At 68.9% G+C, this 54,672-nt stretch carries 55 protein-coding genes (1 of these 55 only partly in view); 14 read left to right on the top strand and 41 right to left on the bottom strand.

Features of this window, described 5'->3' with window-relative positions; translation table 11 throughout:
• The first annotated feature begins 123 nt into the window (after positions 1-123).
• Together purF and AC1DSZ_RS02835 are read left to right on the top strand one after the other, a co-directional pair.
• Positions 124-1,593 carry an amidophosphoribosyltransferase gene (purF, locus tag AC1DSZ_RS02830; protein ID WP_476836999.1) on the top strand — a complete coding sequence of 490 codons (1,470 nt, stop codon included), beginning with the start codon at positions 124-126 and terminating at the stop codon, positions 1,591-1,593.
• A 10-nt stretch (positions 1,594-1,603) separates the two neighbouring features.
• Positions 1,604-2,344: an SDR family NAD(P)-dependent oxidoreductase gene (locus AC1DSZ_RS02835; protein WP_476836861.1), complete on the top strand. Its 741-nt coding sequence runs from the start codon at positions 1,604-1,606 to the stop codon at positions 2,342-2,344.
• 84 nt (positions 2,345-2,428) lie between these two features.
• On the opposite strand, the gene AC1DSZ_RS02840 is transcribed toward AC1DSZ_RS02835, so the two are convergent.
• The 4 genes from AC1DSZ_RS02840 to tpiA all read right to left on the bottom strand — a co-directional run bounded on the left by AC1DSZ_RS02840 (position 2,429) and on the right by tpiA (position 6,643).
• On the bottom strand, positions 2,429-3,295 hold the full coding sequence (locus AC1DSZ_RS02840) for a VOC family protein (protein ID WP_476836862.1): 867 nt from the start codon (positions 3,293-3,295) through the stop codon (positions 2,429-2,431).
• A gap of 60 nt (positions 3,296-3,355) precedes the next feature.
• Positions 3,356-4,984, bottom strand: a complete 1,629-nt coding sequence (locus AC1DSZ_RS02845) for a CTP synthase (RefSeq protein ID WP_476836863.1) — start codon at positions 4,982-4,984, stop codon at positions 3,356-3,358.
• A 182-nt stretch (positions 4,985-5,166) separates the two neighbouring features.
• Entirely contained in the window at positions 5,167-5,571 is a 405-nt protein-coding gene (gene secG, locus AC1DSZ_RS02850) for a preprotein translocase subunit SecG (protein WP_476836864.1), read from the bottom strand.
• Between the two features lie 310 nt (positions 5,572-5,881).
• Positions 5,882-6,643 carry a triose-phosphate isomerase gene (gene tpiA / locus AC1DSZ_RS02855; protein WP_476836865.1) on the bottom strand — a complete coding sequence of 254 codons (762 nt, stop codon included), beginning with the start codon at positions 6,641-6,643 and terminating at the stop codon, positions 5,882-5,884.
• A gap of 189 nt (positions 6,644-6,832) precedes the next feature.
• Here tpiA and AC1DSZ_RS02860 point away from each other — a divergent pair, with 189 nt between their 5' ends.
• The 6 genes from AC1DSZ_RS02860 (at position 6,833) to AC1DSZ_RS02885 (ending at position 13,797) form a co-directional block, all read left to right on the top strand.
• Positions 6,833-8,734, top strand: coding sequence for a SurA N-terminal domain-containing protein (locus AC1DSZ_RS02860; protein ID WP_476836866.1), 1,902 nt, complete (start codon positions 6,833-6,835; stop codon positions 8,732-8,734).
• Between the two features lie 7 nt (positions 8,735-8,741).
• Positions 8,742-10,262 carry an anthranilate synthase component I gene (trpE, locus tag AC1DSZ_RS02865; RefSeq protein WP_476836867.1) on the top strand — a complete coding sequence of 507 codons (1,521 nt, stop codon included), beginning with the start codon at positions 8,742-8,744 and terminating at the stop codon, positions 10,260-10,262.
• 85 nt (positions 10,263-10,347) lie between these two features.
• Entirely contained in the window at positions 10,348-10,563 is a 216-nt protein-coding gene (locus AC1DSZ_RS02870; RefSeq protein ID WP_476836868.1) for a hypothetical protein, read from the top strand.
• Positions 10,564-10,640: 77 nt separating this feature from the next.
• Entirely contained in the window at positions 10,641-13,064 is a 2,424-nt protein-coding gene (locus AC1DSZ_RS02875; RefSeq protein WP_476836869.1) for a glucose/quinate/shikimate family membrane-bound PQQ-dependent dehydrogenase, read from the top strand.
• A 101-nt stretch (positions 13,065-13,165) separates the two neighbouring features.
• A complete protein-coding gene (locus AC1DSZ_RS02880; protein WP_476836870.1) occupies positions 13,166-13,510 on the top strand; it encodes a hypothetical protein in 345 nt (114 codons plus the stop codon).
• 8 nt (positions 13,511-13,518) lie between these two features.
• Complete coding sequence (locus AC1DSZ_RS02885; RefSeq protein WP_476836871.1) at positions 13,519-13,797, top strand: GNAT family N-acetyltransferase; 279 nt, start codon at positions 13,519-13,521, stop codon at positions 13,795-13,797.
• A gap of 2 nt (positions 13,798-13,799) precedes the next feature.
• Here the strand turns inward: AC1DSZ_RS02885 and AC1DSZ_RS02890 are convergent, their stop codons facing one another.
• From AC1DSZ_RS02890 to AC1DSZ_RS02900, 3 genes are all read right to left on the bottom strand, one after another.
• Positions 13,800-13,979: a hypothetical protein gene (locus AC1DSZ_RS02890; protein WP_476836872.1), complete on the bottom strand. Its 180-nt coding sequence runs from the start codon at positions 13,977-13,979 to the stop codon at positions 13,800-13,802.
• Positions 13,980-14,085: 106 nt separating this feature from the next.
• On the bottom strand, positions 14,086-15,087 hold the full coding sequence (locus tag AC1DSZ_RS02895; RefSeq protein WP_476836873.1) for a hypothetical protein: 1,002 nt from the start codon (positions 15,085-15,087) through the stop codon (positions 14,086-14,088).
• A gap of 54 nt (positions 15,088-15,141) precedes the next feature.
• Positions 15,142-15,621 carry a hypothetical protein gene (locus tag AC1DSZ_RS02900; protein ID WP_476836874.1) on the bottom strand — a complete coding sequence of 160 codons (480 nt, stop codon included), beginning with the start codon at positions 15,619-15,621 and terminating at the stop codon, positions 15,142-15,144.
• Between the two features lie 116 nt (positions 15,622-15,737).
• On the opposite strand from AC1DSZ_RS02900, the gene AC1DSZ_RS02905 reads away from it, so the two are divergent.
• On the top strand, positions 15,738-17,336 hold the full coding sequence (locus AC1DSZ_RS02905; RefSeq protein ID WP_476836875.1) for an alpha-amylase family glycosyl hydrolase: 1,599 nt from the start codon (positions 15,738-15,740) through the stop codon (positions 17,334-17,336).
• A gap of 28 nt (positions 17,337-17,364) precedes the next feature.
• On the opposite strand, the gene AC1DSZ_RS02910 is transcribed toward AC1DSZ_RS02905, so the two are convergent.
• On the bottom strand, positions 17,365-18,048 hold the full coding sequence (locus AC1DSZ_RS02910; protein WP_476836876.1) for a spermidine synthase: 684 nt from the start codon (positions 18,046-18,048) through the stop codon (positions 17,365-17,367).
• Positions 18,049-18,147: 99 nt separating this feature from the next.
• Positions 18,148-19,626 (bottom strand): sensor histidine kinase, encoded by a 1,479-nt coding sequence (locus tag AC1DSZ_RS02915; protein ID WP_476836877.1) that lies wholly within the window; start codon positions 19,624-19,626, stop codon positions 18,148-18,150.
• Between the two features lie 265 nt (positions 19,627-19,891).
• Here AC1DSZ_RS02915 and AC1DSZ_RS02920 point away from each other — a divergent pair, with 265 nt between their 5' ends.
• Complete coding sequence (locus AC1DSZ_RS02920) at positions 19,892-20,278, top strand: response regulator (RefSeq protein ID WP_476836878.1); 387 nt, start codon at positions 19,892-19,894, stop codon at positions 20,276-20,278.
• A 17-nt stretch (positions 20,279-20,295) separates the two neighbouring features.
• Here AC1DSZ_RS02920 and AC1DSZ_RS02925 read toward each other — a convergent pair whose 3' ends face one another.
• The 15 genes from AC1DSZ_RS02925 to AC1DSZ_RS02995 all read right to left on the bottom strand — a co-directional run bounded on the left by AC1DSZ_RS02925 (position 20,296) and on the right by AC1DSZ_RS02995 (position 35,367).
• On the bottom strand, positions 20,296-20,559 hold the full coding sequence (locus tag AC1DSZ_RS02925; RefSeq protein ID WP_188518216.1) for a hypothetical protein: 264 nt from the start codon (positions 20,557-20,559) through the stop codon (positions 20,296-20,298).
• Positions 20,560-20,680: 121 nt separating this feature from the next.
• Complete coding sequence (gene lpxB / locus AC1DSZ_RS02930; RefSeq protein ID WP_476836879.1) at positions 20,681-21,853, bottom strand: lipid-A-disaccharide synthase; 1,173 nt, start codon at positions 21,851-21,853, stop codon at positions 20,681-20,683.
• Positions 21,850-22,689 carry an LpxI family protein gene (locus AC1DSZ_RS02935; protein ID WP_476836880.1) on the bottom strand — a complete coding sequence of 280 codons (840 nt, stop codon included), beginning with the start codon at positions 22,687-22,689 and terminating at the stop codon, positions 21,850-21,852. The genes lpxB and AC1DSZ_RS02935 overlap by 4 nt, the downstream gene beginning before the upstream one ends.
• 3 nt (positions 22,690-22,692) lie before the next feature.
• Complete coding sequence (gene lpxA / locus AC1DSZ_RS02940) at positions 22,693-23,502, bottom strand: acyl-ACP--UDP-N-acetylglucosamine O-acyltransferase (RefSeq protein ID WP_476836881.1); 810 nt, start codon at positions 23,500-23,502, stop codon at positions 22,693-22,695.
• On the bottom strand, positions 23,499-23,975 hold the full coding sequence (fabZ, locus tag AC1DSZ_RS02945; RefSeq protein ID WP_476836882.1) for a 3-hydroxyacyl-ACP dehydratase FabZ: 477 nt from the start codon (positions 23,973-23,975) through the stop codon (positions 23,499-23,501). The genes lpxA and fabZ overlap by 4 nt, the downstream gene beginning before the upstream one ends.
• A 46-nt stretch (positions 23,976-24,021) precedes the next feature.
• The gene (gene lpxD / locus AC1DSZ_RS02950) at positions 24,022-25,086 is read right to left on the bottom strand and encodes a UDP-3-O-(3-hydroxymyristoyl)glucosamine N-acyltransferase (RefSeq protein WP_476836883.1); all 1,065 of its coding nucleotides are present in this window, start codon (positions 25,084-25,086) and stop codon (positions 24,022-24,024) included.
• A 49-nt stretch (positions 25,087-25,135) separates the two neighbouring features.
• Positions 25,136-27,532: an outer membrane protein assembly factor BamA gene (gene bamA, locus AC1DSZ_RS02955; RefSeq protein ID WP_476836884.1), complete on the bottom strand. Its 2,397-nt coding sequence runs from the start codon at positions 27,530-27,532 to the stop codon at positions 25,136-25,138.
• A 225-nt stretch (positions 27,533-27,757) separates the two neighbouring features.
• Positions 27,758-28,900, bottom strand: coding sequence for an RIP metalloprotease RseP (rseP, locus tag AC1DSZ_RS02960; RefSeq protein ID WP_476836885.1), 1,143 nt, complete (start codon positions 28,898-28,900; stop codon positions 27,758-27,760).
• Between the two features lie 118 nt (positions 28,901-29,018).
• The gene (gene dxr / locus AC1DSZ_RS02965; protein WP_476836886.1) at positions 29,019-30,185 is read right to left on the bottom strand and encodes a 1-deoxy-D-xylulose-5-phosphate reductoisomerase; all 1,167 of its coding nucleotides are present in this window, start codon (positions 30,183-30,185) and stop codon (positions 29,019-29,021) included.
• Between the two features lies 1 nt (position 30,186).
• Positions 30,187-31,041, bottom strand: a complete 855-nt coding sequence (locus tag AC1DSZ_RS02970; protein WP_476836887.1) for a phosphatidate cytidylyltransferase — start codon at positions 31,039-31,041, stop codon at positions 30,187-30,189.
• Positions 31,038-31,811, bottom strand: coding sequence for an isoprenyl transferase (locus AC1DSZ_RS02975; protein WP_476836888.1), 774 nt, complete (start codon positions 31,809-31,811; stop codon positions 31,038-31,040). The genes AC1DSZ_RS02970 and AC1DSZ_RS02975 overlap by 4 nt, the downstream gene beginning before the upstream one ends.
• 23 nt (positions 31,812-31,834) lie before the next feature.
• Entirely contained in the window at positions 31,835-32,395 is a 561-nt protein-coding gene (gene frr / locus AC1DSZ_RS02980; RefSeq protein WP_476836889.1) for a ribosome recycling factor, read from the bottom strand.
• Between the two features lie 86 nt (positions 32,396-32,481).
• A complete protein-coding gene (gene pyrH, locus AC1DSZ_RS02985) occupies positions 32,482-33,195 on the bottom strand; it encodes a UMP kinase (protein WP_476836890.1) in 714 nt (237 codons plus the stop codon).
• A gap of 72 nt (positions 33,196-33,267) precedes the next feature.
• Positions 33,268-34,194, bottom strand: coding sequence for a translation elongation factor Ts (gene tsf, locus AC1DSZ_RS02990; protein WP_476836891.1), 927 nt, complete (start codon positions 34,192-34,194; stop codon positions 33,268-33,270).
• A gap of 150 nt (positions 34,195-34,344) precedes the next feature.
• Positions 34,345-35,367 (bottom strand): 30S ribosomal protein S2, encoded by a 1,023-nt coding sequence (locus tag AC1DSZ_RS02995; protein WP_476836892.1) that lies wholly within the window; start codon positions 35,365-35,367, stop codon positions 34,345-34,347.
• 227 nt (positions 35,368-35,594) lie between these two features.
• Between AC1DSZ_RS02995 and AC1DSZ_RS03000 the strand changes: the two genes are divergently transcribed.
• Both AC1DSZ_RS03000 and AC1DSZ_RS03005 read left to right on the top strand, forming a co-directional pair.
• Entirely contained in the window at positions 35,595-36,602 is a 1,008-nt protein-coding gene (locus AC1DSZ_RS03000) for a Tim44 domain-containing protein (protein WP_476836893.1), read from the top strand.
• Positions 36,603-37,004: 402 nt separating this feature from the next.
• A complete protein-coding gene (locus AC1DSZ_RS03005) occupies positions 37,005-38,384 on the top strand; it encodes an aminotransferase (protein WP_476836894.1) in 1,380 nt (459 codons plus the stop codon).
• Here AC1DSZ_RS03005 and AC1DSZ_RS03010 read toward each other — a convergent pair whose 3' ends face one another.
• The 4 genes from AC1DSZ_RS03010 to AC1DSZ_RS03025 all read right to left on the bottom strand — a co-directional run bounded on the left by AC1DSZ_RS03010 (position 38,385) and on the right by AC1DSZ_RS03025 (position 41,779).
• Complete coding sequence (locus AC1DSZ_RS03010; RefSeq protein ID WP_476836895.1) at positions 38,385-38,942, bottom strand: ATP-dependent Clp protease proteolytic subunit; 558 nt, start codon at positions 38,940-38,942, stop codon at positions 38,385-38,387.
• Between the two features lie 85 nt (positions 38,943-39,027).
• On the bottom strand, positions 39,028-40,002 hold the full coding sequence (locus AC1DSZ_RS03015; RefSeq protein ID WP_476836896.1) for a magnesium transporter CorA family protein: 975 nt from the start codon (positions 40,000-40,002) through the stop codon (positions 39,028-39,030).
• Positions 40,003-40,072: 70 nt separating this feature from the next.
• The gene (locus AC1DSZ_RS03020; RefSeq protein WP_476836897.1) at positions 40,073-41,407 is read right to left on the bottom strand and encodes an 8-oxoguanine deaminase; all 1,335 of its coding nucleotides are present in this window, start codon (positions 41,405-41,407) and stop codon (positions 40,073-40,075) included.
• Between the two features lie 57 nt (positions 41,408-41,464).
• Entirely contained in the window at positions 41,465-41,779 is a 315-nt protein-coding gene (locus AC1DSZ_RS03025) for a hypothetical protein (protein ID WP_476836898.1), read from the bottom strand.
• A gap of 214 nt (positions 41,780-41,993) precedes the next feature.
• Here AC1DSZ_RS03025 and AC1DSZ_RS03030 point away from each other — a divergent pair, with 214 nt between their 5' ends.
• Positions 41,994-42,272 (top strand): acylphosphatase, encoded by a 279-nt coding sequence (locus tag AC1DSZ_RS03030; protein WP_476836899.1) that lies wholly within the window; start codon positions 41,994-41,996, stop codon positions 42,270-42,272.
• 2 nt (positions 42,273-42,274) lie between these two features.
• Here AC1DSZ_RS03030 and AC1DSZ_RS03035 read toward each other — a convergent pair whose 3' ends face one another.
• The 3 genes from AC1DSZ_RS03035 to AC1DSZ_RS03045 are packed head-to-tail and all read right to left on the bottom strand — an operon-like array spanning position 42,275 to position 45,358.
• A complete protein-coding gene (locus AC1DSZ_RS03035) occupies positions 42,275-42,589 on the bottom strand; it encodes a lipid-A-disaccharide synthase N-terminal domain-containing protein (RefSeq protein ID WP_476836900.1) in 315 nt (104 codons plus the stop codon).
• A complete protein-coding gene (locus tag AC1DSZ_RS03040) occupies positions 42,589-43,356 on the bottom strand; it encodes a glycosyltransferase family 2 protein (protein WP_476836901.1) in 768 nt (255 codons plus the stop codon). The genes AC1DSZ_RS03035 and AC1DSZ_RS03040 overlap by 1 nt, the downstream gene beginning before the upstream one ends.
• A 22-nt stretch (positions 43,357-43,378) precedes the next feature.
• Positions 43,379-45,358: an ArnT family glycosyltransferase gene (locus AC1DSZ_RS03045; RefSeq protein WP_476836902.1), complete on the bottom strand. Its 1,980-nt coding sequence runs from the start codon at positions 45,356-45,358 to the stop codon at positions 43,379-43,381.
• Positions 45,359-45,615: 257 nt separating this feature from the next.
• On the opposite strand from AC1DSZ_RS03045, the gene AC1DSZ_RS03050 reads away from it, so the two are divergent.
• Positions 45,616-45,936, top strand: coding sequence for a hypothetical protein (locus tag AC1DSZ_RS03050; protein WP_476836903.1), 321 nt, complete (start codon positions 45,616-45,618; stop codon positions 45,934-45,936).
• Positions 45,937-46,065: 129 nt separating this feature from the next.
• Here the strand turns inward: AC1DSZ_RS03050 and AC1DSZ_RS03055 are convergent, their stop codons facing one another.
• The 10 genes from AC1DSZ_RS03055 to nagZ form a co-directional block, all read right to left on the bottom strand.
• Positions 46,066-47,544 (bottom strand): peptidoglycan DD-metalloendopeptidase family protein, encoded by a 1,479-nt coding sequence (locus tag AC1DSZ_RS03055; RefSeq protein WP_476836904.1) that lies wholly within the window; start codon positions 47,542-47,544, stop codon positions 46,066-46,068.
• A 197-nt stretch (positions 47,545-47,741) separates the two neighbouring features.
• Positions 47,742-48,404, bottom strand: coding sequence for a protein-L-isoaspartate O-methyltransferase family protein (locus AC1DSZ_RS03060; RefSeq protein ID WP_476836905.1), 663 nt, complete (start codon positions 48,402-48,404; stop codon positions 47,742-47,744).
• Positions 48,405-48,408: 4 nt separating this feature from the next.
• Positions 48,409-49,173 (bottom strand): 5'/3'-nucleotidase SurE, encoded by a 765-nt coding sequence (gene surE / locus AC1DSZ_RS03065; RefSeq protein ID WP_476836906.1) that lies wholly within the window; start codon positions 49,171-49,173, stop codon positions 48,409-48,411.
• Between the two features lie 3 nt (positions 49,174-49,176).
• On the bottom strand, positions 49,177-50,547 hold the full coding sequence (serS, locus tag AC1DSZ_RS03070) for a serine--tRNA ligase (protein ID WP_476836907.1): 1,371 nt from the start codon (positions 50,545-50,547) through the stop codon (positions 49,177-49,179).
• 257 nt (positions 50,548-50,804) lie between these two features.
• Complete coding sequence (tatC, locus tag AC1DSZ_RS03075; RefSeq protein WP_476836908.1) at positions 50,805-51,596, bottom strand: twin-arginine translocase subunit TatC; 792 nt, start codon at positions 51,594-51,596, stop codon at positions 50,805-50,807.
• Positions 51,596-52,279, bottom strand: coding sequence for a Sec-independent protein translocase protein TatB (tatB, locus tag AC1DSZ_RS03080; protein WP_476836909.1), 684 nt, complete (start codon positions 52,277-52,279; stop codon positions 51,596-51,598). The genes tatC and tatB overlap by 1 nt, the downstream gene beginning before the upstream one ends.
• Before the next feature lie 171 nt (positions 52,280-52,450).
• Complete coding sequence (locus tag AC1DSZ_RS03085; RefSeq protein WP_476836910.1) at positions 52,451-52,699, bottom strand: twin-arginine translocase TatA/TatE family subunit; 249 nt, start codon at positions 52,697-52,699, stop codon at positions 52,451-52,453.
• A gap of 96 nt (positions 52,700-52,795) precedes the next feature.
• A complete protein-coding gene (scpB, locus tag AC1DSZ_RS03090) occupies positions 52,796-53,566 on the bottom strand; it encodes an SMC-Scp complex subunit ScpB (RefSeq protein WP_476836911.1) in 771 nt (256 codons plus the stop codon).
• Positions 53,567-53,576: 10 nt separating this feature from the next.
• The gene (locus AC1DSZ_RS03095) at positions 53,577-54,317 is read right to left on the bottom strand and encodes a segregation and condensation protein A (protein ID WP_476837000.1); all 741 of its coding nucleotides are present in this window, start codon (positions 54,315-54,317) and stop codon (positions 53,577-53,579) included.
• Positions 54,318-54,440: 123 nt separating this feature from the next.
• Positions 54,441-54,672 carry the 3' end of a beta-N-acetylhexosaminidase gene (gene nagZ / locus AC1DSZ_RS03100; protein ID WP_476836912.1) on the bottom strand. The gene runs 788 nt beyond the window's last position, so 232 of the gene's 1,020 nt are visible here — the last part of the coding sequence; the start codon falls outside the window, past its right edge; it ends in the stop codon at positions 54,441-54,443.

Below are 54,672 nucleotides of genomic sequence, written 5' to 3' on the forward strand. Positions count from 1 at the left end.
GGGATGAGACCGGGCGAGCCGGCCTTGCCCGAGTTGGTGACCACGAAAACGAGCCGCCGCGCAGCGCCCCCGCCCTGCGCGGATCACGCTTGGATGAGGACCGCGATGACCCGTCGTGACCACATGGATTTCGAAGCTCCCGGAGCCGCCGTGTTCGACCCCGAGGCCGACCGCCTGCACGAGGAGTGCGGCGTGTTCGGCATCTACGGCCATCCAGACGCCGCCGCCATCACGGCGCTTGGCCTTCATGCGCTGCAGCATCGCGGCCAGGAAGCCGCCGGCATCGTGTCCTTCGACGGCAAGCGCTTCCACTCTGAGCGCGCGCTGGGCCTCGTCGGCGACACCTTCTCGGACCTCGCCACGATCGAGCGCCTGCAGGGCTCATGCTCCATTGGCCATGTGCGCTACGCCACCACGGGGGCGACCATCCTGCGCAACGTGCAGCCGCTCTTCGCCGAGCTCGCCAGCGGCGGCTTCGCGGTGGCGCATAACGGCAACCTCACCAACGGGCTGACGCTTCGTCGCCAGCTCGTGCGCGACGGCGCGATCTGCCAGTCGACCTCCGACACCGAGGTGATCCTCCATCTCGTGGCGCGCAGCCGCAAGGCGCGCTTCATGGACCGCTTCGTCGATGCGCTGGCGCAGCTCGAAGGCGCCTACTCGCTGGTCGCGATGACGAACAAGAAGCTGATCGGCGCCCGCGATCCGCTCGGCATCCGCCCGCTCGTCCTGGGCGACCTCGACGGCCGTCCGATCTTCGCGTCCGAGACCTGCGCGCTCGACATCATCGGCGCCAAGTTCGTCCGCGACGTCGAGAACGGCGAGATTATCGTGGCGTCGGAGGACGGCATCGAGTCGTTCAAGCCGTTCAAGCCGGTCCGCGCGCGGCCCTGCATCTTCGAGTACATCTATTTCTCGCGGCCGGACTCGATGGTCCACGGCAAGTCGGTCTACGACGTGCGCAAGCGCATGGGCGCGGAGCTCTCGGCCGAGGCCCCGATCGACGCCGACGTCGTGATCCCGGTGCCGGATTCCGGCGTCCCGGCCGCGCTCGGCTTCGCGCAGGCCTCCGGCATCCCGTATGAGCTCGGCATCATCCGCAACCACTATGTCGGCCGCACCTTCATTCAACCGACGCAGTCGGTGCGCGAGCTCGGCGTGCGCATGAAGCACTCGGCCAACCGCGCCGTGGTGGACGGCAAGCGGATCGTGCTGATCGACGATTCGATCGTGCGCGGCACGACTTCGGTGAAGATCGTCCAGATGATGCGGGACGCCGGCGCCAAGGAGGTGCATTTCCGCATCTCGAGCCCGCCGATCACGCACCCGGACTATTACGGCATCGATACGCCCGAGCGCGACAAGCTGTTGGCCGCCACGCACACGCTCGAAGAGATGCGCAAGTATATCGGCTGCGACAGCCTCGCCTTCCTCTCCGTGAACGGCATCTACCGCGCCATGGGGCAGACCCGGCGCGACGATTCCTGCCCGCAATACACCGACCACTGCTTCACGGGCGACTACCCGACGCCGGTCACGGACCTCGTCGGCGAAGGCCCCAAACAGATCCCCATCCTCGCCGAAGTCGGATGATCGCCTGACCATGTCGAAGCCTCTCGAGAACCGCATCGCGCTCGTGACGGGCGCGTCCCGCGGCATCGGCCGCGCCGCCGCGCTCGCCTTCGCGGCCGCCGGCGCGCATGTGGTCGCGATCGCGCGCACCCAGGGCGCCCTCGAGGAACTGGACGACGAGATCCGCGCCGCGGGCGGCGCGGCGACGCTGGTCCCGGTCGACATCAAGGACTTCCCGGCGCTGGACCGGCTTGGCGCGGCCCTGCACGAGCGCTGGGGCAAGCTCGACATTTTCCTCGGCAACGCCGGCGTGCTCGGGCCCATCACGCCGCTCGGCCATGTGGAGCCGAAGGACTGGGACAACGTGCTGGCCGTGAACGTCACCGCGAACTGGCGCCTGCTCCGCTCGCTGGACCCGCTGCTGCGCGCTTCCGACGCCGGCCGCGCCATCCTGATGTCTTCCGGCGCATCCTGGAAGCGCACCGCCTATTGGGGTCCCTACGCGGTTTCCAAGGCCGCCGTGGACGCGCTGGGCTGCACCTATGCGGCCGAGACCGCCACCACGCCCATCAAGGTGATGCTGGTGAACCCCGGCCCGCTGCGCACCCGCATGCGCGAAACCGCCATGCCGGGCGAAGATCCGATGTCGCTGCAGACGCCCGAAGATCTCGCGCCGCATCTGGTCGAGATGGCCTCCCCGGCCTGGACCGAGACCGGCAAGCTGTTCGATTTCCCGACCAAATCGGTGAAGAGCTTCCGCTTCCCGGAGTAACCTGGACCGCGAGCCTTCAGGCTCGCATGGGATGTTCGGCCATGACGCAGGAATGCGAGCCTGAAGGCTCGCGGTCCATGCGCCTCACCCAGCCCGTTCCACGAAGCTGACCACCACGCCGAACGCCGCTTCGGGCTGCAGCACAACAGCCGCGCCGACCACGCTGTGCGGCAAGCCCGCCGCGCGGACGCGCTCCGCAACCGTACTGAGGCTCTTTACCGCCACCGTGAACCCGACCAGCCGCGCAGGCTCCTCGGGCAGCCGCACGCCCGTGTGGAACGCGAGGGCTGCGCCGGACACCACCTCGATCCGCCCCCGCGGCAGGTGGACGATGATCCCGGCCGAGTTGGACACGAGGTCATGCTCGCCCGTGAACTTGTAGAGAAACTCGGCATGCGCCGACGGGTTCTCGGCCAGCATGGTGACAGCTTCCACCGCGAGCGCGCCGTTCGGGTGCTGCTGGAACGCCGGATTCCAGAAGTTCTGCGGCTCATGCTGCTGGCACACGAAGAAGCCCGCCGCCGGCGCCAGCGCGTCCTGCGCGAAAGCGAGGCTGAAGGCGACCCGCGCCTCAGAGCCATCCGGCCGGCGCGCCTGGCGCTCGAAAAAGAACGGCTCAAACCCGCCGATTCCCGACGCCGCGAAGGCCGCTTGGTCGCCGGCTGCGTCCGTCGACTCCAGCACCAGCATCGCAAAGCCATGGCCTTGCGCGAGGCTGTCGCGCACGAAAGCCCCAAACGAAAAACGGCCAGGCTGATGCGGCTCGATCGCCGCGCCCTCGCCCACCGTGATCAGCTCCAGGAAAACCCCCGGAAACTGCACGATGCGGTTCTCTGTCCCCCAGGGATGGCGGTTGCGCGCGCCGACCACGAAGCCGAGCGCCTCGTAGAAGCGCCCGGCGGCGTCGAGGTCGTGGACGGGAAGCACGAGATGGTCGAGGCCGCGGGGCATTGGGGCGCCTTTGAACGGGGGAGAAGTCAGCTTAGCGGATCGCAGGCCGAACGGCAGCCCTCACACCAAGCGGCTCTTCTCCACCGCCGCCGCGATGAAGCTCGCAAACAGCGGGTGCGGCTCGAACGGCCGCGACTTCAGCTCGGGGTGGTACTGCACGCCGATGAACCAGGGGTGGTCGGGGAACTCCACCGTCTCGGGCAGCAGGCCATCCGGCGAGACGCCGGCGAACTTCATGCCCTGCGCCTCGAGCTTCTCGCGGTAACCCATGTTCACTTCGTAGCGGTGGCGATGGCGCTCGGAGATCTCGGTGTCGCCGTAGATCCTGGCGATGTGACTGCCTTCGGCCAGCTTCGCCTTGAAGGCGCCGAGCCGCATGGTGCCGCCGAGGTCGCCGCCGGCGGCGCGGATCTCGAGCTCGTTGCCGCGCATCCACTCGGTCATGAGGCCGACCAGCGGCTCCTTGCAGGGCCCGAACTCGGTGGAATTCGCGTCCGTGATGCCGGCCAGCGAGCGCGCCGCCTCGATCACGGCCATCTGCATGCCAAAGCAGATGCCGAAATACGGCACCTTGCGCTCGCGCGCGAAGCCGGCCGCCCGGATCTTGCCCTCGGCCCCGCGCTGGCCGAAGCCGCCCGGCACCAGGATGCCGCTGACATGCTCCAGGAAGGGCGTCGGGTCCTCGTTCTCGAAGACCTCGGACTCGATCCAGTCGAGCTTCACCTTCACGCGGTTGGCGATGCCGCCGTGGTTCAGCGCCTCGATCAGCGACTTGTAGGCGTCCTTCATGCCCGTGTACTTGCCCACCACCGCGATGGTGACCTCGCCCTCGGGGTTCTCGACGCGCTCGGTTACGCCTTGCCAGCGCGAGAGGTTCGGCTTGGGCGCGGGCTCGATGCCGAATGCGGCCAGCACCTCGGCGTCGAGGCCGGCCTCGTGGTAGGCGGCCGGTACGGCGTAGATCGACGATACGTCGCGCGCCTCGATCACGGCGGTCTCGCGCACGTTGCAGAACAGGCCGAGCTTGCGGCGCTCCTCGCGCGGGATCTCGCGGTCGGTGCGGCAGAGCAGGATGTCGGGCTGGATGCCGATGGAGCGCAGCTCCTTCACGGAGTGCTGCGTCGGCTTGGTCTTGAGCTCGCCGGCGGTCGGGATGAACGGCAGCAGCGTGAGATGCACGTACACGGCGTGGCCGCGCGGCAGGTCGTTGCCGAGCTGGCGGATCGCCTCGAAGAACGGCAGGCCCTCGATGTCGCCCACCGTCCCGCCGATTTCGACGAGCACGAAGTCGACGCCCTCGTTCCCGGTGAGCACGAATTCCTTGATCGCGTTGGTGACGTGCGGAATCACCTGCACGGTGCCGCCGAGATAGTCGCCCCGGCGCTCCTTGGCGATGATTTCCTGGTATATGCGCCCAGTGGTAATGTTGTCGGCCTTGGACGCCGGCCGGCCGGTGAAGCGCTCGTAGTGGCCGAGGTCGAGGTCGGTCTCGGCGCCGTCGTCGGTGACGAAGACCTCGCCATGCTGGTAAGGGCTCATCGTGCCCGGATCGACGTTGAGATAGGGATCCAGCTTGCGCAGGCGGACCGAATAGCCGCGAGCCTGCAGGAGAGCGCCCAGGGCTGCGGAAGCAAGGCCTTTCCCGAGGGAAGAAACCACGCCGCCGGTGATGAAAACATAGCGAGCCATGGGGGTTTCCATCTAGTCCGTCGCGGCCGATTTGGCGAGGCCGCAACCGAGCCCGACCGGGGGCTCTCCACAGAAAACGACCCGGCGCCCGCCCGGGCGCCGGCCTGTTCATGCTGGAGGGCCAGGGCCCTCGCCTCTCTTCAAAGCGAGAGGGCCGGTCGCCCGGCCCTCATGTCGTCTCGTTACTGCGCCGGCGCGGGGGCCGGGGCTGCGGGGGCGGCCGGAGCCGGCGTCGCCGGAGCCTGCTGGTTCTGCAGGCGGTTCAGCTGGTCGAGCACGCCGCCGGAGGGCGCCTGCGCGGGAGCCGCCGGCGCGCCTGCGGGCGCGTTCGTGTCGAGGATGGACTTCGGCGCGCGGTTGGCGCCGGCCATGATGCCCAGGATCAGGCTGGTGGCGAAAAAGATCGCGCCCAGGATCGCGGTGGCGCGGGTGAGCGCGTTCGCCTGGCCGCGGCCGGTCATGAACCCGGAAACGCCGCCGCCGCCCGACAAGCCGCCAAGCGCGCCGCCTTCGGACCGCTGGAGGAGAATCACGCCCACGAGCGAGAGCACCACGATGAGGTGCACGACGATCAGAACCTGCTGCATGGGTCCTTCCGGGCCGAAGCCGTATACAAGCCAAAAGGCCGGGGGCATCGCCATCACGATGAAGGCGGTCCCGGCCGAACTGTCGCGTGGGCGTTTAGCACGCCCTGAGCGCTGGCGCCAAGATGGGATGGGCAGCGAGCCTGCGCAATGGGTTGATCTTGATAGACCCTGCCCTCACCCCAGCCCTCTCCCCGTGCCGGGGAGAGGGGGCCCGTTGCGGCTGCGGCGCTGGGCAGACCCTTCGCCCCGGAACGGGGAGAAGGTGGCGCGAAGCGCCGGATGAGGGGACTTCCTGGACGAGAGCCCCGCCTCAGCGATACGCCGCCGCGATCCCCAGGAAGTCCGCCGCCTTCAGGCTCGCGCCGCCCACCAGCGCGCCGTCCACATTGGCGACGCCCATCAGTTCCGCTGCATTCGACGGCTTCACCGAGCCGCCATACAGGATGCGCACCAGCGGCGCCTCGTCCTTGCCGACGATCTTGCGCAATTCGGCCCGGATGGAGGCGTGCACCTCCTCGACGTCCTTGGCGGTCGGAGTCAGCCCGGTGCCGATGGCCCAGACGGGCTCATAGGCGATTACCAGCGTCTCGCCCGTCGCGCCTTCCGGGATCGAGCCTCGCAGCTGGCGCTTCACGATCGCAAGCGTGCGCCCGGCCTCGCGCTCCTCCTTGGTTTCGCCCACGCACACGATGGCGACCAGGCCCGCGCGCCAGGCCGCCTCGGCCTTGGCCTTCACGGCGGCGTCGCTCTCCTTGTGGTCCGTGCGGCGCTCGGAATGCCCGACGATCACATGGCTCGCGCCGGCATTGGCCAGCATTTCGGCCGAAACGTCGCCCGTGTGCGCGCCGTTCTCCTTGGCGTGGCAGTCCTGCCCGCCAATGGCCACGCCCGTGCCGACCGCCGCCGCGGCCGCGACATAGACCAATGTGGCCGGAGGGCAAACCAGCAGGTCCACCTTGCGCCTGAGCGCGCCGTCATAGGCGGCCCCCATGGCGGCGAGCTCGTTCAGCGCCGGCCGGAGGCCGTTCATCTTCCAGTTGCCGGCAACGAGGGGGCGCGGGCGCGCGGTCATGCTTCTCTCCCTGAATCTGTGCTCAGGGCCGATAGCAGAACCCGCGCGAGCCCGGAAGTGCGTCGAAGGTGGACGTCCGCCGTGGGACGCCCCGCAAAAGGGGTCGCCTCCCGGGCCGGTCTGGACTATGAAGCGCGCTTGACCCGGCTCGCGCCGGCGCCCTTTTCACGTTGCAAGGATCCGTCGCCCATGATGTCAGGAATGCGCAAGGCCGGACAAAGCTGGCTCGGACGCATCGTCGTGGCCGTTCTGTTCGGCTTCCTGATCCTCAGCTTCGGCGTCTGGGGCATCGGCGACATGCTGCGCACCTCGGGGCAGACAAACGTCGCCCATGTGGGCTCGACGCAGATCAGCGCGCAGGCCTATCGCGACGCCTACCAGAACGAGATCCAGCAGCTCTCGCGCCGGATCCGCAGGGCCGTCACCAATGATGAGGCGCGCGCCGTGGGCCTCGACCGCCAGGTCCTCTCCAAGATGATGACCGAGGCGACGCTGGACGACCGCGTGAAGGCCTATGGCCTCGCGATCTCGGACGCCACCATCGCCAAGGCTATCTTCGCCGATCCGACCTTCAAGGGCGCCAACGGCCAGTTCGACCGCAACGCCTTCAACGACGCCATTCGTAACCAGGGCTTCACCGAGCAGGGCTTCGTGCGCGCCCAGCGCGCCGTGTATCTGCGCCAGCAGCTCGCCGACACGATCGGGGGCAACGCCCCCGTGCCGGGCGTCCTGCGCGAGGCGGTGCACCGCTACCAGAACGAGACGCGCACGGTCAGCTTCGTGGCCATCGGCGCCGACAAGGCCGGCGAGGTCGCCACGCCGGACGCCGCGACCCTGCAGGCCTTTTTCGATGGCCAGAAGACCGCGTTCCGCGCCCCCGAATACCGCAAGGTCACGCTGATGACCTTGAGCCCGGCCGACGTCGCCAAGCCCGACCAGGTGTCGGACGGCGAGACGCAGGCGTTCTACGACCGCAACAAGTCCCGCTACGGCGCGCCCGAGAAGCGCTCCGTCCAGCAGATCGTGTTCCCGACCGCCGACGACGCGAAAGCTGCGTCCGACCGCATCAAGGCCGGGACGGGCTTTGACGCGATCGCGCAGGAGCGCAACATTCCGGCGCAGGATCTCGATCTCGGCCTGGTGACCAAGGACGCCATCATCGACCCCAAGGTGGCGGACGCCGCCTTCGCGCTGCCGGCCAATGCGGTGAGCGACCCCGTCGAGGGCCGCTTCGGCTTCGTTCTGGTGCGCGTTGGCGAGATCCAGCCCGAAACCGTGAAGCCGCTCGCCGAGGTCTCCGCCGAGATCAAGACCGAGATCGCGCGCGGCCGCGCCCGGGACGCCGTCCAGGACGTGCATGACAAGATCGAGGACCAGCGCGCCTCCGCCAAGCCGCTGGCCGACATCGCCCGAGACGTGAAGCTCAACGCCCGCCAGGTCGAGGTGGACCGCGCCGGGCGCGACAAGGCCGGCAAGCCGGTCGACATCGCGGACCGAGAGGCCGTGCTGAAGGCCGCCTTCGCGTCCGACGTCGGCGTCGACAACGAGGCCGTGTCCACACGAGACGGCGGCTACGTCTGGTTCGAGATCAACGGCATCGAGGCCGGCCGCGAGCGCAAGCTCGACGAGGTCAAGGCCGAGGTCGAGGCGGCCTGGAAAGCCGACGAGATTGGCGCCCGAATCGCCGCCAAGGCGTCCGACGCGGTGAAGAAGATCAACGACGGCATGGCGCTCGAGGCGGTCGCGACCGAGTTGGGCGTCGAGGTGAAGACCGCCAAGGACGTGAAGCGCCAGGGCGCGGCCGGCGGCCTCTCCCAGCCGGCCGTCGCGCAGGTCTTCGCCACGCCGGTCGGCAAGGCCGCCAGCGCGCTGGGCGCCAACCCGCAGGAGCGGCTGGTGATCCGGGTGGATGCCGCCGAGGTGCCGCCGCTGATCGCGACCCAGCAGTCCGTGGTGCAACTCGATGAGCAGATCCGCCTCGCCATTGGCGACGACATGCTCAATGTCTACGTCCAGAAGATGCAGCAGGAGATCGGCACGGGTGTGAACGACGCGGTGCTGCGCCAGGCGATCGGCGGCGGGCAGTTCTGAGGTCGGCATGACGCTCCAGCCCAGCTTCGAGGAATTCGCCAGGATCTACGACGACGGCCGGCCGCAGATCCTGCGGACCACCCTCGTCGGCGATCTTGAGACACCCGTCTCGGCGTTCCTGAAGCTGGCCGAGCGCCACGAGGGCCCGCGCTTCCTGCTGGAGTCGGTGGAAGGCGGGGCCGTTCGCGGACGCTATTCCATGATCGGCCTATCTCCGGACCTGATCTGGCGCTGCGAGGGGCAGGTCTCGGAGATCAATCGCGTCGCGCTCGACGAGCCCGAGGCCTTCGAGCTCTGCATCGAGCCGCCGCTGGACGCGCTGCGCAGCTTGCTGGCCGAAAGCGCCGTTCCGTTCACGGACGAGCTGCCCCCCATGGCGGCGGGCGTGTTTGGCTATCTCGGCTACGACATGGTCCGCCACATGGAGCGGATCGGCGATCCCAACCCCGACGTCCTCGGCGTTCCGGACGCCGTGCTGGTGCGCCCCACCGTGATGGTGGTGTTCGACGCCGTGCGGGACGAAATAGCCGTTCTCAGCCCGGTTCGCCCGCGCGGCGGCCAGACCGCGAAGGCCGCCTACGAGATCGCGCTGGAGCGCATCGACAAGGTGGTGGCGGCGCTGGAAGGCCCCCTGCCCTCCGCCCCGGTCGCCGCCCCGGCCGAGTTGCTCGCCAAGGGCGGCCAGTCCAACACCACGCCGGCCGAATACGAGGCGATGGTCGCGCGCGCCAAGGAATACATCCGCGCCGGCGACATTTTCCAGGTCGTGCTGTCGCAGCGCTTCGAGGCGCCGTTCGAACTCCCGGCTCTCTCGCTGTACCGCGCCCTGCGCCGGGTAAACCCTGCGCCCTTCCTCTGCTATCTCGATTTCGGCGGCTTCCAGATCGTCTGTTCGTCGCCCGAGATCCTGGTTCGCGCGCGCGACGGCAAGGTCACGATCCGGCCGATCGCCGGCACCCGGCCGCGCGGCTCCACGCCCGCGCAGGACAAGGCGCTCGGCGAGGAGCTGCTGGCCGACGAGAAGGAGCGCGCCGAGCACCTGATGCTGCTCGACCTCGGCCGCAACGATGTCGGCCGCGTCGCCGAGATAGGCACCGTCACGGTGACGGACAGCTTCTTCCTGGAGCGCTACAGCCAGGTGATGCACATCGTCTCCAACGTCGAGGGCGTGCTCGCCAAGCAGCACGACGCGCTCGACGCGCTGGTGGCGGGCTTCCCGGCCGGCACGGTCTCGGGCGCCCCCAAGGTGCGCGCCATGCAGATCATCGACGAACTCGAGAAAGACAAACGCGGCATCTATGCCGGCTGCATCGGCTATTTCGGCGCAAACGGCGAAATGGACACCTGCATCGTGCTGCGCACCGCCGTGGTGAAGGACGGCAGGATGTTTGTGCAGGCTGGCGCGGGCATTGTCTACGACAGCGACCCGGCCTCCGAGCAGCAGGAATGCGTGAACAAGGCGAAGGCCCTGTTCCGCGCCGCCGAGGAAGCCGTGCGCTTCGCCAGCGTCGCACGGCGAGGCCAGTAGCGCCTCCATCTCGCACTGCGGCGCCATGCTTTCGTCCGAGTTGGGTGGCGCAATCCTGCGCTTCGCAGAAAGCGGAGCGCCTTCGATGCAAAATTGCTTCTCGCAATGGCTGGAGGCCGTATCTCGGCACTGCCAGGACGGCCAGCGTCACCTGGTCCACCCCGATCGGCTCGTGTTGCGTGACTGGTTCGTCGATCGCATTCCGCCGCAGGAGGCGGCGCGCCGCATCAGCCGATGCGCCGACGACGCAGCCGCGCCGCCGCATTTCGGCGATCCCGCGGCGGTTCGGCCCGCCGCCTGACGCTGAATCGAAACGGCGTGGAACGGTAGGAGCCGGTCGCCGCTTTTGGTTGCGATGCAGCAGCCAAGGAGGCCGCCATGGCGCGCCCAATCACCAGGCCGGGCTGGCCTCTCGTTCTATTCGGGGGCCTGATCGCCCTGGTCGGCGTCGCGGTGGCGGTAGCCGGCGGCTGGCTCATCCTCAAGGGCGGCTCCTGGTATTATCTCCTGGCCGGCCTTGGCTTCGCGGCGACAGGGTTCCTGCTCGTGGCCCGACGGCCGGCTGGGTTGTGGGTCTACGCCGCCGTTGTTCTCGGCACCCTCGCCTGGGCGGTGTGGGAGATCGGATTCGACTGGTGGCAGCTCGCGCCGCGCGGCGACGTCGTGTTCCTGATTGGTCTTCTGCTTCTAACGCCCTGGATACTGGGCGGCCTCACCGACCCTGACCGGCGGCTGGGCTGGGCGCCATGGCGCGGTGCGGGATTGCCGCTCACGCTAGCGCTCCTGGTCGCCACCGGGGTCGGCGCCGTCGCGCTCACGCGCGAGTATCATGACCACCACGGCGAGTTGCCCACCGCCGCGGGGCCGCGCCCGTCCGACTATGCTGGCGTTCCAGATGGCGACTGGCGCGGGTACGGGCGCTCGAACTTCGGCGATCGCTACTCGCCGCTGACGCAGATCACGCCCGACAACGTCAAGAACCTGAAGGTCGCCTGGACCTATCACACGGGCGACAAGAAGGGCCCGAGCGACCCCAACGAGACCACCTACGAGCTGACGCCGCTGAAGATCGGCGACACGGTGTTCATCTGCACGCCGCACGACTGGGCGATCGCGCTGGACGCCGAGACGGGCCGCGAGAAGTGGAAATACGATCCCAAGATCGACCAGAAAACCAACCTGCAGCACCTCACCTGCCGCGGCGTGTCCTACCACGACGCCGGCGACAGGGCCGCGAGCCCGGGCGGAGAGTGCCCGCAGCGCATCTTCCTGCCCACCGCGGACGCGCGCCTGATCGCGCTCGACGCCAAGACCGGACAGCCCTGCGCGGGCTTCGGCCAGAACGGCGCCGTCGACCTGTGGACCGGCATGCCGGAGGCGCGCAGCGGCATGTACTACTCGACCTCGCCTCCCGTGGTGACGCGAAATCTCGTGATCATCGCCGGCGAGGTCACGGACAACTTCTCCACCAGCGAGCCGTCCGGCGTCATCCGCGCCTATGACGTCACCACCGGCCGCCTGATGTGGAACTGGGATCCCGGCAATCCGGACGCCACGGATCCTCTGCCGGCCGGGCAGTTCTACACCAAGAACTCGCCCAACAGCTGGATCGTCTCCAGCGCCGACGAGGAGCTCGGCCTCATCTACATCCCCCTCGGCAACCAGACGCCGGACCAGTGGGGCGTCGGCCGCAGCGAGAATACCGAGAAATTCTCGGCCTCGATCGTCGCGCTCGAGATCGCCACCGGCAAGCTGCGCTGGGTGTTCCAGACCGTGCACCACGACCTGTGGGACATGGATGTTCCATCCCAGCCGAGCCTGCTCGACCTGGACAGGCCGGAGGGCAAGGTCCCGGCGCTCGTGCAGTCCACCAAGCGGGGCGACATCTATGTGCTCGACCGGCGAACCGGCAAGCCGATCATCCCGGTCGAGGAACGGCCCGTGCCCACGGGCGCAGTGGCGCCGGACTTCACCTCCCCCACCCAGCCCTTCTCGGCGCTGACGCTCGGACCCGAGCGCAAGATCGAGGAACGCGACATGTGGGGCGCGACCATGTTCGACCAGCTCGCCTGCCGCATCCAGTTTCGCTCCCTGCGGTACGACGGCATGTTCACGCCGCCGTCGCTGCAGGGCTCGATCGTGTTCCCGGGCAATTTCGGCGTGATCGACTGGGGCGGCGTGGCGGTCGACCCGGTCCGGCAGGTCGCCTTCGCCAACCCCGACTACATGGCCTTCCTCAGCCGGCTGATCCCGCGCGAGAAGCTGACCGAGCAGGGCAAGCGCGAGAGCGTCCAGACCCCGGCGGGCGGGTCCGACGTGGCCGGCTCCAAGGCCGACGAGAGCGGCGCTAACCCGATGCACGGCACGCCCTACGCGGTGGAGCTGAACCCTTTCCTGTCGCCTGTCGGCCTCCCCTGCCAGGCGCCGCCCTGGGGCTATGTGGCGGGCCTTGACCTGCGCAGCGGCAAGGTGACCTATAAGCTGAAGAACGGCACCGTGCGCGATCTCTCGCCAATCCCCCTGCCCTTCAAGATGGGCGTGCCCAGCCTGGGCGGGCCGATCGTGACGGCGGGCGGCGTCGCCTTCCTCACCTCCACGCTCGACTACTATGTCCGAGCCTACGACCTCACCACCGGCCGCACGCTCTGGCAGGACCGCCTCCCGGCCGGCGGGCAGGCGACGCCGATGTCCTACCGCTCGCCCGCCGGCGGACGGCAGTTTGTCGTCGTGGTGGCCGGCGGCCACGGATCGCTGGGCACCAAGACGGGAGATTCGGTGATCGCCTACGCGCTGCCGCAATAAGCCGCCTACTGCGGCATCCTGGCCCCTCGGCAGAGCAGCCGGAACGCGTGCGGCGCCCAAACGTTGAGCTCTCGACAAGCGTTTTCGAGAGGAGAACACCCATGGTCTCGAACACTCGCAAGGCTCTGCTGGCCTTCTCGGCCCTCGCCGCGACCGCCGTGATCTCGGCCCCCGCCGAGGCGCAGTGGCGTCATGGCGGCTACCATCGCGGCGGCTATTACGGCGGCTACCACCATCGTGGCGGCGGCTGGGGCTATGGCGGCGCGGCTGCGGCCGGGCTCGTCGGCGGCTTGGCGCTGGGCGCCATCGCGGCCCCGGCCTATGGCGGCGGCTATGGCTACGCGCCGGCTTACGGCTATGGCTACAGCGACTGCTTCATCGAGCGCCAGCGCGTCTACGACGCCTGGGGCCGCCCGATCATCCGCCGCGTCCGCGTCTGCAACTGAGCGCCGCGATGACCTACACGCTCGTCCATGATCACGCGCTTCGCCGCTTCGATTTGAAGGACGAGACCGGCCCGGTCGCGCACGCCCTCTATGAGGAGCGTGGGGACCGGCTCGCGGTCTATCACACCGAGGTCGTCCGCGCGCTGCGAGGCCGCGGCGTCGGCGGCGAACTCGTCGCCCGGGTCCTCGACGAGATCCGCCAGACCGGCAAGAAGGTGATCCCCGCCTGCCCGTTCGTGCGCGAGTACATCGCGCAGAACCCGGAATATGCGGATCTTGCCGCCTGACTCTACCGCAGCAAGCGGATCAACTCCCCCAGCCCATATCCGCCCGCCGCACAGGCCGGAACCACAACTCCGGCGAAGAACAAGGTCCGCGACGGCTGAAAGCGCAGCCAGCTGATCCGCAGCTTCGGCGGTCGCCGGATTCGGCGGCGGCTTTGAAACTCCGGGCTGATCATGGCGTCCATTCGGGTCATGGCGCACTCCTTCGGTTTAACCGAGTGCAACAGACCTTTGTGACCGCGGTCTTGCCAAAACTGCTCGAATGCGCGCGATCGCGTTAGCTCTCAAGCTCTAGCAGCCTGACAGCGCCCGGATGCTCTCGATCTGAGATCCGGCTGCGGTCTCGCGGACCGAGATCACCGCCTGCCCGTCGCAGCGCGACCCGTCGCGGGCCACGAAGTTGTAGCGCGCCCGCACGGTCGAGGGTCCAACCTGCCACACGCCCTCCAGCCGCAGGGGACGGCGCATTCCGCCATAAAAGCGGCTCATGGCCTGCGCCGAGAAAGGCCCACGACCCCGCTTCTCGGGGATCAGGAAATGCGCCGCGTCGATGCCGTCGCCTCGCCCGAGCGCGCCATAGAACCCCGCCACGGCATCCCGAGCAGTTCCGCCGCCTTCGGGCGCGCTCGGGCGCGGCGTCGCGGCGGTCTCGAAGTCCTGCGGCGCCTGCGCGGTGCGCGGTCGTGCAGGCGCGGGCCGGGGCGGCGGCGTGGGCGCGGCTTCGTCGTCGGGCTCGATGGTCTGGGGATTTTGCGCGAGGTCGCTGGGCCGGGGCTCCGGCGCCGGAGCAACGGCGGGAGGCGCCGTCGGAGCCGGAGCGGCCGCCACCGCAGCCTGCTCGGTCGAGCAATCGAACCAGTCGCGGCAGGCCACCTTGAGGTTGCAGACGCTCTGAGCCAGCGGCACGCTGAGGTCGAGATAGCGCACGCTGCCCAGCACCGCCGCGGTGCGGCAGGATTCGTCCGCCGAGCCCGCGCAGGCGGCGACGCCGGGATGCGCGAGCTGGACCACCTGCGAGCGTTTCTCGGCCGGCAGCGCCGCGACGAAATCATCGGTCGCCTTGGCGAGCGTGTCCGGCTTCAGGAACTCCAGGTTCTTGGCCGGGCAGAACTGCTTCAACGCCGCCTCGAACGAGGCGTTCTGCGTGGACGCCGCTGGCGCGCTCGTCTGCGGCGCGCTCGTCTGAGGCGCGCTGGTCTGCGGCGCGCTGGTTTGCGCCGTCCCATATGGCGCAGAGCTCAACAAAGCCGTGGCGCTAAGCGCAAGGATCCGGAAGCTGGCGTGGCGTGTCATGCGGCGACCTCCGCGCAGTAAACGGTCGGCGCGGGCGCTTGTTCCTCGCGGGCGTCACCGCCGTTCGGCGACGTCCTTCGTTGTCATGCGCGACAGCGCCATGCGAACCGAGGTCAGCCGTCGCGAGGCGATCTGGCCAAGAAGCGCGCTCCGGCGGGACTTGTCGCAATCGGGGTCCTGCGCAAGGCGGATCGCCTGCCTGAGTTCATGCGCGCAATAGCCAAGCTCGGCGGCGGCTTCCTGCTGGTCCGTGTCGTTCCAGAATTCTGACCAGAACAGATGGTCGTCCGCCGCCGACAGCCGCTGCTCGATTGCGGTCAGTTCGCAGGCTCGGCCTGGGCCAAGGCTGGCGAGCAGGCAAACCGCCGCCGCACCAAGTTGCATCGCAGTCCATCGCATGACGCCGCTCCTTTCGGAGATGTCGTTACGGGCTCTGAACGAAGCGATTTGTAACCAGGAACATGTCTGGACGCTGTGCTCGCGCGCACGTCCCGATGCAGGAGGGTCTACGGCGAACAGCCATGCGCTATCCACCGAAAAGCCAGCAAAGTCGGCGGTTCGATCCGGTGTTCACTTTCGATTCACACGATCTCGGATCTAATTCAACCAATGGGCGAAACTCTCAACCCGCCCGCGAACTGGGGCTGCGCATGAGCGACCGGAACTGGTGGCGCGGGGCGACGATCTATCAGATCTACCCACGCAGCTTCCTGGATACGAATGGCGATGGCGTCGGCGATCTCGCGGGCGCGACGCAAAGGCTCGATCACATCGCGGCGCTCGGCGCCGACGCCGTGTGGCTGTCCCCCTTTTACGTCTCGCCCATGTGCGATTTCGGCTACGACGTCGCCGATCACAAGGCCGTCGATCCGCTCTTCGGCACGCTGGAGGATGCGGACCGGTTCATTGCCCGTGCGCACGCCCTCGGACTGCGCGTGCTGGTCGACTTCGTGGTAGGGCACGTCTCGGACCGGCATCCCTGGTTCCGGGCCAGCCGCGCCGACCGGCTCAATCCCAAGGCGGACTGGTTCACCTGGGCCGATCCGCAGCCCGACGGCGGCCCGCCCAACAACTGGCTTTCGGTGTTCAGCGGCCCGGCGTGGAGCTGGGAGCCGCGCCGCCGGCAATATTACCTGCACCACTTCCTCGCGCAGCAGCCTTCGCTGGACACGCGGCACCCCGACGTGCAGGCGGCGCTCCTGGATGTGGCGGGTTTCTGGCTTGATCGCGGCGTCGACGGCCTGCGGCTCGACGCCATCGATTTCCTGGGCCACGACCCCGCGCTGCGCTCAAACCCGCCCGCCGGCGTCGATCCCGCCGATGCGCCCGCCAAGCTCTTCGGCATGCAGCGGCACGACAACGACATGCTGCATCCGGAAGGCGAAGGCTTCCTGCATCTGCTGCGCACCTTCACGGAAGCGCGTGGCGGCGCCCTGCTGCTCGGGGAGGTTTCCAGCCAACCCGGCGCATTCGGCCGCATCGCCGCCTATACGGGCCCGGCAGGCCCGCTGCAGACCGCCTACACGCTGGCCCCCATGCGCGGCCCCTTTGACGCCCAGGCCGCCAACAGCTTCATCCAGGAAGCCGCCCGTACGGACAGTTCCCCCTGCTGGGCCTTCAGCAACCACGACACGATGCGAGTCGCGTCCCGCTGGTGCATGACGGACGGCACGGTCGACCGCCGCAAGCTCGCGCTGGTCGCGGCTTTCCAGACCGCGTTGCGGGGCCAACTCTGCGTGTACCAGGGCGAGGAGCTGGGGCTGACGGAAGCCGAACTGACGCATGACCAGCTCCGCGATCCTTTCGGAATCGCGTTCTGGCCGGAGTTCAAGGGCCGCGACGGCTCGCGCACGCCCATGCCCTGGCGCTCCGGCGAACCCGGCTTCGGCTTCTCGGACGCTGCCCCATGGCTCCCCTTCGGACAGGGCCACGGCGGCTGCGCGGCGGATCGGCAGGAACGGAACCTGGAAAGCCCCCTCGCCCACTGGCGTGCGCTGCTGCGCTGGCGCAGGGACACGCCGGAGATCAAGCATGGAAGCCTTGCGCCGTTAGCCCTCGATGCGCCGATGGTTGGCTTCGAGCGGGTTCTCGGCGATCGCCGCACGCTGTGCCTGTTCAACCTGTCGGATGAGCGCAGGACGCTGAACCTCGACGCAGGCCCGGCCGTGATCCTGCCCGGCTGGGGCTACCAGCTGCTGGACCGCTCCGTCGCCCGTCCGAAGCGCGCCAGGGCCGTGGCGGTCGCCTGACGGCGGCGCGCCCCGGGGCGGCCTGCCGTCACGGCCGGCCGGGCCGGGACGCCAGCCAGATGACGTGCTTTGCGCCGCGCTTGCCGCGGTCGGCCTTGACAGTGATCTCCTCCACCGCGAACCCGACCCGCTTCAGGCGCGCCGGGAAGAAGCGGTCCGGGGCGGCGGACCACACCGCCAGCACTCCGCCGGGCCTCAGCGCCGCAAGCGAATCGGCGAGCCCGCGCTGGTCGTAGATCGCGTCGTTGTCGCTGCGGGTCAGGCCTTCGGGCCCGTTGTCTACGTCGAGCAGGATTGCGTCGTAGGTGCGCGCCGCCTTGCGCATGATCGCCAGGACGTCGCCGACGAGCACGGACACCCGCGGGTCCGCGAGGCTGTCGCCGAACACGTCCGCCATCGGGCCTCGCGCCCAGTGAACCACCTCCGGCACCAGCTCGGCGACGTCGATCACGGCGTCCGGCGGCAATGCCTTCTGGGCCGCCCGGAGCGTGAACCCCATGCCGAGCCCGCCGATGAGGATGCGAGGCTTCTTGCCGGGAGCCAGCCGCGCGCAGGCCTGTGTCGCGAGCGCCTCCTCCGAACCGCTGAGCCGGCTGTTCATCAGTTCGGTGTGCCCAAGCCGAATGGCGTACTCGCCGCCGCGCCGCATGAGCCGCAGCTGGCCGCCCTCGCCCGGCATCTCGGCTGTGCCCAGCAATTCCCAAGGGATCATCGTTTTGGCCCATCATCGCGGCGCCTCGACCGCAGAGCGGTCCCTTATAGGCGCGTGGCTCGCTTGGCCATCCCGGCGGCGAGCCCGTCCGGCCAGCGCTTACGCGGCCGCCGCGATACGCAGCGGAAACTCGAGCGAAGCCTCGAGCGCCGGACTGTACGCGCTCGCGTAGACGCCGTGCAGTTCGCGCTCGGCGCACAGGCCGATCAGCGTAGAGCCAAAGCCCTTTCGCTGCGGCCGATCGGAGCCGCCAAGGCCGGCGCTCGCGCTCTCGCGCCAGAACAGGCGCACGCGGACGCCGTCTTCCGCGCGATCAACCGTCCAGGTGATATCGACCGAGCCGTCCGGCGTCGCTAAGGCGCCGTGCTTCACCGCGTTGGTGGCGAGCTCGTGGAAGATCAGCGCCACCGGCACGACCTGCTTGGGTCCGAGCTGGGCGGGCGGGCCCAGCACACGCCAGCGCGCCTGGTCGGCGATGCCGAACGCCTTCAGCTCCACATCCAGCAAGGCGCCCAGATCGGCGCCGTCCCAGCTGGAATCGCTGAGCAGCTCATAGGAATTTTTCAGCGCCATGATCCGGCCCTCGATCACCGACCGGAAGTCCGCGAAGGTCTCCGATCCCTTGATCGTCTGCGTGATCATGCCCATCACTACCGCCAGGCTGTTCTTGACCCGGTGATTGAGCTCCGCCAGCAGCATCTCTCGCTGGTTGGCGGCGGTTTTCAGGTCGGTGATGTCCTGCACGACGCGCACCGCGTAAAGGAACTCCCCCGTCCCGCTGCGGACGCTGGTGCTCGATACGTGCGTCCAGCGCTCGTCGCCCTCCTTGGTGACGATCTTCTTCTCCAGCTCGTAGCTCTCGATCTCGCCCGCGCGTTGGCGCCTGAACTGCGCCTCATCCTGCTCGGCGAAGCCGCGATCCGACACGAAGGTGAAGTTCTGCGCCCCGAGCATTTCCTCCCGCGCGTAGCCCGTGATCCGGCACAGCGCCTCGTTCACGGACTTGATCCGGCCATCCGCGCCCAGTTCGGCGATGCCGACGGCCGCATTCTCGTGAGTTGCGCGAAGCCGGCCTTCGCTGGCCCGTAAAGCAAGCTCGGAGCGCTTGCGATCGGTGACGTCATGCAGGGTGCCGATGCCCCGCAGCGCGTGGCCGGCCGCGTCCCGGATGATTTTCCCCCGCGCCACCACCCATCGCTCGGCGCCGCCTGGCTGGATGATGCGAAACTCGGCATCGTAGCGGTCCGGACCATCCGGCGCGTAGGTGTCCTGATAGCGCTGCATCACCCAGGCATGGTCATCCGGATGAATCAGGCTGGCGAAAACCCGTCTGTCGGCAGGACCGTCTGCCGCGATTCCGATGATGGACCTGAACTCGGACGACCAAACATTGAGGTCCTGTTCGATGTCATAGTCCCAGGTGCCGAGGCCTGTCGCCTCCAGGGCGAGACGCAGCCGTTCTTCGCTGGCGCTGAGCCGCTCAACCAGATCAGCTTCCATTCCGGCGCACCACCCCAAAGCATATTGTTCGTATTCTGCAGATTTCCGAAAGTTTGATCGTCCTATCCCACGCGTCAAGCAAGTTTCGCGGGTATTGAGATGTAAGCTGCCAGAGTGCTTGGCGGCCGTTGAGGCACATCGGCCAGAGACGGCGCCCGGGGCAGCGGATTGGATCGGCGATGGGCTGAAAACGTGCTGCCCTCGCGCTTGTCTTGATAACCATCAACGCTGAAACCACCATCGAACGGCGTCGAAATAAACCTCACGGCAATCAATCTCCGCCACGTTCAACCGTGAACGAGCCTCATGAAGGCCGCGACAATCGAGCCAGAAGGCCAAAGCGATGCAGCACATTCTGATGGTCGACGACGACCCCCTCATGGGGGAGTTGGCCAAGGGTTTTCTGTCTGGACCTGAAGCCGAGGTGCACGTCGCCTTGTCGGGCGAAGAAGCTGTGCGTGTGATGCAGTCGCGCCGGTTCGACCTCGTGATCACCGACATCGACATGGGCAAGCTGGACGGCTTGTCGCTGATCCGCCAGATACGCTCGTCCGCCGCGCATGCGGCTGTGCCGGTGCTGGTCGTGAGCGGCCGCAAGGACCTTCACGCCATCGATATGGCGAGAAGCCTCGGAGCCTCGTCCTTCGTCAGCAAACCCGTCAACTGGCGGCTGCTGCCCTACAAGGTTCGCGAGATGCTGGCCAAAACGGAAGCGCGATCCGTCGCCTGACCGCCGCCCGCCGCGGCTCAGGCCGCCTCGGCCATCGCCTCGCGCAGGCGGATGAGCGCTTCGTCGAAGGCTTCCGAACGGAGCGATTGGGCCGGCTCATGCCGCGCGTCGGACAGACGGCGCTCGAGTTCTTCCAGCAATTCCCTGGCGTCCAGCTTGTCGACGCGGATGAGGTCCAGCACGGTTCGGCCCAGCGCGTGCGTCCACATGGACCGCATGCCTTCCTTGAGCAGCGTCTCCCGCTGCCGCGCGCTGTCGGACTGAACGTCGCTCATCGTCATCAAGCCTCCTGGCGCACCGGCTCCGTCACCGGGCGTATCAACCAATGAGTGCAGGAAAGCACATGACATCTTTCAAGTTCGTGAATGCCCACATACCCGTCCAGATTGCGGGCCGCCAAGCCTAACGGCGGCGCGCCCCGGCGGTCCGGATCACGATGTCGGCCGCACGCCCGCTCGGCGTCTCACCGCTTGGCAGGGTCATCAGGCTGTCCAGCCGACCGAATTCGGCAAGCTGGCCGGCTCTCGCGTCGCCATCCGCCAGCAGCGGCCCCAGTGCGCCGGCGAGGTTCGCGGGCGCGCACTGCGCCTGGATCAGCTCCGGAATGGCGTTGCGCCCGAGGATGAGGTTCGGCAGCACGATCGAGGGCGCATGGATGAAATGCTTCAGCTGCTCCTCGAGCTTCGACACCCGGTAGGCCACCACCATCGGCACGCCCGAGAGGGCCAGCTCCAGCGTCACCGTCCCGGACGCCGCCAGCGCGGCCCGCGCGGTCCGGAACGCGGCGTATTTCTCCGCCTCGCCAAGCACGACGCGCGGCGGCGCCGGCCAGCCCGCCACCCCGGCCCGGATCTCGGCCTTCAGGTGCGACACCGCCGGAAGCACCGCCTCAAAAGCGAGGCCCTGCCCGGCCAGAAGCCCGAGCGCCTGGCCGAACGGCTCCAGCAGCCGGCCGATCTCCGAGCGCCGGCTGCCCGGCAGCACCAGCAACAGCGGCGGCCGGGCCTCCCGCCGCGCCGCCTCGGCCGGCGACGGCCGCAATTCGTCCAGCCGCTCGATCAGCGGATGCCCCACATAGGTGCAGGGCGGCCCGCCCAGGCGCGCATGCGCGTCCGGCTCGAAGGGCAGCAGCGCCAGAACGTGGTCCACGTAGCGCGTCATGGCGCGTGCGCGACCCGGCCGCCAGGCCCAGACGCTCGGGCTCACATAATCAACGATCGGCAGGTCCGGCGCCTGCTTGCGCACCCGCTTGGCGACCGCATGGGTGAAATCCGGGCTGTCGATGATCACCAGCACGTCCGGCTCCGCCGCCACCACGGCGTCCACGGTCTCGTGCACCCGGCGGATGATGCTTGGCAGCCGCGCCAGCACGGGCAGGATGCCCATCACGGCGATGTCGGCGAGCGGGAACAGGCTCGCCATGCCCTCCGCCTGCATGGCCTCGCCGGCCACGCCGGTAAAGCGCACGCCGTCCGGCCCGAGGCGGTCGCGTAGCGCCCGCATCAGCTTGAAGCCGAGCTGGTCGCCCGAATGCTCGCCGACCACCAGCGCGACATGGAGCGGCCGGCCGCTCATGCTTCCGTCCCCACCACGAACAGTTCCGCTTTGTCAGCCGCCCGCAGCAGCTCCGCGCGGTCAACCAGCACGACGCCGCCGGCCTGAACGGCGATGCCCGCCAGCCCTGCCGCGCGGGCCCGCTCCACCGTCCGCGGGCCGATCGCCGGCAGGTCGACCCGCAGGTCCTGCCCCGGCTTTGGCCGCTTCACCAGCACGCCGCGCTGCCCGTCGAGACGCACGCGCTTGGAGCGCTGCAGCCCGGCGACGCGCTCCAGCATGGCGTCGGTGCCCTCCGGGCCCTCCACGGCAAGCACGCGCCCACCGCACACCACCACGGCCTGGCCAATGTCGAAGGGCCCCGTCACGGCCAGCAGCTCGGCCCCGGTCGCGATGTCGCGCTCATGTTCCGGTCGCGGCGCGACTGCGCCGATGCGGCCCTCAGGCGCCAGGATGCCGGGCGCGATCTCCTGCGCGCCGACGACCCGAAACCCCGCGTCCTCGATCAACTCCACGGCGCCACGCAGAAGGCGGTCGTCGCCCTTGGCGAAGATGCGCGCCAACTCCTCGCGATTGCGAAAGGCCGAGAACACGGAGGCCAGCGCCAACGGTCCGGGCCGCGTCACCGCGCCGGCGAGCACCACGCAATCGGGCTTGATGCCGGCCAGCAGCGTCAGCAGCCCGGCGGGGTCCAGCATGTCCACCACGGCCGTCGGTTTGCCGGCCACGTCCTTGTCGGCGAATCCCCGCAGCGCGATCACGGCCACCTGCCGCCCGGTCGCGCGCGCGGCCTCGGCGACCTCGGCCGGAAACCGGCCCCCGCCGGCCACGATCGCGACCACGCCGGCATCCGGCATGGATCAGCCCTCGTGCGCGTCGCGCGGGGTGCAGATGGATCGGCTGCCGCCCTCGCGGATGAAGGCGAGGATTTCCTGCACGACGCCATGCCCGTCAAAAGTGCCGGCCACGTCCTCGACGCGCTCCTGCAAGGTGCCCTCGTCGGCGAACAGCAGGCGGTAGGCCTTGCGGATGTCGTGGATGACCTCGCGCGAGAAGCCGCGCCGCTTGAGCCCGACGATGTTGAGCCCGGCCAGGTGCGCCCGGTTGCCTAGCGCAATGCCGTACGGGATCACGTCGTTCTCGACGCCCGAAAGCCCGCCGATAAACGCGTGCGCGCCGATGCGGCAATATTGGTGCACGGCCGCGCCGCCGCCGATGATCGCGAAGTCCTGCACGGTGCAGTGCCCGGCCAGCATCACGTTGTTGGAAAAGATGACGCTGCTGCCGACCTTGCAGTCATGCGCCACATGCGCGCCGGTCAGGAACACGCATTTGTCGCCCACCGTGGTGGCCAGCCCGCCCCCCTCGGTGCCTGGGTTCATGGTCACGCTCTCGCGGATCATGCAATCCGCCCCGATGGTCAGCGTCGAAGGCTCGCCGTGGAACTTCAGGTCCTGCGGCTGGTGCCCGATGGACGCAAAGGGGAAGATCTTCGCCCGCGGGCCGATGCTGGTCCGGCCGGCCAGCACCACATGGCTGACCAATTCGCTGTCGTCGCCAAGCTCCACGCCCGGTCCGACCATGCAGAACGGGCCGATCTTGACGCCGGCGCCCAGCTTCGCGCCGGGCTCGACGATCGCGGTGGGATGAATGCTCGTCTCGGCGGTCATTCCATCACCAGCATGGCGCTGAGCTCGGCTTCGGCCACGACCTTGCCGTCGACCTTCGCCTCGCCGCGATACCACCACATGTTGGCGCGCTGGCGCATCTTGGTCATGTGGTACTCGACCACGTCGCCGGGCTCCACGGGCTTGCGGAACTTCACCTTGTCGATGGTCATGAAGTAGACGAGCTTCGGCCGGGTCGAGCCCATCTTGGCGTTCACGCAGAGCGCGCCGGCCGTCTGCGCCATGCCCTCGATCAGCATCACGCCGGGCATCACGGGCCGCTGCGGGAAATGCCCCTGGAACTGCGGCTCGTTCATGGTGACGTTCTTGATGCCGACGCAGCTCTCGTCGCTGTTCATGTCGCGGATGCGATCGACCAGCAGAAACGGATAGCGGTGAGGCAGGAGATCCATCACCCGCATGATGTCGGCGTAGCCAAGAGTGGTCGCGCCAGGCGTCGTGTCCGTCTCGGTCATCGGCAAAGGCCTCGTGGGTCGCGTCGAGCCGGCTGCGCGCCGCCGACTAGTCTTCCGGGTCCTGCGGCGTGGAGCCGCCCTTCCGCTTCGCAAGATTGGACAGGGTCGTCAACTCCCGCACCCATTGGCGCATCGGCTTGGCGGGCGTCCCGCCCCAGCGCTGGCCCGGCGGCACGTTGTCGGCGACGTTGCTCGCGCCGGCGATCTGCGCGCCCGTGCCGATGTGGATGTGGCCGACGAGGCCGGCGGAGCCGCCCAGCACCACGAAATCGCCGAGGGTCGTGCTGCCCGAAATGCCCACATTGGCGACGATCACGCAGTGCCGGCCGATCACCACGTTGTGGCCGATCTGCACGAGATTATCGATCTTGGTGCCCTCGCCAATCACCGTGTCGCGGTTGGCGCCGCGGTCGATGGCCGAGTTCGCCCCGATCTCGACGTCGTTCTGGATGATCACGCGGCCGATCTGCGGGACTTTCAGATGTCCCTGCGGACCCATCGCGAAGCCGAAACCGTCCTGGCCGATTCGCACGCCGCCATGGATGATCACACGGTCGCCGATCAGCGCATTGTTCACCGACGCGTTCGGCCCGATCGCGCCGTTGCGGCCCACCCGCACCTGCGGGCCGATCACCGCATTGGCGCCGATCACCGTGCCGGACCCGATCTCGGCGCCCGGGCCCACCACCGCGCCAGGGTCCACGATCACGCCCGCTTCGAGGCGCGCCTCGGGATGCACGAAGGCGCCCGGGGCGACGCCGGTCGCGCCGAAGCTGGACTGCGGCCGCATGGCGTCGGGGAACAGCCGCGCCGTCACCATCGCGCAGGCGCGGTAGGGCTGGCCCACCACCATCGCGATGACATGGGCCGGAACCTTTTCGACGAATTTCGACGCCACCAGGCAGGCCCGCGCGCGGGTCCGCTCCAGGTCAGGCGCGTAGCGAGGATTGTCGAGGAAAACGAGATCGCCCGGGCCGGCCGCATCGAGCGGCGCGACGGCGTCGATCAACAGGGCGCCATCGGCGTCATCCGGAAGCTTGGCGCCCGTCAAGGCCGCGATTTCGGCCAGCGAAATGGCTCCGGCGAGCCGGAAGAAGACGGGATCTGTCATCTTGGCTCCGACGGCTACGCCCCGGACGAAAAGTCCGGGGCGTCCGTCATCAGAAGCTGGTGCCGCCCGAGAAGCGGAACACCTGTGTCCGGTCACCCTGCGCCTTCGTGATCGGATAGGCGAGGTCGAAGCGGATGGGGCCGAGCGGCGACTGCCAGAGGATGCTGCCGCCCACCGACGACCGGATCTTGTGGTCGTCGATGACGCTCAGCGTCGTCGGGTAGGTCGAGACCGCCGTCGGCGGGATCAGGCCGGAGAAGTTCTTGCGACCCTCGTAGCCGAACAGCGTGCCGGCGTCGGCGAACACCGCGCCCTTGAAGCCAAGCTCACGCGGCAGGCCGAAGATCGGGAACTGCACCTCGGTGGACCCGCCGAAATAGGTCGAGCCGCCAAGCGCGTTGTTCTTCGGGTCGGCGCGGTCGCGCGGGCCGATGCCGGACGGCGCGAAGCCGCGAACCAGGCTCGGTCCGAGGAAGAACTGGTCCGTGATGCGCAGGTCGTTGCCGCCATAGGCGAAGATGTTGCCGCCCTGGACCTTGACCAAGCCGACGAAGTCGTCGGACAGCTCCTGGTAGTAGCGAGCCTCGCCGGTGGTGCGAACCCACTTGGAGTCGCCGCCAAGGCCGGCGAAGTCCTGCTTGACCTCGGCGTAGATGCCGGAGCGCGGGTTCTTGTTATTGTCGAGCGTGTTGTAGTTGAGCGTGTAGCCCACCGCCGACGTCAGGTAAGAGCCTGCAGCCTCCTTGAGGGCCAGCGACGCTTCGCCGTTCTGCAAGCACTCGAGAAGAGTCTCGCCGGCGCTGAGCGGATAGAAGCAGTCGTTGAACGGCTTGGAGTAGGTGTTCGGGATCTTGATGTGCTGCTGGTACAGCGAGTACCGGAACAGCACGCTGGACTCTTCGGTGAGCGGCAGGCCGAGGCGCAGGGTGCCGCCAGTCATCCGGTTCTCGTAGTAGGAGTACCGGGTGTTGTCGCTCTGCTTGGAGAACAGGTCGAAGCCGACCGCCATGCGGCGATCCAGGAAGTAGGGCTCGGTGAACGAGAACTCGACGCCCTTGGAGTACTGGCCCGTCGACACCGCGGCGCGCACATACTGGCCACGGCCGAGGAAGTTGGTCTCGGTGACCGAGAGCTCGGCGATGAAGCCGTCCGAGGTCGAGTAGCCGCCCGAGATCGCGAAGGCGCCGGTGGGCTGATCCTCGACATCCACGTTCACGACGACGCGGTCAGGTGTGGAGCCCGGCTCGTTGGAGATGCGGACCTTCTTGAAGTAGCCGAGGTTGTTGAGGCGGCGCTCCGCCTTGTCCATCAGCACCTTGTTGTAGGCGTCGCCCTCGCCCACGTCGAACTCGCGGCGGATCACGTAGTCGCGCGTGCGGGTGTTGCCACGGACGTTGATGCGCTCGATGTAGACGCGCGGGCCTTCCTCGACCACGTAGCTGAGGTTGATCGTGCCGGTCGCGGGGTCGCGATCGCCGCGAGGGCGAACCTGCGAGAACGCATAGCCGCGGCTCGCCACCTCGGTGGTGAGCGCCTGGAGGGTCTTCTCGACCTCCTCGGCGTTGTAGACGCTGCCGGCCGAGGTCTTGACCTTGCCGCGCAGGCGCTCGGGGTCAATGTCGGCGATCTTCGACTCAACGCCGACATTGCCGACGCGGTACTGCTGGCCCTCGTCCACCGTGACGGTGATGCGGTAACCGCTCGAAGCCTGGTCGAACTGGACGTCGGTGTTGACGACGCGGAAGTCGGCGTAGCCATGCTTCAGGTAGAAGCGGCGCACGAGCTCCAGGTCGGACTGGATCTTGTCCGGATCGTAGACGTCGGAGGTCTTCAGCCAGGAGAGGAAGTTGCTCTCCGTGGTGGTCATCTGATCGCGCAGGCGGCCCGATCCGTAGGCTTTGTTGCCGACGAACTCGATCGCCTTCACGCCCGTCTTGTCACCCTCGTTGATGGTGTAGACGACGTCGACGCGGCCGTTCTCGAGCGGGACGATGCGCGAGCTGACGGTCGCGAGGCTGCGGCCGCCGCGGCTGTAGATTTCCTTGATGCGCTGGACGTCGGCGTCCATCGTGGCCTGGCTGAACGGGCCACGGGCCTTGGTGCTCATCTCGGGGGCCAGTTGCTCGCTCTTGAGCTTCTTGTTTCCCTCGAAAACGACGCGGTTCACCACCTCGTTCTCCCGCACCGCAACCACCATCTGGCCGCCGCGCTGGGTCACGTTCACGCTGGAGAACAATCCCGTCGCGAGCAGGTCCTGACGGGCCTGGGCGGCCGGCTGGCCGGTCACGTAGGAGCGAATCGTCTCGGCGTCGACCCGGCGATTGCCTTGGACGACGACGCTTTGGGCGAAGGCCGGAGCCCCCATCGCCACAACCAGGGCGATGCTCACCGCCGTCTGCTGGAGCGCGCGCGACCTGCGCCGCAATCCGCCAGTCTCGAAAGCCATCGAGTAACCCGCCCTTGTTTCTTTTAACCCAACCCAGGGAACCAACTGGCTCACCCGGATGTCCCGAACGTACCCGACGCATCTACCAAGTTTCACCCTCGCTGCAAATGACGAATGCGCCGAGGAGGTCGAATCCGGGTCCGCGTGGCGATGATGACACTTAGCGCATGGTTAACGCCCCGCTCCGGCACAACCCGGAACGGGGCGTCATAACTTCAGAGATTCTTAGAGAGAGACGAGGTGAACCACGTCGTTGAAGGTCGTGAACAGCATCAGCATCACGACCAGCGCTAGCCCGACCCGGAAGCCGTATTCCTGCGTCCGCTCGCTGAGCGGGCGACCCCGGATCGCCTCGAAGGAATAGAACAGGAGGTGGCCGCCATCCAGGAGCGGAACTGGCACCAGATTGATAAGGCCGATCGAAACCGACAGGATCGCGGCCAGGTTCAGCAGCGCCACGATGCCGTTGGTCGCCACCTGCCCGGAAATCTGGGCGATTCGGATCGGTCCGGAGAGCTGGTCGGTGCTTTCGGTGCCGGCGAAGAGCCCGCCCACATAAGCGCCCGTCCGCTCGACGATGAACCAGGTCTCCTCCACCGCGCCCTTCAGCGAGGCGCCGACGCCGAGCGTCTGCTGCTTCAGGTCGGCGGGATCGCGCGAGCCCTGCAGGCCCAGCATGCCGAGCCGCTGCTTGCCGAACGGCGTGGTGATGACCTTGAGCTCAGGGGTCGCCGTGACGGTGAGTTCCTTGCCGGCGCGCTCCAGCGTGATCCGCAGCGGCACGCCCGGCGACGTCGAGATGATCCGCTGCATGTCCGCGAAGCTGTCGACGGGGCGTCCCTCGATCGCCAGCACCATGTCGTTGCTCTGCAGCCCGGCCTTCGCGGCGGCGCTCGATTCGACGACCTGCTCGATTCGCGGAGCCAGGACCTGGCGCCCGTAAGTGAGGTTCATCGCGCTGAACACCGCGATGGCCAGGATGAAGTTGGCGATCGGCCCCGCCGCAACCACGGCCGCCCGCTTCCACACCGGCTGGCAGTGGAAGCTCACCGCCCGCTCCTCGGGCGACATCACCCGCAGCGCCGAGCCGTCGGGCGTGCTCGCCGCGCCCGAGTCGCCGAAGAATTTCACGTAGCCGCCGAGCGGCACCGCGCAGACCTTCCAGCGCGTGCCGTGGCTGTCCGTGAACCCGAACAGTTCGGGCCCGAACCCGAGCGCGAAGGCCTGCACCCGGATGCCGCACCAGCGGCCCACGATATAGTGCCCGAACTCGTGGATGAAGATCACAATGACCAAAACGAAAAGGAACGGCAGGATGTATCCGCCGGCGGACCCAGCCCAACCCGCCAGCGTATCGAATATCGTCATCTCGAAACCTCAAAGGGCCCGCGCCAAACCACGCCGCCATCGTCGTGGGCAGGCGAAGAATAGTGCGAAGCGGGAGCGCCGTCGTAAGAGAGTGAATAGTTGGTTAACATGTCCAATTCTAGGCTGTGCCAACTACGGACAGTGTCGCAGCCCGCACTTCGGCGTCCAGCGCCAGCGCGGCTTCGACGCTTTCCAGCACCCCGGCCTCCGTCGCCGCGCCGAAGCGGTCGAGCATCGTGGCGCATAGCGCCGCCATGTCGCCGAACCGGATCCGGCCCTCCAGGAACGCCGCCACCGCGACCTCGTTGGCGGCGTTCAGCACCGTCGGCGCCCCCGCCCCGACCGCCAGCGCGTCGATGGCGAACTGCAGCGCCGGGAAGCGGTCCAGGTCGGGCTCCTCGAAGTCGAGGCGCGCGATGGAGGCGAGGTCGAGCCGCCGCGCCGAGGTTCCGAGCCGCTCGGGAAAGCCCAGGCAATGCGCGATCGGCACGCGCATGTCCGGGACCGCCAGTCCGGCCACCACCGCGCCGTCGCTGAACGACACCAGCCCGTGCACGATCGATTGCGGGTGCACCACCACGCCCAGCGCCTCCGGCGGCACGCCGAACAGGTGATGCGCCTCGATCAGCTCCAGCCCCTTGTTCATCATCGAGGCGGAATCGATGGTGATCTTCGCGCCCATGGACCAGTTGGGGTGCGCGAGCGCCTGCTCGCGCGTGGCGCCCGCGATGCGCTCGGCCGGCCAGGTGCGGAAGGGCCCGCCTGACGCGGTCACGATCATCTGCTCGATCTCGTCCGGGCGATGGCGCCCGAGCGCCTGGAAGATCGCGTTGTGCTCGGAATCCATGGGCAGGAGCGTGGCGCCCGCCGCGCGCGCGTCGCGCATGAAGGGCGCGCCCGCGCACACGAGGCACTCCTTGTTCGCGAGCGCGACCGTGCGGCCGGCCTGGACGGCGGCGTGGGTGGGCCGCACGCCCGCAGCGCCCACGATGGCGGCGACCACGATGTCGGCCGGGCGCAGGGCGGCCTCCATGACGGCGCCCTCCCCGCCCGCCGAGCCGATGCCCGAGCCCGACAGCGCGGCGCGCAGGGCCGGCAGGGAGCGCTCGTCCGCGATGGCGGCGAACCGGGCGCCCAGGCGGATGGCCATCTCGGCCAGCGCGGTCGCGTCGCGCCCGCCGACCACCGCCTCCACGGCGAAGCGGTCGCGGTTGGCCGACAGGATGTCGGCCGTGGACCGTCCGACCGAACCCGTGGCTCCGAGGATGCTGACGCGCGTCGCCATCTCAGCCCCGCGCCATGAAGTAGAGAAACAGCGCCAAAAGCGCGTTCACGGCCCAGAACGAATCGAGCCGGTCGAGCACGCCGCCATGGCCGGGGATCAGCTGGCTGGAATCCTTGGCGCCGAAGCGCCGCTTCATGGATGACTCGAACAGGTCCCCGCCCTGCGACAGCACCGCGGCGAACACCGTGAGGGCGACCAGCGCGACGCCGCCAAAATGCCAGCCCAGCCCGAAGGACGCGCTCGCCACCCGCACCACCGCGAGCCCGGCGAGACTGCCGCCCGTGACGCCGCCGATGAACCCCGACCAGGTCTTCTTCGGGCTGACGCGCGGCCAGAGCTTCGGCCCGCCCAGCGTGCGCCCGACGAAATAGGCCGCGATGTCGGTGATCCACACCACGGCGAAAACCCACAAGACCCCCACGAGCCCGAAGGCCGGGTCGCCGCGCATGTCGATCGGCACGATCGCGAGCACGGCCGCGTAGAGCACGCCGAGCCCCGCCCAGCCGCGGTTCACGGGCGCGACCGCGGCGGCCAGGATGGCGCCGACCAGCGCCACCGCCCAGGCCCGGGGCTCCGGCGCGTCGGAGACTTCCGCCATGGAGCCCGCCAGCGCGATCGCAACGCCGCCGGCCGCCCAGGCGGCGGTGAGACGGATCCCGCCCACGCCAACCAGCCGAAGCCACTCGCGCAGCGCCAAAATCGCCGCCAGCGTCCAGAACAGCCCGAAAAGCCACCCGCCCGTCCAGGCGGTCAGCAGCGCGACGCCCGCCATCACGAGGCCGGACAGGATCCGCAGCATCAGTTCGGACGGACCGCGCGGCGTTGCGGGAGCGACCGGCGGCGCGGGCTCGCTCAAGCGCCTGCTCCCCGACGGGCCGAAAGCCCGCCGAAGCGGCGATCCCTCAGGTGGAAGCTGTCGATCGCGGCCCCGAGGGCGGCGGCGTCGAAATCGGGCCACAGCACCGGCGTGAACACGAATTCCGCATAGGCCGCCTGCCAAAGCAGGAAATTGGAGAGCCTGACCTCGCCGGAAGTGCGGATCACGAGGTCGGGGTCGGGAATGTCCGCCGTCCAGAGCCGCCCGGCGAAGAGCTCGGGCGTGATCGCGTCGGGATCGATGCGGCCTTGCGCGGCGTCCCGCGCCAGCGAGGCGGCGGCTTCGGCGATCTCCTGGCGCGAGCCATAGTTGAACGCGACCACGAGCGTCAGGCCCGTATTGCCGGCCGTCAGCGCCTCGGCCTCCGTCAGCAACGCCGCGATGTCGTCAGCCAGCCCCTTGCGGGAACCCAGGATGCGAACCCGCACGTTGTTCTGGTGCATGTCCGCCAGGTCGTTACGGATGAAGCGCTTCAGCAGCCCCATGAGAAAGCCGACCTCTTCGGCCGGCCGGCTCCAGTTCTCGGAGGAGAAGCTGTAGACCGTCAGGTATTGAACGCCGAATTCCTTGGCGGCCCGAACAGTGCGCCGCAGCGCCTCCACGCCCTTGCGATGGCCCTCGAAGCGCGGCAACCCACGGGCGGCGGCCCAGCGGCCATTGCCGTCCATGATGATCGCCACATGCGCGGGCGCTGCGTCGCCGCCCTGCTGGGCGGGAGGATCGTCGGCCGGCTCGGTCCTGGGCCCCATGGGCGCGTTCCTCGTTCGGCGGCCTAGACCTGCATGATTTCCTTTTCCTTCACCGCCAGCGCCGCCTCGATCTCGGCGATCGTCTGGTCGGTGGCTTTCTGGACGAGCTCGGACTGACGCTCGAGGTCGTCCTTGGACATGTGTCCGTCCTTCTCGAGCTTCTTCAGCAGATCTAGCCCGTCCCGGCGGACGTGCCGGGCGGCGACGCGCGCCTCCTCGGCGTATTTATGCGCGACCTTGACCATTTCCTTGCGGCGCTGCTCGTTGAGCTCCGGAATGCGGATGCGCATCACCTGACCCTCGGTCGAGGGGTTCAGGCCCAGATTTGAATCGCGGATCGCCTTCTCGACGGCGCTCACCATGCCGCGGTCCCAGACCTGCACGGTCAGCAGACGCGGCTCGGGCACGTTGATGGTCGCGACCTGGCTGATGGGCATGTTCGCCCCGTAGGCGTCCACCACGATGGGATCGAGCAGCGACGGCGTCGCGCGCCCTGTCCGCAGGCTCGCGAGATCCTTGCCGAAGGCCTGGACGGCGCCGGTCATGCGGCGCTTGACGTCGGAGAGGTCGAATTGCGTACTCATCGTGACACCTGGATTCTCACTCATCTGTCGCAATGGGCTTACGCCCGCCCGCCTGGACGTTCAAGGCCCGAGGCGGCGCAACCCCGTCAGGGCGTAACGCGCGTCGCAGGCGCTTCGCCCTTCAGGATCGCCGTGATCGCGCCCGCCCCATGCGCCGAGCCGACGATGATGGGCAGCCTGTTCTCGCGCGCAAGCGCGAAAGCGGCCGTGTCCATCACCTTGAGGTCCCGCTGGATGGCCTCGTCATGCGTGATCACGTCGAAGCGCGTCGCGGTCGGATCCTTCTTGGGATCGGCCGAATAAACCCCGTCCACCTGCGTGGCCTTGAGCACGGCGTCGCAATTCAACTCGATGGCACGCAGAACCGCCGCCGTATCGGTGGTGAAGAACGGGTTGCCGGTGCCGCCGCCCAGCACCACCACGCGGCCCTTGGCCAGGTGATGCAGCGCGGGCTGGCGCGCGTAGGTCTCGCAGATGGAGGGCATCGAAACCGCCGACATCGTGCGGGCCGGCGCGCCGGCGTTCTCCAACGCGCTCTCCAGCGCGATCGAGTTCATCACGGTCGCCAGCATCCCCATGGCGTCCGCAGTGGCGCGATCGATCCAGCCGGCCGCGCCCACCTTGGCGCCGCGAATGACGTTGCCGCCGCCGATCACCACCGCGATCTCGAATCCGGCGTCCACGGCCTGCTTCAGGTCCGTCGCCAGCGTCGTCAGCGTCTGCGGGTTCAGCCAGTAGCCATCCGCGGCGATCAGAGCCTCGCCCGACAACTTCACCAGAACACGTTTGCCGACGATCATGCGTTCGCTCCGCGGAAAAAAGGGGCCTTCACATAAAAACGGCGGCGCTGGGCGCCGCCGTTTCAAAGCCGTTCAGGCCTGGCCGCCGGCCGCGGCCGCGACTTCCGCCGCAAAGTCCGTTTCCTGCTTCTCGATGCCCTCGCCCAGCGCGTAGCGATGGAAGCCCGTCACCTTGATGGCGCCGCCGACGCGGCCCTCGGCCTCCTTCACGGCCTGCGCGACCGACTTGGAGCCGTCATGCACGAAGGCCTGCTCCAGGAGGCAAACCTCCTTGTAGTAGGTCTTCAGGCCGCTCTCGGTGATCTTCTCGAGGACGTGCGCGGGCTTGCCGGCGTTTTTCTCGGCCAGCACGGCCTTTTCGCGGGCCACGATGGCCGGGTCGAGGCCGGAGGCGTCCAGCGCCTGCGGGCTGGCGGCCGCGATGTGCATCGCCACCTGCCGGGCGAGCGCCGCGAGCTCGGCCGTGTTGCCGCCCTCGGACTCGAGCGCCACGATCACGCCGATCTTGCCGAGGCCGGGCGCGACGAGGTTGTGGATGTACTGGCCGATCACGCCCTTGTGGATCTGCAGCTCGGCGGCGCGACGCAGCGTCATGTTCTCGCCGATGGTCGCGATCGTGTTGCTGATCGCCTCCTGGACGGTGCCGCCGCCCGGGTAATGCGTGCCGGCAAGCTTCTCGACGTCGGCCGACTTCTCCAGCGCGACATCCGCGATGGTGCGGGCGAGCGCCTGGAATTCCTCGTTGCGGGCGACGAAGTCGGTCTCGGAGTTCACCTCGACGACAACGCCGCGGTTGTCGTGCACCGCAACGGCGACGAGGCCCTCGGCGGCGATGCGGCCGGACTTCTTGGCGGCCTTCGCGAGGCCCTTGGTGCGCAGCCAGTCAATGGCCTGCTCGATGTCGCCGCCATTCGCCTCGAGGGCGGCCTTGCAGTCCATCATGCCCGCGCCGGTCTTCTCGCGCAGGTCCTTCACCAAAGCGGCGGAAATCGTAGCCATGGTTCACCTTTCGATCGATCATGTGAAAACACGGGAACGGCGGCCGCTCCCGTGAGTGGGCGACGCCACGGCGCCGCCATCGAAACACCTCGCCAGCGTCGCGGGAATGACCGCCCCAAAGGGCGGCCATCCGGCGAGCGGGACGCCTGCTTACGCGGCTTCGAGCAGCGCGCGGGCCTGGGCGACCCAGCCGTCACGCTCGATGCGGCCATTCAGCTTGGCGGTCGCGTCGACCTGGGCCACATCGGCCGGGGTCATGGCGGCGAACTGCCAGTAGTGGAACAGGCCGGTCTCGTTCAGCTTCTTCTCGAGCTGCGGGCCGACGCCGGTCAGCTTGGAAAGGTCGTCCGGAGCGCCGCGGGGAGCCGCAAGCAGCTCGAAGGCTTCGCCGGTGGGCGAACCCGCGTCGGTGGCGGCCGGAGCCGGAGCGAGCTCTTCCTCGACCGGAGCTTCCATCTCGCCGATGTCGATGCCGAGAGCGCCCTGGCCGCGCGAGATGCCGTCGATGGCGGCGCGCGAAACGAGGTCGCAATACAGCGCGATGGCGCGGCCGGCGTCGTCATTGCCCGGAACCGGGAAGGTGATGCCGTCCGGATCGCAGTTCGTGTCGACGATGGCGGCGACCGGGATGCCGAGGCGCTTGGCCTCCTGGATCGCCAGCTGCTCCTTGTTGGTGTCGATCACGAAGATCAGGTCGGGCACGCCGCCCATGTCCTTGATGCCGCCAAGGGCGCGCTCGAGCTTCTCCTTTTCACGGGAGAGCATCAGGCGCTCCTTCTTGGTGAGGCCGGCGGCGCCGGCCGCGAGCGTCTCGTCGACCTTGCGAAGGCGCTGGATGGAGCCCGAGATCGTCTTCCAGTTGGTCAGCATGCCGCCGAGCCAGCGGGAGTTGACGTAGTACTGGGCCGAACGCTTGGCCGCGTCCGCGATGGAGTCAGCCGCCTGGCGCTTCGTGCCGACGAAGAGCACGCGGCCGCCGCGCGACACCGTGTCGGAGATCGCCTGCAGGGCGCGATGGAGCATCGGCACCGTCTGGGCGAGATCGATTACGTGGATGTTGTTGCGGGTGCCGAAGATGTACTGCTGCATCTTCGGGTTCCAGCGGTGCGACTGGTGGCCGAAATGGGCGCCGGCCTCGAGGAGCTGGCGCATGGAAAAATCGGGCAGAGCCATGGTGTTCTACTTCTCCGGTTGAGCCTCCGCGGACAGTGGGCCGGGCGATTTCGCCCGGGTGGCACCGGAACGGCAGTGAAGCCGAAAGTCCGCGTGTGGAATGCGCGCGCTTATAGTCGCCAAGCCCCGCAAGCGCAAGCGCATGCCCCCTTTGAAATTCCTTAGGGGCCTCCCCATATGCTCGAACGGTGGGCAGGACGCCCATGAAAGGCCCTTACGGTAGGACCATGACCATTCTCAAGACCTCGCGGCCCGGCCGCGTTCTCTTCACTGCGGCGGCCATCATCGCGCTTGGCCTTGGAGCCGCAGAGGCCAGGCCCGGCAAGGGCGGCAGCTTCGGCAGCCGCGGCGCGAACACGTTTTCGGCTCCGCCTTCAACCGCGACCGCGCCCCGCACGGCCGCCCCGATCGAACGCAGCATCACGCAGCCCGGCGCGCCTTCCATGGCGGGCCAGACGACCGGCGCGACCCGCGGCGGCCTTTTCAGCAAGCCTGGCTTCGGCATGGGCCTGATGGGCGGCCTGCTCGGCGCGGGCTTGCTCGGCGCGCTGATGGGCAACGGCTTCTTCGGCGGCCTGGGCGGCATCATGTCGTTCCTCGGCCTCATCATCCAGCTCGCGCTGGTGTTCTTCGTGGTGCGCTTCGCCATTAACTGGTTCCGCAACCGCAACGGCGCGCCCGCTCCCCAGCGGCCCGCCATGGCGGCGGCCGGCGCCGGCCCGGGCGATGCGCCTGGCATGCAGCGCAGCGCGCTTGGAGGCGCGACCGGCGGCGCGGGCTTCGGCGGCTTCGGCGGGGCACAGCCCCAGCCGGCTCCGGCCGTGACCCCCATCGAGGTGGCGCCCGCCGACTTCGAATCGTTCGAGAAGCTCCTCGGCGACATCAACGCCGCCTGGGACGCCGAGAACGAGGGCGCGCTGCGTCGGTTCACGACGCCCGAGATGGCGAGCTATTTCGGCCAGGAACTGGCCGACAACGCCGCCAAGGGCCTGCATGACCGCGTCAAGGACGTGAAGCTCCAGCAAGGCGACCTCGCCGAAGCCTGGCGCGAGGGCTCAACGGACTACGCCACGGTGGCGATGCGCTTCTCGGTGGTGAACGCCCTGTTCGAGCGCGCCTCCGGCAAGGTGGTCGAGGGCGACCCCGTGAAGCCGCAGGACGTGACCGAGATCTGGACCTTCCGCCGCGACGCCGGCGACGGCTGGAAACTCTCGGCGATCCAGCAGCAGGCGTGAGCCTCGAAAGAATGAAGAACGAAGGCCGGGAGCGATCCCGGCCTTTTTTCGTACGCCTCCCGTGATTGCGAGCCGAAGGCTGGATTGTTTTGCTCCGCCCGCAGTGACGACAGGCCGAGACCCAATTTTCACCTCCTCGCCGTCATCCCCGGCGACCTGCGCAGCAGGTCGGGAAGGGGATCCAGGGCAAAGGCGCGGATGCCCTGGATCCCCTTCCCGGCGCTTCGCGCCGCCGGGGATGAAGGAAAGAGTTGTGCCCAAACTCGGTGTCGCCTCTGGCTGCGCGCCTCGCTTCCCTCCCCGTCCGGCGCAAGGGAGCCATTCCGCGCCGGATTTGCCTTTGACGCGGGGGGAGCGCGTCCCCAAGATGCCGGCCTTCACCCATCGAGTATGTGAACGGCCATGCTGACCAACCTGCAGACGCGCGACGTCGAGACCATGATCCACCCCTACACCAACCTGGCGGCCTTCCGCGAAGCGGGCCCGCTGGTGCTGGAGAGCGGCAAGGGCGTCTGGGTCTATGACAGCGACGGCAAGCCCTACATCGAGGGCATGGCCGGCCTCTGGTGCACCTCGCTGGGCTACAGCAACGAGGAGCTGGTCGAGACCGCGCGCCAGCAGATGTCGCGGCTGCCCTTCACCCACATCTTCGGCGGCAAGAGCAACGACCCGGCGATCGAATTGGCCGAGAAGCTCAAGGAGATCGCCCCCATGCCGGTTTCCAAGGTGCTGTTCGGCGCCTCGGGATCGGACGCCAACGACACGCAGGTGAAGCTGGTCTGGTACTACAACAACGCCATCGGTCGGCCGGAGAAGAAGAAGATCATCGCCCGCATCAAGGGCTATCACGGCGTCACGGTGGCCTCGGCGTCGCTCACCGGGCTTCCGGCGAACCACACCGATTTCGACCTGCCGATCAAGAACATCCTCCACACCTCCTGCCCGCACTACTACCGGCTCGGCAAGGACGGCGAGACCGAGGAGGAGTTCGCCACCCGCTGCGCCGACGAGCTGGAAGAGCTGATCCTGCGCGAAGGACCCGAGACCGTCGCGGCCTTTATCGCCGAGCCGGTGGGCGGCGCGGGCGGCGTCACGGTGCCGCCGGTCGGCTACTACGAGAAGATCCAGCGCGTGCTGGACAAGTATGACGTGCTGTTCATCGCCGACGAGGTGATCACCGGCTTCGGGCGGCTCGGCACGATGTTCGGCTCGGAAGCCATGGGCGTGCGCCCGGACACCATGTCCTGCGCCAAGGCGATCACGTCGGCCTATTTCCCGGTCTCGGCCGTGATGATCCCCGAGAAGATCTACGCCGCCATGCTGGACGAGAGCCGCAAGATCGGCACCTTCGGGCACGGCAACACCTATGCGGGCCACCCGGTCGGCATGGCGCTGGGCGTCAAGACCATCGAGATCTACCAGCGCGACAACATCGTCGGGCACGTGCAGTCGCTGCTGCCGGGCTTCTGGAAGCACCTCGACAGGCTGCGCGACCACCCGCTGGTCGGCGAAGTGCGCGGCAAGGGCCTGGTGGCCGGCATCGAGCTGGTCGCCGACAAGACCACCAAGCGCGCCTTCGACATCAAGAAGACGATCGGGGCCAAGGCCACCAACCTCGCCCAGCAGGAGGGCCTCATCGTCCGCAATCTCGGCGACACGGTCGCGGTCTGCCCGCCGCTGGTGATCAATGCCGGCGAGGTGGACGAGCTCTTCGACAAGCTCACCCGCGCGCTCGACCGACTCGAGGCGCATGTGCGCAGTGAGGATCTGCGCGCCGCGTAACTAGCGCTGGCGCACGTGCATGGCCTGGATGTCGCGTCGGTCGAGCCACGCGATGTCCGGCGCCGCCGTGGCGATCATCTTGCCGATTACGGTCCGCGGCACGCCGTAGCGCTCCGCGTAGGACGCCATCACGGCCGTGCCCTTGTCGCTGGCGCCCGAGCGCGTATAGGCGGTGTGGACGCCGATGCGCGCCGACCGGGCCGCGAGCCGGTTCGGGCTGGCGGCGAAGATCATGAAGCAGCCGCTCGCGCAGGTGCCGGCCACCAGCGCCGGGATGCGGCGGCGGCGCACCGTCTCGGCGATCGCGATACTTTCACCGAGATAGCCGCCCGGCGAGTCCAGCGCCAGCATGCCGATCGGCTGGCGCGCCTCGTCGAGCGCCAGCAGCATCTCGGCGAAGCGCAGGCTGTCGCCGGTGTCGATCTTGCCCTGGATGATCACCGCAACGGGCCCGCGCTTGGGCTTCACCACGACGAGATCCGCCGCCTGCGCGCCGGCCATGCCGGCCATGCCGGCCAGAACGCTCGCTAGTCCCAAGAGGATGGCCCGGAAACGCATGCGGAGTACTCCCTGAGCGGGCAGACTCGCCCCGCCGGAGCGCAGCGTCAACACGCGCCGGTTGCGGCGAAAAGCCCGTACGCGGTCAGAACCAGCCGCGCCGCTTGAACCACAGCAGCGGGATCGCGCCGCTGAGCACGATCACGACGAGCGACAGCGGGTAACCCCAGAGCCAGTCGAGCTCCGGCATGTGCTTGAAGTTCATGCCCCACACGCCGACCATGATGGTGGGCGGGATGCCCACCACGGACGCGATGGTGAGCACCTTGAACACGTCATTCTGCTCGATGCTGATATAGCCGAGCACCGCGTCCAGCAGGAACTGCGTCTTGTTGGAGACATGCGCCTCGTAGTCGTTCAGCGATGCGATGTCGCGCGACACGGCCGCGAGGCGGTTCTTGAATTCTCCCGGGATCCACTCCCGGCCGACCTCCTGCGTGAAGGCTGCGATGCGCCCAACGCCCAGCAGCACGTCGCGCGCCATCGACACGCGGTCGCCGATCGCCCCGATCTTGGTCAAAGTCAGCCGCAGCCGCTGGGTGGAGCGCACGGCATGACGCGGGTTGGACGGATCGCCCCGAAACGCCTGCCGGGACAGCCGGTCGAGTTCGGCGCCGAGGCTCTCCAGTACGTCCGCGCCCCGGTCCACCACGGCCTCCAGCAAAGCCGTGAACACGCCCAGCGCACTCGCCAGCGTCTTGTCCTTGCGCACGGTTTCGACCACGGCGTCGAACGCGCTGAGCTCGGCGTAGCGGATCGTGACCAGCAGCTTGGGCGCGAGCACGAAGCCGACCGGCGACAGCATCGGCCCCTGGGCGTCGTTCTTTCCCACGATGGGCGTGCTCAGGTAGAGCACTCCCTCCTCGGCGATGAGCCGGCTCGACGCCTCGATCTCGCTGAGCGCGTCTCGATCCGGCACCCTAACGCGGGCCCGCTTCTCGACGAATTCGCGTTCCTCGGGCGTGGGGTCGAACAGGTCAAGCCAGATCACCTCGCCCGGCAGATCGGGATCGGTGCTCGTGCGAACCGTGCCGGCTTCGTCGCGATAAAGGGTGAGCAAGTGCGGCTGGCCTTCCTGGAACTTCGGATCAACGGCGAGACCGCGCCACGGTTGCGCCGCGCGCGGGCGATCAGCCGAAACGCAGCGCCGCGCGGCCGTGCTCGGCCCGCAGCGCCGCAAGGTCGACGCCCACCGGCACGGCGTCGATCACCCTCCACTGGCCCGCCACCATCACGCGGTCGGCGCGGTGCGCCCCGCAAAGCACCAGCGCGGCGATGGGGTCGTGCGCGCCCGAGAACCGCAATTCGTCCAGCGTGAACAGCGCAAGGTCGGCCTGCATGCCGGGCGCAATCGCGCCGATGTCGTCGCGCCCGAGGCATCGCGCCGAACCCTCCGTGGCCCAGCGCAGGGCGTCCAGATGCGTCACGCGGCTCGCAGAGCCGTAGTGGAGCCGCCCCACCATCACGGCGTGCCGCACGGCTTCCATCATGTTGGACGAATCGTTGGACGCCGAGCCGTCTACCCCGAGGCCGACCGGCGATCCCGCGGCCTCAAGATCCAGCGTCCGGCAGAAGCCCGACGCCAGGGTGGCGTTGGAGGTCGCGCAATGGCAGACCCCGACGCCGTGCCGGCCCAGCCTCGAGAGCTCACCGTCGTCGAAGTGGATGCCGTGGGCGAGCCAGGTCCGGCCGGAGAGCCAGCCCGTGTCCTCCAGCAGGTCCACGGGGCGGCAGCCATAGGTGGCGACGCAGAACGCGTCCTCGTCGCGCGTTTCGCCCAGATGGGTGTGGAGGCGGCAGCCGAAGCGCTCGGCCAGCCGGGCGCTCTCGGTCATCAGCCGCCGCGTCACCGAGAACGGCGAACACGGCGCCAGCGCCACCTGGGTCATCGAGCCCGGACGCGCATCGTGGAACAGCGAGAGCACGCGCTCGCTGTCGGCCAGGATCTCGTCCTCATCCTGCACCACGCTGTCGGGCGGCAGTCCGCCGTCCTTTTGCGACAGGTTCATGGACCCGCGCGTCACCGTGACCCGGATGCCGAGCGCCCTCGCCTCTTCGACCTCGATGTCGATTGCGCGCTCGAGCCCGCGCGGAAACAAATAATGGTGGTCCGCCGCCGTGGTGCAGCCCGACAGCAGCAGCTCCGTCAGGGCCAACCGGACCGCCACCCGGAAGCTGTCTGGATCCAGCCGCGACCAGATCGGATACAGCGCCTGCAGCCAGGGAAACAGTTCACGGTTGATCGCCGCCGGATGGGCGCGCGTCAGCGTCTGGTAGAAATGGTGGTGGGTGTTGATCAGGCCCGGCAGCACGACGTGGCGGGACGCGTCGAACACCGCGTCGACGTCGGTGGGATCAGGCGCGGCCGCCGGAACGAGGCCGGCGATCACGCCATTCTCGACCACGAAGCCGCGCCCTGCCCCTTCGGCCAGGATCGCGATCGGGTCCTTGATCCAGAGCCGCATCCATCCCCCTCAGGCCGGCTGGCGCGCCGATCCGGCGCGCCGCTTCGCCGGGAGCGCTCAGGGGCAGATGTAACCGTTCTGGCCGTCCGAGGTGCAGCGCGCGCCGTTGGGCAGAACCACGCCGCCGGCTCCGTCGGCGCTGACGCGGGCGCCGTTGGGCAGCGTGAAGCCGCCGCCCGGCTCGGCCGCCACGACGGTGCCGTCGGGCAGGATGTAGCTGCCGGTTCCCGTGTAGGCGATGCGCTTGGCGGCTGGCGCCGACGGCGCGGGCGGCGGCGCCACGACGGCTGGCGTGGTGACGGCGACCCGGGTGGGAGTCGAAACGCAGGCCGCGAGGCCCGTCGCAACCAAAGCCAAGACTACAATGCGCATCGAAAACCTCTCGTTAGACCCATACCCGCGGTCGGTCGTCCCGTAGACGATCGGCCCCGCCATTCCGTTCCGCCCCCCGGCGCAAGGCGACGATTCGACATCGCGCGAGGGCAGTATAATTCCATACTGTCGGCGAACGCCAAAGGCCTCGACTTTTTGAGGCGAGACGTTTGATCGCATTTCACCCCGATACACGCAAATGGACCCGCGCCCCATGGCCAGAACCGTTCACGTCATCGTCTTCGGCAAGGTCCAGGGTGTCGGTTACCGCGCCTGGACCGAGTACAAAGCCAGGATGGCGGGCCTGTCCGGCTGGGTGCGCAACCGGCGGGACGGAACCGTGGAGGCTCTGTTCTACGGCGAGCCCGAAGCCGTGGACGCCATGGCGCAGGCCTGCAACCGGGGACCGCGCCTCTCGGCGGTGGAAAAAATCGTCGTTACGGAGCGCACTGACGAGCCCGCGCCGGGTTTCCAGGTGCTCCCTACGGCGTGAGCCTAGTCGCGCTCCTTCAGGATCAGCATGACGTTGCGCACGTAGATGAACACCGACAACGCCTGCCCGAGGATGATCACGGGCTCTCGCCGGACGATGCCGTATACCAGCGTCATCAAGCCGCCGGCGAGCGAGAAGAACCAGAACGCCATCGGCATCACGCTCTTTCCGGCCTTTTCGCTGGCGATCCACTGCACCAGGAAGCGCGCCGTGAACAGAAGCTGCGCCCCGATTCCGAATGCGAGCCAGAAGTCGAAGCGGGCGATGAAGACGTCCCAGAGATAGTCCGCAAGGCCGTGCGAAAAGGCGACGAGCATCAGGGCGTCTCCCGCCCGACGGGCGCTTTGATCTCGGTTGCGACCGGCGCCGTGCGACGCCGACGGATGAGCCACCAGACGCCCGCAAGATCCAGGATGCCGACCCACAGGCGGTCGAAGAAGCCATAATTTGAAACGCCGGTGAGCCGCGGCCGATCCACGACATCCACCAGGACGACCTCGTAGCCCTCGCGCCGCACCAGAGCGGGCATGAAGCGATGGAGGGCGTCGAAATAGGGCAGCGACAGGTACACGTCCCGGCGCAACGCCTTCAACCCGCAGCCGGTGTCGCGCGTGCCGTCGCGCAGCACCCGCGACCGCACCCCGTTGGCGATGCGCGACTGCAGCTTCTTGAAGCCCGTGTCCTTGCGCCCGAGGCGCTGCCCTGCCGCGAGGCCGGCCGACGCGCCGGCCGCGTCCAGCGCCTCGACGAGCTTGGGGATGTAGGCGGGGTCGTTCTGGCCGTCGCCGTCGATGGTAACGACGATCGGCGCAGTCGCGGCGCGCACGCCGCTGCGCACGGCGGCGCTCTGCCCGCAGCTGCTGGCGTGACGAATCTGCCGCAACCACGGGCGCGTCGCCATCAGGTCGATAAGGGCGCTCTCGGTGGCGTCGGTGGAGCCGTCATTGACGTAGACGACCTCGAAGGCGCCCAGCCGCGCGCAGGCGGCCTCGATCTCGGCCACCAGCGGGCCGACGTTCCCGGCCTCGTTGCGGACCGGAACCACGATGCTGATGCGGGGCGATGCGGGTTCGATCATGGACATCGGATCGGCGCGGCGCGCCTCCTCATGGGGCCTTGGGGGCGTCGGCGGGAGCAGCCGGAACCGGATCCGCCGGAGCGGGCGCCGCGGCGGCGGGGGGCGTTTCAGCCGGCTTCGTGGGTTCCGCCGGAGACCTGGACGGCGCCGGAGCAGGCGCGGCAGGCGCTGGCGAAGGGCTCGGCGCGGTTTCGGCGGGCGCGGCGGCCGCAGCATCAGGCTCCGGCCGAGGGGCTTCTGCGGGCTGCGCGGGAGCCGGCGCGGGCTGCGCCGGGGCGGCCGCGGGCGGCGCAGTGTTGGCCGGCGCGGCCGGGGCCTCCTGGCGCCAGTAGACGCCGATGTCGAGCTTGCGGCCGCCATTCAGGTTCAAGCCCTGAACGCGATCGGACAAGCGCGCGATCACGCCGGCGTTGCGGGCGGCCTCGATGAATTGCGGCTCCATGGCGCTGACAACAAAGGCCGCGCGGCACCCGGGGCCGGCCAGGAACTGCGCCGCTCCGGCGCCGTCCGTCATCGCCAGATTGGTGCCGCCCAGGAACACCAGGCTCGGCTCCCTGAAGCCCGCCGTCGCGAGCTCCGGCCCGCGGCAGGCGCCGGCCCGTTCGGCGGCCTGCACGGCCGCGACCAGACGCGGGCTAATCGCCACCGTCCGGAATTGCGGAACCGCGAACGCATAGGCTCCCCAGGCCACGATGGCGGAAGCCGCCACTGCCTGCACGGCCGCGGTGCCGAACAGGCCGTCCATGGTGGAACGCCACGCCGCGATAGCGACGCCAAGCGCCGCCAGCAGCAAAACCAGCGCCACGATCGGGATCGTGCGCTCATACAGCACGAACCCTGCCGTCACGCCGGCCAACAGCGCCAGTGCGAGCAGCGGCAGCAGGCCGGCCGCAACCTTCGGCGCCCAGCCCCGCATCGCCAGGGCGCCCTCCTCGGCGGCAAGCGCCGTCAGGATCGCGAGCGCCGGATAGAGCGGCAGCACATAGTGCGGAAGCTTTGTCGGCACGAGCTCGAACACGATCCACATGGGCAGCGCCCACGCGATCGCGAACAGGACCGTCGGAGTGCGCCGCGCGCGCCAGACGAAAGGCAGCGCCAGCAGGAAGAACGGCGCAAGCGGCCAGCCCGTGCCGAGAAACGCGGCCAGATAGGTTCCGGGCGGCGCACCGTGCGATTCCTTGCCGCTGCCCACCTTGGCGAGCATGTCCTGCCCGACAGCCTCCTGGAAAAAGGCGACGCCGCTCTTCATCGTGATGGCGACGAACCAGGGCGCGACGATCAGGAGCAGGATCGCGAAGCCGGGCAGCGGCCGAAGCCGCCCCAGCCAGCCCACGCGCCTGTCCGCGATCGACAGCACCAGCGCGGCGAGCCCCACCACGGCGGGCGTGATCGGCCCCTTTACGAGGACGCCGACGCCCATCGCGATCCAGAACGCCGCGAACCACCCCCACGAGAGGCGCCAGGTGCGGTCGTCCTGGTTCATGTAGACGCGCGCCAGCGCGGCCATCGTGATCGCCACCGTGGCGGCGATCACCGCGTCCGTCTTGGCCAGGCGCGCCTCGACGCCGAGCAGGATCACGGCCGAGAACAAGAGCGCCGCCACGAACGCCGCGCGCCGCGTGGTCAGCGCCGCAGCGGCCGCATAGGTGGACAACACCGCAAGGATCGCGCCCAGCGCGGATGGCAAGCGATAGAGCCAGATGGTGGTGCGCGCCTCTGGTACGCCCAGCGCCTCGCCGGCCGAAACCGCGGCCGCCTGCATCCAGTAGATGCCGACCGGCTTCTTGTGCCGGGCCTCGCCCTGGAAGCGGATGTCGACCGGGTCGCGCGTCTCCAGCATCTGCTTGGTGGCCTGCGCGAAGCGCGGCTCGTCGCGGTCCATCGGCGGCAGCGAGCGCAGCCCCGGGGCGAACAGCACCAGGCAGGCGAGCAGCAAGGCGGCCATGGCCCGCGCGTGGCTGGCCTCGACGAACCCGAACAGGCGCTCGATGAGCGGCGGCGTGGACATGGCGACCTCGGCAAGGCCTCGCGACAGTGAGAGGCGTCCCTCCCGAGCCGAGGCGGCTCGCGCGGAGGCATAGAGGCTTTCGCCCGGATTTCCAACCCGCTTCCGATGCGAAGCCGCACGCGCCGGGAACGCGGGGCCGTTCAGCGAATTGCAGAATGTCTTCGTTCGAAGAGACACGGCTTGTGCGCTGGCGCACATGTGGGTGAAAGCTATCAGGCGAGCATCAATCACGGCGCATGCCGTGACTGGAGAATGGCGTGTCACGGATCGGAGCTCTGCAGGACGAACTCACCCGACAGTTGCGCGCTGCCGGTCGGCGCGTGGATCTGACCGAGCCCGAGCTCCGCGCCATTCTGCGGGCGGTGCGGCTCGCCTTGCTGGATCCTTCCCCCGAGATGCTGCGCGCCGGTTGGGGCGGCTACTTGAACCTCGCCAGCGAACTCGGCGAGCAGTTCGCGAGAGACGACTACGCCCGCCTGATCGAAGCCGCGCTGGATGGCCCGCTTCCGGCGCCGTCGCATCCCAATGGCGAGGAGCGCCCGGCCCACCAGGGCAGCGCCTGCATGGCGCAGGACTGAGCGAACCCCTGAAACGAAGCGGGCGACGCCCGACGCGCCGCCCGCCTACGACCGACCAGCCCTCGTGTCTCGCGGGCGCTGGTCGACTTTCCTGAAGGCTGAGCCTTTCGGCCGCCCTGATTCTTTGGCTTAGTTGCCGGCGAGGTGCGGCATGGGGTCGACCGGGGTCGAGCCCTTGCGCAGTTCGAAGTGCAGCTGCGGCGAGGCGACGTTGCCGGACTGGCCCGACAGCGCCAGCAGCTGGCCGCGGGAAATCTTGTCGCCGCGCTTCACCTTCAGCTCGCCGTTGTGGGCGTAGGCCGAGACCCAGCCGTCCGGGTGGCGAACCAGCACGAGGTTGCCGTAGCCCTTAAGCTCATTGCCCGCATAGGCCACCTCGCCGCCTTCGGCCGCCTTCACGGGCGTGCCCTCCGGCAGCGCGATGTTGATGCCGTCATTGCCGCCCGACTTGTTGAAGCCGTTGATGACGCGGCCGCGCGCCGGCCAGCGGAACTCGGCGTTGCTCGCCGCGCGGGCGGACGGCTCGATGCTGGCCGTTTCGGCCGGCTCGGCCGCGACCGGGGTGGCGGCCGGCGCAGGCGCCGCCTTTGCGGGCAGCGCGGCCGGCGCCGTCGCGACCTTCACGGGGGCGACCGGAGCGGGCTTCACATCGACGGGCTTGGCCTCGACCTTCGCGACGATGGCGGGCTTGCCGGGAGCGGCAACCGCCGGAGCGGGGGCGACGGGAGCCGCCTTGGCGACCACGACCGGCTTGGCCGGGACCGCGGCGGGCGCGAGCTTGGCGGGGGCAGCCGCCGCCTTGGCGGGCGCGACCGGCGCAAGCTTCGGCTCGACCTTGGCAACGACCTTGGCGGGCGCTGCCGGAGCGGCCGCGACCTGGGCCGCCGCGGCCGGAGCCGCCTGGCCCTTGTCGGACGCCGCGCGGGCGCCCTGGACAAGCTGCATGCGCGCCTTGCCGACCTGCGCGGGGGCCGCCTTGGCGGCCGCCACGACCGGCGCGGGCGCCGGAGCAGGCGCGGCGGCCATGGTGGGCTGGGGGGCCGACGCCGGCGCTGCGGCGCCGACCGCGTTGTAGACCGGAATGATCAGCTGAGCGCCCGGGGCGGGCCGGGCGCCGGGCGCGAGCCCGTTCACCGAGCGGATCGCCGTCTCGGGCACGCCGTAGCGGTTGGACAGCGTGGCGACGCTCTCGCCCTGCCCGACCGCGACCGTGGAGCCGCCCTGGGCGGTCCAGCCCTTCACCGCGCCGGTGACCGGCGCAGCCGCGGCCGCCATCTGGCGATGCGGAGCGGAAGCCGAGGGAGCCGCCAGCGGCGCCGACGCGACGGGCGCGGGCAACGGGGCCGAACTCACCGCGCCGGCTGGCGCCACGCCCTGGAAGGTCGAAGGCTGGGCCTGCGACTGCATCTGCGGCCGAGCGCCCGTGGCCGGCAGGCTGCCGGTCGAGCCAGGCTCGAAGCGGGACGACTGCCCGAAGGGGTTCTGGAAGGGATTGTCTGCAAACCGCAACGTGTCAGAACTGCAGGCCGCGGAAGCCCCGCCCAGCAGGGCGACGACCAGGAGGCGGGGGGCCGAACGCACAACGGCGGAACGGGAACGCACACGCATGACACTACCCACTGAGACCGAACACGACGCGAAACCTTGAGCGTCATTAATGCCCGGTTGGGGTTAAGGAATGGTTCCCCGCCCTCAGAATTCGACGATTTGATTCACTATACAGGGGCCGCTTGCGGTTAACCGGACAGTAACGCCCCAGCATGGTTAAAGCTTTCGCCCAGTGAACCCGTCATCCGCCGACCGGCTCACAGGCTCCGCGCCAGCCCGTCCATCAGCGGCGGCAGGCTGAGTGGCGCGAGCGTCACGCGCGTGACCTCGTCGAGCCCGGCTCCGTGCGCGTAGCGGGCCAGGAACGACCGCCCTCCCCCACGCTCCACCGCGATGGCACGGCCCAGGGGGGCGAGCTGCAGGATCAGGGCCGGCGGCAATCGTTCGACGGCGGCGTGGATCAGGATGCGATCATAGGGCGCGCCGTCCGGCCAGCCGAGCCGGCCATCGGCATGATGCACCTGCGCGTTGAGCACCCCGAGCGCGCGCAACCGCAGATCGGCCTCGATGGCGAGAGACCGGTAGCGCTCGAGCGACACCACTTCGCCGGCCAGCCGCGCCAGGATCGCGGTCCCGTAGCCGGAGCCCGCCCCGATCTCCAGCACCCGGTGCTCCGCCTTCACGTCGAGCGCCGTGATCATCTCGGCCATCAGCGACGGCGCCAGCGTGGTCTGCCCGCAGGCCAGCGGCAGCGACACGTCCGTCATCGCGAGGTCGACGAAGCGCTGCGGAACGAACCGGCTGCGCGGCACCGTCTCGAACGCGCTGAGCACGCGCGTGTCGCGCAGGCCCTTCGACCGCAGCGCCATCAAAAACGCGATTCGCGCTTCCTGGCCGCCACGGTCGAGGGTGGCGCTCATGCGGTCAGCCGCCGAACACTTGCGCGTAGCGTGTCAGCGTCGGCTCGTCGGTGAGGTCGATGCGCAGCGGCGTCACCGAGATCCTGCCATTGGCCAGCGCGTGGAGGTCCGAACCCTGCTCGATCGGGTATTTGCCGCGCACGAAGCCGATCCAGAAATACGGCAGCCCGCGCCCGTCCGCCCGCTCCTCGATGCGCAGGAACTCCTGCGAGCGCCACCCCTGCGTGCCCACCACGGCGCTCAGCTCCGTTCCGGGCTCGCAGTTGGGAAAGTTCACGTTCACGAGCACGCCGCTGGGAATGCCGGCCTCCAGCACCTTGCGGATGATGCCCGGCGCATGCAGCTCGGCCGCCTTCCAGTTGATGGCGTCGCGCCCGGCCGGCCCATAGGCCTGCGACAGCGCGACGGCGGGAATGCCCAGGATGGTCGCCTCGATCGCGCCCGCCACCGTGCCCGAATAGGTCACGTCCTCGGCGACGTTCTGGCCCTTGTTGACGCCCGACAGAACGAGGTCGGGCTTCTTGTCCTTGAGGATGTGGCGGACGCCCATGATCACGCAATCGGTGGGCGTCCCCTTCACGGCGAAGCGCTTCTCGTCGATCTGACGCAGCCGCAACGGGTCGCTCAGCGTCAGCGAATGCGCGACGCCGGACTGGTCCGTCTCGGGCGCCACCGTCCACACGTCGTCCGACAGCGCGTGCGCGATCGCCTCGCAGACCGTGAGGCCGGGACCGTGGATGCCGTCGTCGTTCGTGACCAAAATACGCATGGATCAGGCCGCCTTTTCGATTCGCGTGACGCCGCCCATATAGGGCGCGAGCGCCGACGGCACCGTCACGGAGCCATCCTCATTCTGGTAGGTCTCGAGCACGGCCACCAGCGCGCGGCCCACCGCCACGCCCGATCCGTTCAGCGTATGCACGAAGCGCGTGCTCTTGCCTTCGGCGGGCCGGTAGCGCGCATTCATGCGCCGCGCCTGGAAGTCGCCGCAGACCGAGCAGGAAGAAATCTCCCGGTAGGCGTCCTGCCCCGGCAGCCAGACCTCGAGGTCGTAGGTCTTCTGCGCGCCGAAGCCCATGTCGCCGGTGCACAGCGTCACGACCCGGTAGGCGAGATCGAGGCGCTTCAGCACCTCCTCGGCGCAGGCCGTCATGCGCTCGTGCTCGTCGCGCGAGGTCTCCGGCGTCGTGATCGACACCATCTCGACCTTGGTGAACTGGTGCTGGCGGATCATGCCGCGCGTGTCGCGACCGGCAGACCCCGCCTCGGCGCGGAAGCACGGCGTCAGCGCGGTGAAGCGCAGCGGCAGTTCCTTGTCGTCGAGAATGGACTCGCGCACGAGGTTGGTGAGCGGCACTTCGGCGGTGGGGATGAGGCCGTAGCGGGCCGCGCGGAAACTCTCCCGCAGAGCATCCTTCAGGTCGACGCCCGGCGCCGGCTCGAAATTGTCGAAGAGGTCGCTCGTCACGGCCCAGAACTGGTCGTCCTCGAACTTCGGCAGCTGATTGGTCCCGAAAAACGACGGGTCGCGCACCAGCAGCGGCGGGTTCACCTCCGTGTAGCCGTGCTCCTGCGTGTGCAGGTCCAGCATGAATTGCCCGAGCGCGCGCTCCAGCCGCGCCATCCCGCCCTTGTTGACCACGAAGCGCGCGCCGGACAGCTTGGCTGCGGCCTCGAAGTCCATGAGGCCGAGCCCCTCGCCCACCTCGAAATGCTGCTTGGGCGCAAAGCCCAGCGTAGCGGCCGTGCGCGGCGCGCCCACCTTGTGACGCTCGACGTTGTCGTGCTCGTCACGGCCCAGCGGAGCGTCCGGCGCGGGCGTGTTCGGGATGGCTCCCAGTGCGGCGTCGAGCTCCGCGACGGTCGCCTTCTCCTCGGCCTCGGCGGTCGCCAACGCGTCCTTCAGGGCGGCGACCTCGGCCTTCAGGGCTTCCGCGCGCGCGAGATCCTTGGCGGCCATCGCCTGCCCGATCTCCTTGCTCAGCGCATTGCGCCGCTCCTGTGCCGCCTGCGCCCGCCCGATCGCGGCCCGGCGCCGATCGTCGATGGCCAGCAGCGTCGCGGAGAGCGGCGCCGCGCCCCGGCTCTCCAGCCCGGCGTCAAACGCGCTCGCATTCTCGCGAATCCACTTGATGTCGTACATAGCCGTCGCCCGCCTCTTGGCCCCGCCGCCGCAGCGGCCCGCGCCTGCTGTTTGGCGCAGCGCGACGCCGGTGGCAACTGCATCGTAACGTCCATCGCAACGCGAGCCGGCCTTGAGCGTCCCCTCTCCCCCTCAAGGGGAGAGGGATAGGGTGAGGATCGGGGCGGCTCCAGCTTGAACTTGGCGAACCGCGGAGGCGGCGGCGCCCTCACCCCAGCCCTCTCCCTGTTCCAGGGAGAGGGAGCGCATGGCGGCGCTCAGCCGGCGGTCGTGTCCGCGGCGGCTGCGGCGGCGTTGCGCTTTTTCTCGGCCATCTGCACGGCGAGGATCGAGGCTTCGTAGAGCAGCAGCGTCGGCACCGCGAGCGCGAGCTGGCTGATGACGTCGGGCGGCGTCAGCACGGCCGCGACCACGAAGACGAGTACGATGGCGTAGCGGCGCTTGTCCTTCAGGAACTGGGCGTCGATGAAGCCGGCGCGGGCCAGCAACGTCAGCACGACCGGCAGCTGGAAGCTGATCCCGAAGGCGAAGATCAGCGTCATGATCAGCGACAGGTACTCGCTGACCTTGGGCAGCAGCTGGATGGCGGCCTCGCCCTCGATCATCTGCTGCTGGCCGATGGAAAAGCGCATCACCAGCGGCATGGCGATAAAGAACACCACGGCGGCGCCGAGCAGAAACAGCAGCGGCGTCGCCACGAGGTAGGGGCGGAACGCGTCGCGCTCGTTCTTGTAGAGCCCGGGGGCGACGAACTTGTAGAGTTGCGTCGCCATCACGGGGAACGAGAAGAAGCTGGCGCCGAACACCGCGAGCTTGATCTGCGTGAACAGATATTCGAGCGGCGCCGTGTAGATCAGGCGAACCTGCGAGGCGTCGCCGGCGGCCAGAATATAGGGGTAGATCAGGATGTTGTAGATCTGCCGCGCCATCGCGAAGCAGATCACGAACATGATCACGAACGCCACCATCGCCTTGATGAGGCGGCTGCGGAGTTCGATCAGGTGTTCGATCAGCGGCGCCTTGGTGGCCTCGATGTCCTCGTGGCTCATCAGGCGCTACCCTCGTCGTCCGTGGTCTTGGTCTTGCGGGCCGGCGCGCGGCGCTTCGGCTTGGCGGGTGCGGCCGCGGCCTCGACCGCCTCGGGCGTCACCGGCGCGGTGGAAACAGCGATTACCGGCGCGGCAAGTTCGGCGTCGGCCGCCGGCGCGTCGGCGGGCTTGGCGTCGGTCGCCGCAGCCTCGGCCTTCTTACGCGAACGCTTGGGCTTGGCGGGGGCGGGTTCGCCCGCCGCGACCTCGAAGGCGCCCTCGCCGGACGGCGTGTCGCTGGGGACCACCGGCCCGAACGCCGCCTGGATCTGCTCGGGCGTCAGGTCAGGCACCGGCGGCGGCTCGGGAATGTTGAAATTCGTTTCCGGCAGCGCCGCCGCGCCGCTCGCGGGCGTTTCGGTGGCGGCCTTGATCTCGTCGCGGATGGTCTGGATGGGATTGAAGCCGGTGTTCAGCGACGAGGACACGTCCGTGTGGATGCCCTCGACCGTCTTGCGGGCGTCCTCGATGTCCATCTCCCGGATCGCGTCCTGGAACTGGCCCTGGAACTCGCCGGCCATCCGCTTCACCTTGCCGACCGTCTTGCCCACGGTGCGCAGAACGCTCGGAAGCTCCTTCGGCCCGATGACGATCAACGCCACCACGCCGATGACGACGAACTCTCCCCACCCGATATCGAACATGGCGGTCTTGTCATCCGGACGAAACGAAGCGCCACCTCGGCTGAGGCGGCGCCATCCTCATAAAGCAGGGAAGCCGGAAGTTCGAGCCCGAAGCGCCGCCGCCATGCGGAAAGCGCGCCGGGCCACGACCCATGCTCCGCCGGCTATCGAGAGACCGGCGCTGCGCGGGTTTTAGCCGAGCTTGCGCTCGCCGACCGGGGCGGGCTGCGCCGTGACGGGACGCTGGTCCTCGATGGGACGCACGGGCTCGGCCGGGCGCGCCGCCGCGGCGGTCTCGACCTCGTCGTCCGCCATGCCCTTCTTGAAGGACTTGATGCCCTTGGCGACGTCGCCCATCAGGTCGGACACCTTGCCGCGCCCGAACAGCAGCATCACGACGATGCCGACGACGATCCAGTGCCAGATACTCACGCCACCCATGGCTGCACTCCCTGTCGGGTTCTCCGGCGCGCCGGGCCCCAAATTGTCATGTCGCCCGGAAACTAGGCGTTCGATGCGGCGAAAACAAGAAGCTCTCTACCGATCGTCGTCGTCCTTCAGCGGCTCCGGCGCTTCGTTGATACGCTCTTCTTCGAGCGCCGAGAGAAGGTCCTCGCCGAGCGGCTCCTCGTCCTCGCGCAGCGACGGATCGTCTGACGGGGACGGCACGCCGAAGCCCGGCGGCAACCGGCCGTCCAGGAAGCCCGAGCCTTTCAGCTCGTCGAGGCCCGGCAGATCGTCGATCCGGTTGAGGCCGAAATGCACCAGGAAGTTTTCGGTGGTGCCATAGGTGACCGGCCGGCCCGGCGCTTTGCGGCGGCCGCGCAGGCGCACCCAGCCGGTCTCGATCAGCACGTCCAGCGTGCCGCGGCTGGTCGACACGCCGCGAATGTCCTCGATTTCCGAGCGGGTCACCGGCTGGTGGTAGGCGATGATCGACAGCGTCTCCAGCGCGGCGCGGCTGAGCTTGCGCGGTTCGATCGCCTCGCGGGACAGCAGGTAGCCGAGGTCCTCGGCCGTGCGGAACGCCCATTTCCCGGCGAGCTGGACGAGGTTGACGCCGCGCGCCGCATATTCCTGCTCCAGGCTGCGCAGAACGGCCGCGACAGGCACCGTGCCCGGCAGACGGCTCGCGATGGCGTCCGCCGCCAGGGGCTCGGACGACGCGAAGAGCAGCGCCTCGGCGATCCGGCACGCCTCCGCGAAGGAGCGCGCTTCCTCGACGGCGTCGAACGCGGTTTCGATCGCGGCGTCCAGAGCGTCGGCGGCGGCGTCGCCGCTTCGGTCGGCTAGGTTCAATCGGCGCATCGGCGCTTTCTCAGGCCCGGGCGGCGCGCGCGGCCGCGGTGCGCGCCTTTACCCAGATGGGCGCAAATGCGCGGTCCTGCTGCAGCTCCAGCATGCCCTCGCGCACCATCTCGAGCGCGGCCACGAAGGTCGACGCCCGCACGGTTTTGCGCATCGCGGGCTCGACCATGTAGGCCGTGAGGTAGTCGTCCAGCACGGTCCAGTCGAGCGCGACGCCTGCGAGGCGCATCAGGGCCTCGCGGGCCTCCGCCAGCGACCACACCGTCCGGGCGTGCACGGTGACATGCGAGAGGGCGTGCTTCTGGCGCTCGCGGGCATAGGCGGACAGGAGGTCGAACAGGCTCGCCTCCCATTCGGCCGTTTTGGTCACCACCACGGGCTCGGGCATGCCGCGCGCGAACACGTCACGGCCGAGGCGCGTGCGCTCCACGAGCTTCTGCGCGGCGGCGCGGATCGCCTCCAGGCGCACGAGCCGGCGCGCCAGGCTCTCGGCCAGATCCTCCGCCGAGGGCTCGTCGGGCTTGGGCGGGGCCGGCAGCAGCAGGCGCGATTTCAAATAGGCGAGCCAGGCGGCCATCACGAGGTAGTCGGCGGCCAGCTCCAGCCGGAAGCGCCGCGCCTGCTCGACGAACACGAGATATTGCTCGGCCAGCGCCAGCACGGAGATCTTGTGCAGGTCGACCTTCTGGCGCCGGGCGAGCTCCAGCAGCAGGTCGAGCGGACCGGCGAAGCCGTCCACGTCGACCATCATCGCGGGCTCGGCCTCGCCGCGATCGACGCGGACCGGATCCTCGAAATCGAGCTGCTGGTCGAGCCTGGCCACGGGTCCCCGCTGATTCGCGCCCACCGTGGACGTCGCCGAATCGTGGGCTTCCTAGACGCCCACCGCAAGCGCGGCGTCCAGGCGCGCCCAGGCTTCCACAGGATCAAGCGGCTCCGGCCGGTGGCGGATGCGCGCCAGCGCAGCCTCGGCCCGGCGCAGCGCGTCGCCCGAGAGGTCGTGCACGGCGGCCGCGACCTCCTCCATCTCGCCCATCACGCCGTGGCAATAGAGCGCCACGTCGCAGCCGGCCCGCAGCGCCGCCGTGGCGCGTTCGGCCAGCGTG

The sequence above is a fragment of the Alsobacter sp. P4_H11 genome, assembly GCF_056400925.1.

What these genes read in the sequence shown, in the direction of transcription:
- purF (WP_476836999.1), top strand. Translation starts at nt 124, where the DNA reads ATGGATTTCGAAGCTCCCGGAGCCGCCGTGTTCGACCCCGAGGCCGAC.
- AC1DSZ_RS02835 (WP_476836861.1), top strand. Translation starts at nt 1,604, where the DNA reads ATGTCGAAGCCTCTCGAGAACCGCATCGCGCTCGTGACGGGCGCGTCC.
- AC1DSZ_RS02840 (WP_476836862.1), bottom strand. Translation starts at nt 3,295, where the DNA reads ATGCCCCGCGGCCTCGACCATCTCGTGCTTCCCGTCCACGACCTCGAC.
- AC1DSZ_RS02845 (WP_476836863.1), bottom strand. Translation starts at nt 4,984, where the DNA reads ATGGCTCGCTATGTTTTCATCACCGGCGGCGTGGTTTCTTCCCTCGGG.
- secG (WP_476836864.1), bottom strand. Translation starts at nt 5,571, where the DNA reads ATGCAGCAGGTTCTGATCGTCGTGCACCTCATCGTGGTGCTCTCGCTC.
- tpiA (WP_476836865.1), bottom strand. Translation starts at nt 6,643, where the DNA reads ATGACCGCGCGCCCGCGCCCCCTCGTTGCCGGCAACTGGAAGATGAAC.
- AC1DSZ_RS02860 (WP_476836866.1), top strand. Translation starts at nt 6,833, where the DNA reads ATGATGTCAGGAATGCGCAAGGCCGGACAAAGCTGGCTCGGACGCATC.
- trpE (WP_476836867.1), top strand. Translation starts at nt 8,742, where the DNA reads ATGACGCTCCAGCCCAGCTTCGAGGAATTCGCCAGGATCTACGACGAC.
- AC1DSZ_RS02870 (WP_476836868.1), top strand. Translation starts at nt 10,348, where the DNA reads ATGCAAAATTGCTTCTCGCAATGGCTGGAGGCCGTATCTCGGCACTGC.
- AC1DSZ_RS02875 (WP_476836869.1), top strand. Translation starts at nt 10,641, where the DNA reads ATGGCGCGCCCAATCACCAGGCCGGGCTGGCCTCTCGTTCTATTCGGG.
- AC1DSZ_RS02880 (WP_476836870.1), top strand. Translation starts at nt 13,166, where the DNA reads ATGGTCTCGAACACTCGCAAGGCTCTGCTGGCCTTCTCGGCCCTCGCC.
- AC1DSZ_RS02885 (WP_476836871.1), top strand. Translation starts at nt 13,519, where the DNA reads ATGACCTACACGCTCGTCCATGATCACGCGCTTCGCCGCTTCGATTTG.
- AC1DSZ_RS02890 (WP_476836872.1), bottom strand. Translation starts at nt 13,979, where the DNA reads ATGGACGCCATGATCAGCCCGGAGTTTCAAAGCCGCCGCCGAATCCGG.
- AC1DSZ_RS02895 (WP_476836873.1), bottom strand. Translation starts at nt 15,087, where the DNA reads ATGACACGCCACGCCAGCTTCCGGATCCTTGCGCTTAGCGCCACGGCT.
- AC1DSZ_RS02905 (WP_476836875.1), top strand. Translation starts at nt 15,738, where the DNA reads ATGAGCGACCGGAACTGGTGGCGCGGGGCGACGATCTATCAGATCTAC.
- AC1DSZ_RS02910 (WP_476836876.1), bottom strand. Translation starts at nt 18,048, where the DNA reads ATGATCCCTTGGGAATTGCTGGGCACAGCCGAGATGCCGGGCGAGGGC.
- AC1DSZ_RS02920 (WP_476836878.1), top strand. Translation starts at nt 19,892, where the DNA reads ATGCAGCACATTCTGATGGTCGACGACGACCCCCTCATGGGGGAGTTG.
- AC1DSZ_RS02925 (WP_188518216.1), bottom strand. Translation starts at nt 20,559, where the DNA reads ATGACGATGAGCGACGTTCAGTCCGACAGCGCGCGGCAGCGGGAGACG.
- lpxB (WP_476836879.1), bottom strand. Translation starts at nt 21,853, where the DNA reads ATGAGCGGCCGGCCGCTCCATGTCGCGCTGGTGGTCGGCGAGCATTCG.
- AC1DSZ_RS02935 (WP_476836880.1), bottom strand. Translation starts at nt 22,689, where the DNA reads ATGCCGGATGCCGGCGTGGTCGCGATCGTGGCCGGCGGGGGCCGGTTT.
- lpxA (WP_476836881.1), bottom strand. Translation starts at nt 23,502, where the DNA reads ATGACCGCCGAGACGAGCATTCATCCCACCGCGATCGTCGAGCCCGGC.
- fabZ (WP_476836882.1), bottom strand. Translation starts at nt 23,975, where the DNA reads ATGACCGAGACGGACACGACGCCTGGCGCGACCACTCTTGGCTACGCC.
- lpxD (WP_476836883.1), bottom strand. Translation starts at nt 25,086, where the DNA reads ATGACAGATCCCGTCTTCTTCCGGCTCGCCGGAGCCATTTCGCTGGCC.
- bamA (WP_476836884.1), bottom strand. Translation starts at nt 27,532, where the DNA reads ATGGCTTTCGAGACTGGCGGATTGCGGCGCAGGTCGCGCGCGCTCCAG.
- rseP (WP_476836885.1), bottom strand. Translation starts at nt 28,900, where the DNA reads ATGACGATATTCGATACGCTGGCGGGTTGGGCTGGGTCCGCCGGCGGA.
- dxr (WP_476836886.1), bottom strand. Translation starts at nt 30,185, where the DNA reads ATGGCGACGCGCGTCAGCATCCTCGGAGCCACGGGTTCGGTCGGACGG.
- AC1DSZ_RS02975 (WP_476836888.1), bottom strand. Translation starts at nt 31,811, where the DNA reads ATGGGGCCCAGGACCGAGCCGGCCGACGATCCTCCCGCCCAGCAGGGC.
- frr (WP_476836889.1), bottom strand. Translation starts at nt 32,395, where the DNA reads ATGAGTACGCAATTCGACCTCTCCGACGTCAAGCGCCGCATGACCGGC.
- pyrH (WP_476836890.1), bottom strand. Translation starts at nt 33,195, where the DNA reads ATGATCGTCGGCAAACGTGTTCTGGTGAAGTTGTCGGGCGAGGCTCTG.
- tsf (WP_476836891.1), bottom strand. Translation starts at nt 34,194, where the DNA reads ATGGCTACGATTTCCGCCGCTTTGGTGAAGGACCTGCGCGAGAAGACC.
- AC1DSZ_RS02995 (WP_476836892.1), bottom strand. Translation starts at nt 35,367, where the DNA reads ATGGCTCTGCCCGATTTTTCCATGCGCCAGCTCCTCGAGGCCGGCGCC.
- AC1DSZ_RS03000 (WP_476836893.1), top strand. Translation starts at nt 35,595, where the DNA reads ATGACCATTCTCAAGACCTCGCGGCCCGGCCGCGTTCTCTTCACTGCG.
- AC1DSZ_RS03005 (WP_476836894.1), top strand. Translation starts at nt 37,005, where the DNA reads ATGCTGACCAACCTGCAGACGCGCGACGTCGAGACCATGATCCACCCC.
- AC1DSZ_RS03010 (WP_476836895.1), bottom strand. Translation starts at nt 38,942, where the DNA reads ATGCGTTTCCGGGCCATCCTCTTGGGACTAGCGAGCGTTCTGGCCGGC.
- AC1DSZ_RS03020 (WP_476836897.1), bottom strand. Translation starts at nt 41,407, where the DNA reads ATGCGGCTCTGGATCAAGGACCCGATCGCGATCCTGGCCGAAGGGGCA.
- AC1DSZ_RS03025 (WP_476836898.1), bottom strand. Translation starts at nt 41,779, where the DNA reads ATGCGCATTGTAGTCTTGGCTTTGGTTGCGACGGGCCTCGCGGCCTGC.
- AC1DSZ_RS03030 (WP_476836899.1), top strand. Translation starts at nt 41,994, where the DNA reads ATGGCCAGAACCGTTCACGTCATCGTCTTCGGCAAGGTCCAGGGTGTC.
- AC1DSZ_RS03035 (WP_476836900.1), bottom strand. Translation starts at nt 42,589, where the DNA reads ATGCTCGTCGCCTTTTCGCACGGCCTTGCGGACTATCTCTGGGACGTC.
- AC1DSZ_RS03040 (WP_476836901.1), bottom strand. Translation starts at nt 43,356, where the DNA reads ATGTCCATGATCGAACCCGCATCGCCCCGCATCAGCATCGTGGTTCCG.
- AC1DSZ_RS03045 (WP_476836902.1), bottom strand. Translation starts at nt 45,358, where the DNA reads ATGTCCACGCCGCCGCTCATCGAGCGCCTGTTCGGGTTCGTCGAGGCC.
- AC1DSZ_RS03055 (WP_476836904.1), bottom strand. Translation starts at nt 47,544, where the DNA reads ATGCGTGTGCGTTCCCGTTCCGCCGTTGTGCGTTCGGCCCCCCGCCTC.
- AC1DSZ_RS03060 (WP_476836905.1), bottom strand. Translation starts at nt 48,404, where the DNA reads ATGAGCGCCACCCTCGACCGTGGCGGCCAGGAAGCGCGAATCGCGTTT.
- surE (WP_476836906.1), bottom strand. Translation starts at nt 49,173, where the DNA reads ATGCGTATTTTGGTCACGAACGACGACGGCATCCACGGTCCCGGCCTC.
- serS (WP_476836907.1), bottom strand. Translation starts at nt 50,547, where the DNA reads ATGTACGACATCAAGTGGATTCGCGAGAATGCGAGCGCGTTTGACGCC.
- tatC (WP_476836908.1), bottom strand. Translation starts at nt 51,596, where the DNA reads ATGAGCCACGAGGACATCGAGGCCACCAAGGCGCCGCTGATCGAACAC.
- tatB (WP_476836909.1), bottom strand. Translation starts at nt 52,279, where the DNA reads ATGTTCGATATCGGGTGGGGAGAGTTCGTCGTCATCGGCGTGGTGGCG.
- AC1DSZ_RS03085 (WP_476836910.1), bottom strand. Translation starts at nt 52,699, where the DNA reads ATGGGTGGCGTGAGTATCTGGCACTGGATCGTCGTCGGCATCGTCGTG.
- scpB (WP_476836911.1), bottom strand. Translation starts at nt 53,566, where the DNA reads ATGCGCCGATTGAACCTAGCCGACCGAAGCGGCGACGCCGCCGCCGAC.
- AC1DSZ_RS03095 (WP_476837000.1), bottom strand. Translation starts at nt 54,317, where the DNA reads ATGATGGTCGACGTGGACGGCTTCGCCGGTCCGCTCGACCTGCTGCTG.